Source organism: Cupriavidus sp. H39, from assembly GCF_050271075.1.
Taxonomy (GTDB): Bacteria; Pseudomonadota; Gammaproteobacteria; order Burkholderiales; family Burkholderiaceae; genus Cupriavidus; species Cupriavidus necator_B.
Window position 1 is genome coordinate 1,570,088 of record NZ_CP189848.1, and the last position, 56,508, is coordinate 1,626,595.

Here is a 56,508-nt window from a genome sequence, read left to right on the forward strand (position 1 = left end):
GCGCGAAGACTGGCGCCAAGCCCTCGCCGCGGTAATCGGAACCGGCGCCCGGCACCGGCGGCAGGCCGTGTTACCCCACCTGTGTGGGGTCAAATTCACATCGTTGGCGGCTTAAGCTAGTTTAGGCAGGACCGTTAAACACAACATGGACTTTGCCGACCTTCCCCACGACCCCGCTTCCAATGCCGAACGCATGGGCTGGGCCAACGCTTCGCCCGAAGTTATCGCGAAGGTGTTGAACTCGGCGCTGGCGGCGCAGGACCTGTCCGGGTTTGCCGCGCTGCTGTCGGACATCGCACGCGACCGCGGCCTGAAGGGCGAGCGCTCGGCGCACCAGTCGATCTATGACATGCCGTACGCCAGCCTGTTGCCGAGGCAGAAGCACCTGCTGTCCGATGCCTTCGAGCTGCTGATCCTGCTCGGACTCGAGCTGCGTCCGCGCGGCGCCGACGCCGACGCGGACATCGGCGCAGACACCGACGAGTAGGCCGCAGGCTGAACGGCGCGCGGCTAGCTTCGCTCCAGCATGCCGATCTCGCGCACCGCGACCGACAGCATGGACAGGCCCGCGGCGCCTGAAGCGCGCTGGTCGGCCAGCATGCGCGTGAAGCGTTCGAGCGCGCCGTGGCGGCTGGCGCGCCAGGCGTCGATCATCGCGTCCGGCGCGGCCTGCTCGCCCGCCTGCGACAGCACGCTGACCGTCAGCGCGCGCTTGAGCCGCCCCAGGTCTTCCAGCGTGGTGGTGCGTGCCAGCAGGTCCCAATGGGTGTCCGAGGGCAGCGCCAGCGCGCGTTCGCGCAGCCAGCTGAAGCTCAGGTGGCTGTCCAGCGCGAAGTAAACGCCCGCCACCAGGTCCAGGCTGCGCTCGCACGCCGCGGCCACTTCAGCAATGTCGAGCGCCGCAGCGGAAATCTCGCTGCCAGCCACGCGCATGGCCAGCGTCTCGGCCACCCCCGCCTCGGTCAGCGCACGCGTGTGCTCTGCCAACACGGCGGCATCCGCTTGCGGCAAGAGTTGCGGCAGGCGGGGCACCAGCCACTGTGCCGCCTGCGCAAAGCGCGCCAGGTCATCGGTAGCGCGGTTGCCGCTGCGCAGATAGCGGATGAACCACAGGCATGCGCGCTCCAGCAGCAGTGCCACTGAGCCGAACATGCGCGCCTGCTCGGCGTCGGCCACGCGGTTGTCGAGTGCGTCGATCTCCTGCCATAGCGCAGTCAGCCCGAATACGTCGCGCGCGATCAGGCAGGCGCGCACGATATCAGCGGGTCGCGCATCGGTTTCTTCCATGATCCGGTGCACGAAGGTGGCGCCGATGCGGTTGACCAGCATATTGGTCAGGTGCGTCGACAGGATCTCGCGCCGCAGCGGATGGCGTTCCATGGCCTCGCCGTAGCGCTGGCGCAGCGGCACCGGGAAGTAATCGGAAAGCAGGCCGGAAACGAGCGCGTCTTCCGGCACGTCGGAGCCCAGCAGTTCGTCGTACAGCCACATCTTGCTGTAGGCCAGCAGCACCGCGCGCTCGGGCGAGGTCAGCCCTTCGCCGGCCAGCTTGCGTTCAGCAATGTCCTCATCCGACGGCAGGAATTCCAGCGCGCGGTTCAGCCGCCCGGCGCGTTCCAGCCAGCGCACCAGGCGCGCCTCGCCGTCGAGCAGCGCGCCGCTGCTGCGGCCGGCCACCGATAGCGCCTGGGTCTGGTAGTAGTTGTCCTGCAGCACCAGCAGGCCGACTTCGTCCGTCATTTCGGCCAGCAGCTTGTTGCGCTGCTTCTCGGTCATTTCGCCGTCGGCGACCACCAGTCCCAGCAGGATCTTGATGTTGACTTCATGGTCCGAGCAGTCCACGCCGGCCGAGTTGTCGATGGCATCGGTGTTGATGCGGCCACCCTTGCGCGCGAACTCGATGCGGCCCAGCTGGGTGAAACCCAGGTTGCCGCCTTCGCCGACCACCTTGCAGCGCAGTTCGCTGCCATTGACGCGCACCGCGTCGTTGGTGCGGTCCCCGGCCTGCAGATGGGTTTCCTGGCTGGACTTGACGTAGGTGCCGATGCCGCCGTTGTAGAGCAGGTCCACCGGCGCCATCAGGATGGCGTGGATCAACTCGGCCGGCGACAGCGTGGTGGCCGTGGTGCCGAGCACCGCCTGCACCTGCGGCGACAGCGGGATGGTCTTGGCCGTGCGGGGATAGATGCCGCCGCCGCTGGAAATCAGCGTGGCGTCGTAGTCGGCCCAGCTCGAGCGCGGCAGCCCGAACAGCCGCGCGCGTTCCTGCAGGCTGCGGGCCGGGTCCGGATCGGGATCGAGGAAGATGTGGCGGTGGTCGAACGCGGCCACCAGCCGGATATGCGGCGACAGCAGCATGCCGTTGCCGAACACGTCGCCGGACATGTCGCCGATGCCGGCCACGGTGAAGTCCGTGGCCTGGATGTCGACGCCCATCTCGCGGAAATGCCGCTTGACCGATTCCCACGCGCCGCGCGCGGTAATGCCCATTTTCTTGTGGTCATAGCCGACCGAGCCGCCGGACGCAAAGGCATCGCCCAGCCAGAACCCGTACTCGGCCGAGATCGCATTGGCAAAGTCCGAGAACGTCGCCGTGCCCTTGTCGGCGGCGACCACCAGGTAGGGGTCATTGTCGTCGTGGCGCACCACCTGCGGCGGCGGCACCAGCTCGCCGGCGACGAGGTTGTCGGTCAGGTCCAGCAATCCGCGCAGGAAGGTCTGGTAGCAGGCAATGCCTTCGCGCAGGAAGGCATCGCGGTCGCCTGGCGGCGGCGGGCGCTTGACCACGAAGCCGCCCTTGGAGCCGACCGGCACGATCACCGTGTTCTTGACCATCTGCGCCTTCATCAGGCCCAGCACTTCGGTGCGGAAGTCCTCGCGCCGGTCCGACCAGCGCAGCCCGCCGCGCGCCACGCGCCCGCCGCGCAGGTGCACTCCTTCCACGCGTGGCGAGTAGACCCAGATCTCGAACATCGGGCGCGGTTCCGGCAGGCCCGGCACCAGCGCGGGGTGGAACTTGAACGACAGGTACGGACGTGGCTGGCCGTCCTCGCCGCGGTGGAAATAATTGGTGCGCACGGTGGCGTTGATCACGCCAAGGAAGAGCCGCAGGATGCGGTCTTCGTCGAGGTTGGGCACTTTGTCCAGCGCCGCGCCGATGTCGGCCAGCAGCTTGTCGCAGCGCGCCTGGCGAGCGGTGTCGGCCGCCACCTCGCTGTAGGTGTCGAAGCGTGCCACGAACAGCGCCACCAGCATCGCGGCAATGCCGGCGTTGCCGGTCAGCGCGCGCTCGATATAGGCGTCGCTGAAGGTGGATCCCACCTGTCGCAGATAGCGTGCGTAGGCGCGCAGGATGGTCACGTCGCGCGCGGCCAGCTCGGCGCGCAGCACCAGGCGGTTGAGGTCGTCGTTCTCGATCTCGCCGTGCCAGGCGCGCGCGAAGGCATCCTCGAACAGCGCCTTGACGCGCGCGATGTCGAACTCCGCCGCGCTGCCGCTGTCGGCGATTTCGAGCCCGAAGTCGTGCACCCATACCGGTGCGCCGCTGTCGGGCTCGATCAGGTAGGGGCGCTCTTCATCGACACGCACGCCCAGGTGCTCCAGCATCGGCAGGCTCAGCGACAGCGCGATCGGTTCGCCGGCGCGATACACCTTGAAGCGGAACGCGCCGGGCGCGGCTTCAATCGGCTGGTACAGGTTCATCGCCATGCCGTTGCCGCGCAGCGCGTGCTCCATCAGCTCGATATCGCGCACCGCGGTGCGCGCCGGATAGTCTTCGCGATAGCCCGCCGGGAACGAGCCGCCATAGCGCTGCAGCAGCCGGTTGCCTTGCTCTTCGCCGTGGCTTTCGTGCAGCGCTTCGGCGAGGTCGTCCTGCCAGCGGCGGCTGGCATGCACGATGCGCGCTTCCAGTTCCTGCGTGTCGACCTTCGGCATGGTGCCGGGCTCGCCGCGCACGGTCAGCTGGATGCGCGCCAGCGGCGACTCCGACAGCAGCGGCGTGAACTCGCAACTGGTGCCATGGAACGCAGCGGTCAGCAGCTTCTGGATCTTCTGGCGCAGGTCGGTGTTGTACTTGTCGCGCGGCACGAACACCAGGCACGAGACAAAGCGGTCGAAGCGGTCGCGCCGCACGAACAGCCGCGTGCGCTGGTGTTCCTGCAGCCGCAGGATGCCGGTGGTGATGTCGAACAGCTCATCCTCGGTGGCCTGGAACAGTTCATCGCGCGGATACTGCTCCAGGATGGTGACCAGCGACTTGTACAGATGGCCCTTGGCGAGGAAGCCGGCGCGCGCCAGGATGTTGGCGCACTTGCGCCGCACCAGCGGGATCTCGGCGATCGGCGCCATGTAGGCGGTCGAGGTGTAGAGGCCGACGAAGCGCCGTTCGCCGAACAGCTGCCCGTTTTCGTCAAGCAGCTTGACCCCGACGTAGTCGAGATAGCCGGGACGGTGCACGGTGGCGCGCGAATTGGCCTTGGTCAGGAAAATCGGCGAGCTGCCCTCGATGATCGCGGTAGCCGCCGCGGGCAGCATGGTCAGGTCTTCGGCGTCGGGCTCGCGCAGGCTTTCGCGCAGGATGCCGGCGCCGGAGCCCGCCACGCCGCGCAGGAAGTAGCGCCCGTCGCGCGCCACCAGCTGGTAGTCGCGTTGTCCCAGGAACGAGAAATGGTCGTCCATCATCCATTCCAGGAAGGCGCGCGCCTCGACGCTTTCCGGCGCGGCCGCGTCCGGCGCCCGCGCCATGGCGTCGATGGTGGAGCGTGTGATGTCGCACATCTTCGGCCAGTCTGCCACCGCCGCGCGCACGTCGACCAGCACCTGCGAGATGCCGTTGCGCAAGGCGTCGAGGCGCGAGGCTTCGCCGGTGCGGTCGATCTCGAAATGGATGAAGGATTCCAGGCGCGAATTGTCGCCGGCCTCGCCGGCGCCGGCCGGGGCGATACGCTCGATGCCGGCGCCCCCGCGCCAGACCCGGAATACCGGATGGATCGCCGAGTGCAGCGCCAGGCCTTGTCGATTGATCTCCATCGTCACGGAGTCGACCAGGAATGGCATGTCGTCGTTGACGATCTCCACCACGGTGTGATCAGAGTGCCAGCCGTGCTCTTCCAGGTTGGGGTTGTAGACGCGGATGCGGGCGCTGCCGGGGTTGAACTTCTGCGCCGTCTGCCAGTGCGCCATGACGGCGCCGTACAGGTCGGCCACTTCGCGTCGCAGCAGGTCTTCGGCGTCGGCCTGGTCGTAGTAGTGCAGCAGGAAGGGCTCGACCACGCTGAACATCGCCGCCGGCAGCCGCCCGCGCGCGAAGGAGACCAGTTGGTCCAGCAGGTGCGCGACCTTGTCTTCGTTCTCCTGCGGCATGTTCCCCTCCTCGCGGTGTCGATGGGCGCCGCGGCATGTGCCGGGGCATGCTCATACTTTAGGAAAAATCCGAGTCCCCGGCGCAACAATGTGGCGGGTACTGGCGCGAGCGAGGGAAGGGTGGCTGGCCGGTCCCGGCGGCATGCCGCGGGATCGGCGAGGGCTTCGTTCAGAAGCGCGTGGCCAGGCTGGGGCAGGAGGTGGGGCGGTGGGCGACTGGCGGCAGGCCGGGGCACGGGAGCGGCTGGGTGTGCCGTTCTTGCCGGGCGGTCTCGGCGACCGACCTGACCTGGCGCGAGGTGTGGCTGATCAAGGTGGATTCCATGCGGTCCAGCAAGCTGACCAGCGCGGCCCGCTCCTGGGGGTTGAACGCCGCGACCGAGACGCTGTGCAGTGCGCTCACGGCCTGCGCGGTACGTTGCATCCGCATGGTGGCGCCTTCCGCAACGCGGGGGGCCATGGTCGCGGTGTACTCGATCCAGCCGTCGCGGCGCAGCTCATCGAGCATGGCCTCGGATTGCGCGGCATCGATCGGCATCGGACCGCCCAGCGATAGGCCGCGCTTGAAGGCACCCTGGCGGATGGCCCGCAGCAGCAGCCACTGGGAATAGTTAAGGCCCGAGGCTTGCAAGGTCTGCTCCAACGCACCTTGCCAGGCGGTGACTGCGTCAATCAGGGCAAGGACAACCGGCTCGCTGGGTTCGAGGGGTCTTGGCTGCATGAATGGCGTCTCCTGTGGTGATTTGCCGCCACCGCAATGCACAGGCACCCGCAAGGGGTGCGAGGGGCCGGAGCATGGGCCGGCCCGGGCGGCACGGACGCCGCAGCCTCTCTGGCGGGCTGGGTCGACCGAACGGCGAGACTAACAGAAACTTTTGCCGGTTTTGTGACAACTGCGGGAATGTCCTAAGGCGCGGCGCGGCCCCGGTGGCGCTGGCTGCGCCTGCGCCCGCACGGCCGGCAATGAAAAAGGCGACTGGCGTCGATGACTTTAAACCATCGCTGGAATAACCGCGGCTGGCTACACTGCCTGCCGGAGACCCCGCCCACAAGCCGCCAAGGCCAGTACGGGGCGAACGGCGCAGGCACCGGCCGGCCGTCAGACCGGAGATCAAGATGGACAAGGAACGCATTCGCCTGGCCAGGCTGCATGACAAGGTAGTCTCGGCCGACGAAGCCGCCGCGCTGATCCGCGACGGCATGACGGTAGGCATGAGCGGTTTCACGCGCGCTGGCGACTGCAAGGAAGTGCCGTTCGCGCTGGCGCGGCGCGCGGCCACCGAACCGCTGCGCATCACCCTGATGACCGGGGCCTCGCTCGGCAACGACATCGACCGGGTGCTGGCGGAGGCCGACGTGATCGCGCGCCGCCTGCCGTTCCAGTCCGATGCCACGCTGCGCCGCAAGATCAATGCGGGCGAAGTGATGTTTATCGACCAGCATCTGTCCGAGACCGTGGAGCAGCTGCGCTCCGGCCAGATCGCGCCAGTGGACGTCGCGGTGGTGGAGGCGGTGGCCATTACCGAGCAGGGCGGCATCATCCCCAGCACCTCGGTGGGCAATTCGGCCAGCTTCGCCATGCTGGCGCGCCAGGTGATTGTCGAGATCAACCTGAACATGCCGCTGGAGCTGGAAGGGCTGCACGACATCTATTTCCCGGTGCAGCGTCCGTACCGCCAGCCGATTCCACTGATCGCGCCGGCGCAGCGCATCGGCCTGCCGTATATCCCGGTCGATCCCGAGAAGATCGCCGCCATTGTCTTTACCGCCAAGGATGACAGCCCATCCAACGCGTTGCCACCGGATGCCGAGACCCGCCAGATCGCCGGCCACCTCAATGAATTCCTGCTGCGCGAAGTCCGTGCCGGGCGCTTGTCGCCGTCGCTGCAGCCGCTGCAGGCCGGCATCGGCACCATTGCCAATGCGGTGCTGCACGGGATGGTCGAGTCGCCGTTCCGCGACCTGCAGATGTACTCCGAAGTGCTGCAGGACAGCACCATCGAGCTGCTGGACGCGGGACGCCTTGCCTTTGCCTCGGCTTCGTCGGTGACGCTGACGCGCGAGGTGTACCAGCGCTTCCTGTCTAACCTGGACCGCTACCGCTCGCGGCTGCTGCTGCGGCCGCAGGAAATCAGCAACCACCCGGAAATACTGCGCCGGCTGGGGCTGATCACCATCAACACGGCGCTCGAGTGCGACATCTACGGCAACGTCAACTCCACCCATGTGGGCGGGACGCACATGATGAACGGCATCGGCGGCTCGGGTGACTTTGCCCGCAATGCGCACTTGTCGGTGTTCGTGACCAAGTCGGTGGCCAAGGGCGGCGCTATCTCCAGCATCGTGCCGATGGTCGCGCACGTCGACCATACCGAGCATGACGTTGACATCATCGTCACCGAGCACGGCCTGGCCGACCTGCGGGGCCTGGCGCCGCGCGAACGCGCGCGCACGGTCATTGCCAATTGTGCCGATCCGCAATACCGCGACCTGCTGGGCGATTATTTCCGGCGCGCCTGCGGGCTCGGCGGCCAGACCCCGCACCGGGTGGAAGAGGCGCTGTCCTGGCATGCCGCCTTCCGCGACCGCGGCACCATGCAGCCGGCGCCGGCGCCGGCGCCGGCGCTGGCCGCCTGAGGTCCCCTGGAAACAAGACAGCCCGCGCGGGCGGGCTGTCTGGCTGGGCGCGGGGCGGCGTTAGTGCGCCTTGGTCCCGTGGCTGGCGGGCGCCTTGGCGCCGTCGGTGTAGGGATCGGCCTTGCCCGCCTTGGCGCCGTCGGTGTACGGATCGAACTTGCCGGACTTGGCGCCATCGGTGTTCGGATCGACCTTCTTGCCGGAGTTGGTCAGCTCCGACTTGGTCGATTGTTTTGCACCGTCCGTGTACGGGTCGAACTTGCCCGACTTGGCCGGATTCTGATTCGGGCCGCCTTTCTTGGTGTGGCTGCCGCCGTAGAGATCGCCGCCGTCGGTGTAGTTCTTCTGCGCATGCACTTGCGTTGCGCCAAGCGCGGCCAGGGCTGCAACGATCAGGGTCGGAACGGACTTCTTCAGCATCTTGCTATCCTCGCGAATGACGGTCGCGCAGCGCCTGCGCGAAACCGGTTTGGGGCCGGACGTTGGCCGGTCGACTGCCGGCGCGTGCTGCGGAGCACCCGGTAAATGTACCGAGGCGGCGCGTGTCCGCAAAGTGAAAGTTTCTTCTACACGTATTGAACGTTACCGCCCGAGCGCGCGTGCTGTGCGGGATCAAGTGTCGCCCGAATAGGAAGAATCCGAGTAGCGCGCGGTGCATTGACAGGCGCCGCCCATAAAAAAACCGGCTGCCGTGGCAGCCGGTTTCTGCGTCCGGAGGCGGTCGGCGCCGCCCCACGGACTTATTCCAGCGTGATGTTCTGGTCGCGCGCGATCTTCTTGCGCAGGTCCAGTTCGCGCTTGATCTGCGCGGCGTATTGCGCCGGGGTGTTGCCATCGGTGTAGGCCCCGCTGTCGGCAAGGCGGCGCTTGACGTTGGGATCCTGCAGCGCCTTGACCGCGGCGTCATGCACGCGCGTGATGATCGCCGCCGGCGTACCGGCCGGGGCCACCAGGCCGTACCAGGCCATGTTGTTCATGTCTTTCATGCCGGCCTCGGCAAACGTCGGCACGTCGGGGAGGCCCTCGACGCGCTTGGGCGCCGCCACCGCGAGCGCGCGCAGCTTGCCGGCCTGGATATGCGGCATCGACGACGGCAGGTTGTCGAACTGCGCGTTGACCTGGCCGGCCAGGGTGTCGTTCAGCGCCGGGCCCGAGCCCCGGTAGGGGATGTGGACCATGTCGGTCTTGGTGATGTCCTTGAACAGTTCCCCATCCAGGTGCGAGATGCTGCCCTTGCCGGCCGAGGCGTAGCTGTACTTGCCCGGGTTGGCCTTCAGCATCGCCACGAATTCCTTCAGGGTCTTGGCCGGCACCTTCGGATTCACCGTCAGCACATTTGGCACGTTGACCAGGTTGGTGATCGGCGCGAAGTCCTTGAGCGGATCGTACGGATTCTTCGGGTTGGTGGCCGGGTTGGTCGCCATGGTGCTGACCGTGGCGATGCCGAGCGTGTAGCCGTCCGGCGCGGACTTGGCCAGCGCGTCGGCGCCGATGGCACCGCCGCCGCCGCCCCGGTTTTCCACCACCACCGGCTGGCCCAGTTCACGCCCCAGGCCGTCGGAGACTGCGCGCGCCACGATATCGGTGGTGCCGCCGGCCGCGAACGGCACGATCAGGCGGATCGGCTTGGCGGGGTAGGACTGGGCCTGTGCCAGGCCGACGTGGGCCAGGCCGAGGGCCACGATGCAGGCGGCTGCGCCGGCGTTAAGGACTGCTTTCAAGGAGGGCCTCCATTCTTCTTTCACTGATTCGCCAGCCGGGCTGCAGGCGTGTGCGCGGATCGCTACCGATCCGGTGTCCCGCGCTGTCAGGGCTTCCCGGGCTGGAATGACCGGGCCGTGCCGGGATCGCGGTACGGCCGGCACCTTGCGAGAGTTCCGCGATACGGAACTATGTTCCACAACGTGCGCGGAAGCGATTCAACCGGGAAAGCGCGTGCAGGGGAATTGGTGAGAACCCGCGTATCAAGAATCGGGCTGCGCTGCCGAACGCGCGCGTGAAGCCACGCGAGGATCTTATGGCGGCAACAGAAAAGCAAAAAGCCGGAAGCAAGGCTTCCGGCTTTTCTGAATTCGCTGGTGGGGCGTGAGTGACTCGAACACTCGACCTACGGATTAAGAGTCCGCTGCTCTACCAACTGAGCTAACGCCCCAACGAAGAAAAAGATTGTAGCAAGGTATCGGATGCGGCGCAATAGCTTTGGCCGCATTTTTACGATGCCGGTAGCACTGGCCGCTACAATGCCAGGCCGCCGCCATGCGCGTTCGCGCCGGCACCGAATTCACTTGTTTGCCAGAACCCATGCACGCCAGAGTCCTACGCTATCTCGACGAGGTCGTCCGCCGCGGTTCCATCCGCAAGGCGGCCGAGTATCTGCATGTGGCGCCGACCGCGGTCAACCGGCAGATCCTGGACCTCGAGGCGGAACTGGGCGCGCCGCTGTTCGAACGCATCCACAAGCGCCTGCGGCTGACGCCGCTTGGCGAGATGGTGCTGGCCCATGTCCGCCAGACGCTGCGCGAGCATGATGCGCTGCGCGAGCGTATCGAAGACTTCAAGGGCGCGCGCCGGGGCGAGGTCACGGTGGCGGTGACGGCAGGCCTGGCAGGGTCGCTGATGCCGTCGCTGCTGCATGACTTCCGCCAGCGCTATCCGGGCATCGTGGTGCGCGTCAATGACCTGCCGGTGGCCGACATCGTAACGGCGGTGGAGCAGGGCGATGCCGATCTCGGGCTGGGCTATGACCTGCCGGAACTGCCGGCGTTCCGCGCGCTGGCCAGCAGCGACTGGCAGATCGGCGCGGTGGTGCCGCCGGGCCACGAGTTGGCGGCGCGGCCATCGGCGCTGCTGAGCGAGTGCGTTGGTTATCCGCTGATCCTGCCGGCGCCCTCGTTGTCGATCCGCGGCATCCTGGATGCGGCATTTGCGCGCAATGCGATCGAAGTCTCGCCGGTGGCGGAGTCGACCTCGACCGTGCTGATCCGGCAGCTGGTGCTGCTGGGGACCGGCATTGCGCTGCTGAACCCGCTCGATGTGATGGAGGAGCGCGCGCGCCAGGCGCTGGTGTACGTGCCGTTGCGCGACCGTCACCTGCAGGGCCAGACGCTGACGCTGGTGGCGCGCGCGAGCGGCCAGCTCAGCGCCGCGGCGGGGCTGATGGCCGAGCGCATCGGCGACGCGCTGGCGCTGCTGTTCGCGCAGGCGCGCTGAGCCGGCGCGGGTGGATGTCCACTTTTTGTGGACAGCCTGCTCGGAATTCTATGCTTGGGACGCGGCAGCGCGCCGCCGTAGACTGGCGGCGAACGGTTCCGACCGTCATCCCATCCGCTACCCAGAAGGAATTCCGCCATGACCCTGATTGCCCTCCATGCCGATGTCCTGGTGACCATGGACGCCCAGCGCCGCGAGATCCGCGACGGTGCGCTGGTCGCCGAAGGCCCCGCCGTGCAATGGGTCGGCCCCAGCGCGGAGCTGCCGCCGCAATACCGGCGCATGGTCGACGACGGCAGCGCGCGGGTGCTCGACATGCGCGGCCGCGTGGTCACGCCCGGGCTGGTCAACACGCACCACCACATGTACCAAAGCCTGACGCGCGCGGTGCCCGCGGCGCAGGATGCCGAGCTGTTTTCGTGGCTGACCAACCTGTACATGCTGTGGTCGCACCTGACGCCGGAAATGATCGCGGTGTCGACCAAGACCGCGATGGCCGAGCTGATGCTGTCGGGCTGCACCACCACCAGCGACCACCTCTACCTGTTTCCCAACGGTTCGCGCCTGGATGATTCGATCGCCGCGGCGCAGGAGATGGGCATGCGTTTCCATGCCGCGCGCGGCTCGATGAGCGTAGGGCGCAGCAAGGGCGGCCTGCCGCCGGACGTGGTGGTCGAAGAAGAAGCTGCCATCCTGCGCGACAGCCAGCGGCTGGTCGAGCGGTACCACGACAGCGCGCGCCACGCGATGCTGCGCGTGGTGCTGGCACCATGCTCGCCGTTCTCGGTGTCGCGCGACCTGATGCGCGAATCGGCGGTGATGGCGCGGCACTACGGCGTGTCGCTGCATACGCATCTGGCCGAGAACGACAACGACATTGCCTATTCGCGCGAAAAGTTCGGGATGACGCCAGCGCAGTATGCCGAGGACCTGGGCTGGGTCGGCCACGATGTGTGGCACGCGCACTGCGTCAAGCTGGACCAGGAGGGCATTGCGCTGTTCGCCCGTACCGGCACCGGCGTGGCGCATTGTCCGTGTTCGAACATGCGGCTGGCATCGGGCATTGCGCCGGTGCGTGCCATGCGCGATGCGGGCGTGCCGGTGGGCCTGGGCGTGGACGGGAGCGCGTCGAACGATGGCGCGCATATGCTGGGCGAGGCGCGCCAGGCGATGCTGCTGCAGCGGGTCGGCTACGGGCCGGCCGCGATGAGCGCGCGCGAGGCGCTGGAAATCGCCACGCTGGGCGGCGCACGCGTGCTCAACCGCGACGATATCGGTGCGCTGGCGCCGGGCATGTCGGCGGACTTCGTCGCCTTCGACATGTCGGCGGTCGGATTTGCCGGTGCCGGCCATGACCCGGTGGCGGCATTGGTGTTCTGCACGCCAGCCAATGTCGCGGCCAGCGTGATCAACGGCAGGGAAGTGGTGCGTGACGGCGAGCTGCTGACGGCCGACCTGCCCGATGTGCTGCTGCGACATCGCGCGCTGGCACGCACGCTGTTCGAACGGGCCAGCCTCGGCGCGTGACGAAGCCTCGCTGCGGCACAGGCCGGTGGGCCGTGCCGCGGCGGATGCGTGCATGCGGTGCAGCGCAAAGCGTATGCAAAAAGCAAAAGGCCGGAAGCATTGCTGCTTCCGGCCTTTTTGTATTCGGTGGTGGGGCGTGAGTGACTCGAACACTCGACCTACGGATTAAGAGTCCGCTGCTCTACCAACTGAGCTAACGCCCCAACGAAGAACGAGATTTTAGCATGATTTCCGCCGCTGTCAATTGCCTGACGCAATTGCCATGGCAACCTGCGGCAGCATGCCCCGCATGCGAAGGGGGCGGCCGACGGAACCGAACGGCAGTCGCGGCGGTCTTCCGGATGAACCCATTCGCATGGGTTGTACCCATCCGATTTTGCCGGAGCCATGTTAGGATGTTTCTCCACTTGCATATGGAGGGCTGCACCGATGGATATCAAATTCCAAGAGCAAGAGCGCTACGACATCAATAACGAAGGCTTGTTGTTCCAGGCACTTGTCAATGGCGAGAAGGTGACTTGCGTGGTGACACGCGAAGCACTGTGGGAAGGTTTCAGCGCCGACCAGGTGTTGTCACTCGAAGAAGCATTCCGCGCCGGCCGCGAAACCATCGAGCGCGCCGCCGTGGTGCTGATCGAGCAGGGCGCGCCGCAGCCAATCGTCGTCAAGCGCGCCCACGTGGCGCCGATCTGATGCGGATGGATGCCCCGGCCCGCCCCAGGCAAGCCGCGGGCGCCCATCTGTTGTCAGCGACCAGAGCGTAGGCCGTCCGGCCTTGCTTGCCCAGCCGGCGCCGCCGGCGCAGGCAGATCCCAGTTTCCTTTTTTAGTTTTTTCCAGCCGTCGTTCTTGCTGCGGAGCGCGCGTGCGCCGGCGCGGCCGCGCCGCCCGGCCGCGACGCGCATTCCTCGAAGATGCGCACCGAGCAACCGGCGCAGATCTCCGGCGATAGCTGCCCGATGATGGTGTGCAGTGCCTGCCGCTTGGTCGGGAAGATGTGGTCGGCGCCGAGCTTGTCGGCAAAGCCGGTCTGCGCCCAGGTCTGCAGCACCTGCGTGCGTGGACGGTGGAAGTACAGGTCGCCGCCCAGCGCGCGGCGCTCGCTCAGCTCGTATTCCCACATTTCGGCGCCGGCGAGGTCGATGAAGTTCATGCTCTTGGTCATCGCCAGCAGGTGGGTCTGGCCGGCATTGACCGTGCGCAGCCAGTGCAGGCGGTCGGTCACGTATTGCACGGCGCCGAAGTAGATCGCGCCTTCCATGCGCAGCAGCTTGAGCTGCGGGCATTCCGGCTGCGGGCGGCGCAGCTCGTCCAGCGGCGTGAAGCGCCGGCCGGGGTCGTCGGCATCCGGCACCAGGCTGCGCACGGCGGGCCGCGCGGTGCGGTACAGGTAGGCCACCAGCGACAGCACGGTGCCGAGCAGCACCGCCATTTCCAGGCGGATCACCAGCGTGGCGGCAAAGGTGCCGATGGCGATCGCGAACTCGGTGCGGCTGAGCGTGAAGATGCGGCGCAGCCGCGCAAGGTCGAGCAGGCCCCACGCCACCAGCAGCAGCATCGCAGCGATTGCCGCCATCGGGATCCGGGCCAGTAGCGGGGCGCTGACGGCGACCAGCGCCACCAGCCACAGCGCCGAGAACACGCTCGCCAGCGGCGTGCGCGCACCGGCCTCGAAGTTGGGGACAGAGCGGTTGAGCGAGCCGCAGGAGATATAGCCGGAGAAGAAGCCGCCCGCGATATTCGACAGCCCCTGTCCGATAAACTCGCGGTTGGCATCGATATGCTGGCCCGAGCGCAACGCCACGGCCTTGGCGATCGAGATCGACTGGCCCAGCGCGACGATGGTCAGCGCCGCGGCGATGCCCAGCAGGTCGGGCAGCTTGCGCCAGTCCACCTCCGGCACCTGGAAGTGCGGCAGCGCCGACGGAATCGGCCCGACCACGTTGACGTGATGGCCGCCAGCCCGGTTCAGCAGCAATGCCACGCCATAGCCGGCGAGCAGGCCCAGCAGCATGAACGGCAGCCGCCGCCACAGCCGCTTGCACAGCAGCGTCACCGCCAGCGTGACCGCGCCCACCATGGCCGCGTCCCAGTTGATGCTGCCGGCATGCTCGAACAGGTGGCGCACCACGCCGAATGCGCTGGTGCCGGTCGGCACCGACAGCCCGAGCAGGTCCTTCAGTGCGTACAGGCCGATCAGCGTCGCCGCACCGCAGGTAAACCCAAGCAGCACCGACGGCGAAATAAAGTTAGCCAGCGAGCCCAGCCGCAGCGTGCCCACCGCCAGCTGCATCACGCCCACCACGATGGTGACCGCAAGCGCCAGGCCGATATAGGCCGGACTGCCCGCAAACGCGAGCGGACTCAGCATTGCGAACAGCGCCAGCGAGTTGGCGTTGGTCGGCCCTGACATCACGTGCCAGCTCGACCCGAACAGCGCCGCCACGATGCACGGCACCACCGCGCTGTAGATGCCGTATTGCGGCGGCAGGCCAGCGAGCGTGGCGAACGCCACCCCCTGCGGCAACACCAGCACCGCCCCGAGCAGTCCCGCCACCAGGTCGGCGCGCAGCGTGGTCGAATCGACGCGCTGGCTCCATGGGAACAGGCGCGGTAGCAGGGAGCCGGGGGACAGTGCGGGCATCGGCAGAGAACGGGGCGGGCTAGCCGGCTGCGCCGCCGGGTCCGGACGGCGGCAAGGCAGCGGAGGCGGACGAAGTGGATGGGGGCGCAGCCGGCTGCGCGGCGAGGCTGGCCAGCATGGCGTCAAGCGCGCGATAGACCTCGGCCAGCCGCTCGGCCCCCAACTGCTGCGCAAGCTGCTGGTAGCGGGCGTCGATCAGTGGCTCCATCCCGGCGATGACGTCGTGCGCGGCGGCGGTCAGGTTGACCAGCTGGCGGCGCTGGTCGGTGGCGGAGCGGGTGCGCTCCACCAGCCCGGCGTCTTCCATGCCCGCCAGCATGCGGGTCAGGCTGGGGCTCAGGATCAGGCAGGCCTCGGCCAGCTGGTTGGGCTCCATCGGCCCGCGCTCGTTGAGCGTGCGCAGCACGCGCCATTGCTGCTCGGTCACGCCGAACTGCCGCAGGATCGGCCGGAAGCCGGCCAGCAACGCTTCGCGCGCTTGCAGCAGCAGGTGAGGGAGATTGCGATGGCGAAACATGGCCTGGCTGGAAGGGCTCATGCCCGCAGTGTAGCGGGCATGGCACCTTGGGGCGAGCGGGGCTTGCCCGGGCTTGCCTGAACCGGCGCCACGCGCCAGCAAGGCCGCGCGTGCACGCGCGAGCGTGTCAGCCGCAATGCAGCGTCGCCACCACCGGCGTGTGGTCGGACGGCTGCTCCCACGTGCGCGGCACCCGGTCGATCACGCAGGCGCTGCACTGCTCGGTCAGCGCGGGCGACAGCAGGATATGGTCGATGCGCAGCCCGGCATTGCGCCGGAACGCCAGCATGCGGTAGTCCCACCACGAGAATGCCTTCTCCGGCTGCTCGAACTTGCGAAACGCATCGGCCAGGCCTAGTTCGAGCAGCGCGGCAAAGGCGGCGCGCTCCGGCGGCGAGACCAGGTTCTGGCCTTCCCACTTGGCGGGATCGTGCACGTCCCGGTCTTCCGGCGCGATATTGAAGTCGCCCAGCAGCGCCAGCCGCGGGTGCCGTGCCAGTTCCTCGCGCAGCCACGCCTTCATGGCATCCAGCCATTGCAGCTTGTAGGCGAACTTGTCCGAGTCAGGCGACTGCCCGTTCGGGAAGTAGGCGCAGACCAACCGCAGGTCGCCATAGGTCGCGGCGATCACGCGCTGCTGCGCATCCTCGAAACCGGGGATATTGCGCACCACGTCGACGGGGCCGGGCATGCTCGCGTCGCGGGCCAGGATGGCGACGCCGTTGTAGGTCTTCTGGCCGGTGTAGACGCTGTGGAAACCGGCGTTTTCCAGTTCGGCCAGCGGGTATTTGTCGTCGGGCAGCTTCAGTTCCTGCAGGCACAGCGCGTCGATCGGCGCGCCGGCCTGCTCCTGCTCGGCCAGCCACTGCAGCACCTGCGGCAGCCGTACCTTGAGCGAATTGACGTTCCAGCTGGCGATGCGCAGCGGGCCCTGGCCCGGCAGTCCCAGCGCACTCATGCCGCCATCCCGCCGTGACGCAGCAGCGCGTCGATCTGCGGCGCGCGGCCGCGGAAGGCCACGAATGAATCCATCGCCGGGCGGCTGCCGCCGACCGACAGGATCTCGCGCTGGTAGCGCGCGCCGGTTTCGCTGTCCAGCACGGTACCCGACAGCTGGGCGGCCTCTTCGAACGCCGCGTAGACATCGGCCGACAGCACTTCGGCCCACTTGTAGCTGTAGTATCCCGCCGCATAGCCGCCGGCAAAGATATGGCTGAAGGTGTTCGGCCAGCGCGACAGCGGATGCTGCGGCACCACGTGCACGCGGTCGTTGATCTGGCGCGACAGGTCCAGCACCGAGGTGGCGCCGGCCGGGTCGAAATCGGTATGCAGGTGCATGTCGAACGACGAGAACACGATCTGGCGCAGCGTCATCATGCCGTTCTGGAAGTTCTTGGCCGCCAGCATGCGCTCGAACAGCGCCCGCGGCAGCGGCTCGCCGGTGTCGACGTGCTGCGTCATGCCGGTCAGCACTTCGTACTCCCAGCAGAAGTTCTCCATGAACTGCGACGGCAGTTCCACCGCATCCCACTCGACGCCGTTGATGCCCGACACGCCCAGCTCGCCCACCTGCGTCAGCATGTGGTGCAGGCCGTGGCCGAACTCGTGGAACAGGGTGATGACTTCATCGTGCGTGAACAGCGCGGGCTTGCCGCCCACCGGCGCCGAGAAGTTGCAGGTCAGGTAGGCCACCGGCGTCTGCACGCCGCCGTGCTCGAGCACCTTGCGGCCGCGGGCGTCGTCCATCCAGGCGCCGCCGCGCTTGCCTTCGCGCGCGTACAGGTCGATGTAGAACTGGGCCAGCAGCGTGCCATCGGCGGTGCTGACGCGGAAGAAGCGCGCGTCCGGGTGCCAGGTCTGCGCGGGCTCCGGCTCGATACGTACCGAGAACAGCTTCTGCACCACGCCGAACAGGCCTTCCAGCACCTTGGCTTCCGGGAAATACTGCTTGACCTCGTGTTCGGAGAACGCATAGCGCTGCTGGCGCAGCTTCTCCGAGGCGTAGGCCACGTCCCAGGGCGCCAGTTCCGGCAGGCCCAGTTCGGCCGCGGCGAAGGCCTTCAGCTCGGCCCAGTCCTGCTCGGCGTAGGGGCGCGCCTTGACCGCCAGTTCGTCGAGGAACTTCAGCACCTCGGCCGGCGATTCGGCCATCTTCGGCACCAGCGAGACTTCACCATAGCACTGGTAGCCGAGCATCTGCGCCTCTTCGCGGCGCAGCGCCAGCTGCTTGCGCATATTGGCGGTGTTGTCCCAGTCGGCCTGGCCCTGGCCATGCTGCGGGCCCAGCTCGGAAGCACGCGTGACGTTGGCCTCGTACAGGGTCTGGCGCAGCGCGCGGTCGTCCGCGTACTGCAGCACGGGGAAGTAGGAGGGGAAGTGCAGCGTGAACTTCCAGCCGGGCTTGCCGTCCTTTTCCGCGGCGTGGCGGGCGGCTTCGCGGGCATCGTCGGGCAGGCCGGACAGGCGCGCTTCGTCTTCGATGATCAGCGTGTACGCGTTGGTGGCGTCCAGCACGTGGTCGGAGAAGGCCTTGGACAGCTGGGCCTGCTGCTCCTGGATCTCGGCAAAGCGGGGCTTCCTGTCCTCGGGCAGTTCGGCGCCGCCCAGCCGGAAGCCGCGCAGCTCGTTCTCGATCAGCTGGTGGCGCGCCGCGCTCATGCCGGCGAACTCGGCACTGGCCGCCAGCGCCTTGTACTTGTCGTACAGCGCCAGGCTTTGCCCCAGCGAGGACCAGAACTCGGTCATGCGCGGCAGGTTCTCGGCATGCGCCTGGCGCAGTTCGGGCGTATCGGCGACAGCGCTCAGGTGGCTGACCACGCCCCAGGCGCGGCCCAGCGGCTCGGTGGCGGCTTCCAGCGCCTGCACGGCGTTGGCCCAGTCGGCGGGTGTGGCCGGATCTTCGGCGCGGGCGACGGCCTGTTGCGCGCGCTCCAGCAGCACGTCGAGCGCGGGGCTGATGTGCTCGGGCCGGATCTCGGCAAAGCGGGGCAGGTCGGAAAAGTCCAGCAGCGGATTGGTAGCGTTGGCGGCGTGGTCCATGGCGTGTTCTCGGTTGGCTGGCCTCGGTCAGGCAATATTCCCGCAGATGGGGCCGGGGCGCGGATTTTCCAGTGCCCCGGGTGGCGCATGGTGCGCCGGCGGCAAAGCGGGGGGTTAGCCCGCGGCGCGCTCGGCCGCTTCCAGCGTATTGATCAGCAGCATGGTGATGGTCATCGGTCCCACGCCGCCGGGCACCGGCGTGATGTAGCCGGCGACTTCGCGCACGCCGGCGAAGTCGACATCGCCGCACAGCTTGCCGTGGTCATCGCGGTTCATGCCGACATCGATCACTACCGCGCCGGGCTTGACCATGTCGGCCGTGATCAGGTTGCGCTTGCCGACCGCGGCCACCACCACGTCGGCGTCGCGGGTGTGAGCGCCGATATCGCGCGTCTTGCTGTTGCAGATGGTGACGGTGGCGCCAGCCTGCAGCAGCAGCATCGCCATCGGCTTGCCGACGATATTGGAGGCGCCCACCACCACCGCGCGCGCGCCGCGCAGCGGATACTGGATCGATTCCAGCATTTTCATGCAGCCATAGGGCGTGCACGGGCGGAACAGCGGCGCGCCGGTCATCAGCGCGCCGGCATTGGCGACGTGGAAGCCGTCGACGTCCTTCTCCGGTGCGATCGCTTCCAGCACCTTGTGGCTGTCGATGTGCTTGGGCAGCGGCAGCTGGACCAGGATGCCGTGGATGCGGGGATCATGATTGAGCTCGTCGATGCGGGCCAGCAGGTCGGCCTCGGACAGGTCGGCCGGATAGCGGTCCAGCGACGAATGGAAGCCGTTGTCCTCGCACGCCTTGACCTTGTTGCGCACGTAGACCTGGCTGGCCGGGTCTTCGCCCACCAGGACCACGGCCAGGCCGGGCTGGTGGCCGCGTTCGGTCAGGCGGGCGGCGCGCTGGGCGGCTTCGGAGCGGATTTGCTTGGCAAGGGCGTTGCCGTCGATCAGTTGGGCAGGCATGGAGGCAGGGCGGGGTGATGGCGAGAAGGTGGAGGCGCCGGCCTGCGCAGGCGCGCGGCAGGGGCCAAAGGCGGAATTATAAAGGCTGCGCGAGGCCTGTCGCACGGAGCTTGACCGCCGCCAGCCCTCGTGCCGCCCGGCACTGGTAGCATCGGCCGCATGCCTACCGCGCTTGCCTCGACGCTGTCCGATCCGCTGCTGGTGCTGCTGTCCGTGGCCGGACTGCTGTGGGCGCTGACGCGCCGGCCCTGGCGGCTGTTGCGCCGCGATACGCTGCAGCATGCCTGGCTGGGCGCGATGCTGCTGGTGGCGCTGCTGTGGACGGTGCGCGCGACGCTGGCCGGCGGCGTGGTGATCCAACTGCTCGGCGCCACGCTGATGGTGACGCTGTTCGGGCTGCCGCTGGCGCTGCTGTCGATGTTCGCCGCCGATGTCATCTCGCTGCTGGGGCTGGAGTACCTGGCCGGGCACGGCTGGAGCCAGTTCGACTGGGCCGCGCTATGGGTGCGCTATGTCTGGCTGGGGCTGCTGCCGGCGCTGATCTCGGCGGGCCTGCAGGCGGCGACGCGGCGCCGGCTGCCGCGCCATCCGTTCGTCTTCATCCTGGGGCACGGGTATTTCACCGCGGGGCTGGCCGCGCTCGGGGCGGGCGCGGCGCAGGCGGGCTGGCGCTACTTGACGGTGCCCGGACAGTCCCTGAGCCTTGCCGATGCGCTGCTAGGCGCCGTCATCCTGGCCTTTGGCGAGGCGTTTCTCACCGGCATGCTGGTCGCGGTATTTGTGATCTATCGTCCACAGTGGGTGGTGACTTTCCGCGACGAGGAATACTTGGGCCGCTGAGCGCCATGCGGCAGCGCACGCAAGCGCGAAACAGCGTGCAGCAGGGCACGGGTGCGGCCCGTGGCCGCACCAGGCAAGAGCGGGCAGGCGCCAGCCGCTCAGCTGTTGCGCGACAGCGCCAGGCGCAGCAGGTCGGCGACGGTATTGACGTTGAGCTTTTCCATGATGTTGGCGCGGTGCGCCTCCACGGTCTTGATGGAAATGCCCAGGTCGTCGGCGATCTGCTTGTTCAGGCGGCCGGCCACGATGCGCTCCAGCACCTGCTGCTCGCGCGTGGTCAGCTTGCCCAGCAAGTCCTTGGCGGCGCGCTGCTCGCGGGCGGTGGAGTGGTCGGTGCGGGCCTTCTGCAGCATGCGCTCGACCAACGCGCGCAACTCAGACTCGTCGAAGGGCTTCTCGATGAAGTCGATCGCGCCGCGCTTCATCGTCGACACCGCCATCGGCACGTCGCCGTGGCCGGTAATGAAGACGATGGGGATGTCGATCTGCTCGGCGATCATGCGCTCCTGCAGTTCCGGGCCGCTCATGCCGGGCATGCGCACGTCGAGGATCAGGCAGGACACCTGGCTGGCGTCGTAGGCGGCGAGGAACTGCTCGGCACTGGTGAAGCTGCGCACCTGATAGCCATTGCCCTCCAGCAGCCAGGTCAGCGAGTCGCGCATGGCTTCATCGTCGTCGACGATGAATACGGTCTCGCCGCGGTGGGGCGTGGGGTTTGGCGTTGCGGTCATGTAGTCTCCTCGGGACAACCATTCATTGCTGCGAAGTGTAACCGGCAGCGGCCCTCTGTGGCGAGACAGGCCCCCCACGTCGGAGGGGAAGCGGCGCAGCGGGCGCCAGGCACCGGATGGTGCGCGGGTGCGCGGGTGCGCGGGCCCGCGGGCGCGGGCGCTTGTTATTCGGCCAGCGTTTCGACCAGCGCCGACTGCAGCGGCAGCATGATCTTGAAGGTACAGCCGATGCCGTCGACATTGTTCTCGACCCACAGCCGGCCCTGGTGCGACTCGATGATCGAGCGGCAGATGTTCAGCCCCATGCCCATGCCGTCGGACTTGGTGCTGAAGAAGGGCTCGAACAGCCGCTCCTTGGTGGCCTCGTCGACGCCCGGGCCCTGGTCGATCACGTCGATATGGACGTTGTCGCCGATCTCGCCCGCCTCGACCCGCGCGTGCAGCCGCACCACGCCGCCGGCGCGCAGCGCGGGCAGGCCGGCCATGGCTTCGACCGCGTTCTTGAGCAGGTTCACCAGCACCTGTTCGATCAGCACCGGGTCGACATAGACCGTCAGCGGCGGCGTCGGCAGGCGCGTCAGGATGGTGACGCGGCGGCGCGTGGCCTCCAGGTCGGCCAGGCCCACCGCGTCGGCGACGATGTCGTGCAGCGCGGCCTCGCGCCGCTGCGGCTGGCTGCGCTTCACGAAGCCGCGGATGCGGCTGATGATGGTGCCGGCGCGCACCGCCTGCGCCGAGGTCTTCTCCAGCACCGGGATCAGGTCCTCGGGCGTGCTGCGTCCGGAATGCAGCCGCGCCACCGCGCCCATGCAGTAGTTGTTGATCGCCGCCAGCGGCTGGTTCAGCTCATGCGCCAGCGACGACGCCATCTCGCCCATGGTGGTCAGGCGGCTGGTGAACTGCAGGCGCTCTTCATGCTGGCGCGCCATTTCCTCGGCGGCCTTGCGCACGGTGATGTCGGTGGCGATCTGCATCTGCGCCAGGTGGCCGTCGACCCACTGGATATAGCGGCGGCGCACTTCGAACCATTTCTGCATGTCGGGCACGAACACCTCGCGCGCATCCGATGCGTACGGCATCAGTTCCGATGCCGGCAGGCCGGCATAGGCATCGACATAGTCGGTGTTGTCGCTGGAGACCTGGTCCTTGTCGAGTTCGTCGCCAGCCAGCTTCAGGTGGCCCTCGGCCTCCCAGCCGAACAGCTGGCGGTAGTAGCGGTTGGCGAACAGCAACTCAGCCTTGTCGGTGGCCAGCACCGACACCGCGGCGTCCAGGCTTTCCAGCACGGTGGTGAAGCGGTCGTGCGCGGCGGCCAGTTCCTCGCGCGCGCGCTTGGGCTCGGTGATGTCCGTCATCGAGCTCATCCAGCCGGTATGACGGCCGCGGCTGTCCACCAGCGGCGACACGTACATGCGCGCATAGAAGCTGCTGCCGTCGCGGCGCATCACGCGCATCTCGTAGCCACCCGCGGGCGACTTGCCCTGCAGCGTCAGGTCGATCTGCTTCTGCATCTCCTGCTGGTCATTGGGCGGCCAGTAGGGGAAGGGCGGCAGGCGCCCGACCAGGTCGTTCTCCTGCCAGCCGGTCATGCGGCAGAAGGCCGGGTTGACGTAGGTGATGCGGCCGTTCAGGTCGAGCGCGCGCAGGCCGATCAGCATCGAGTTTTCCATCGCGCGCCGGAACGAGGTCTCGGCCAGCAACGCGCGCTGCGCCTCGGAACGGCGGCTGGTGTGCCGCCACATGCTCCACAGGCTCCACAGCAGGAAGCACGACAGCCCCACCACCAGCCACAGCAGCATGTTGTTGGGCAGGTTGGATGCGGGCGGGTACGCATCGGCGCGCAGCGACAGCGAGTGGCCGGGCGGGTCCAGCAGCACCTCGTACGACAGCGCATTGCCCGGCACCGGCCGCAGCGACGTGCTGGCGCGGGTCTGGTTGTTCTTGTCGATTAGCGAGAAGCGGTAGCGCTCGGTCAGCTCGGGCGGCAGGAGGTGCGTCAGGATGCCGTTGATCGAATAGAGCGCGCCCAGCGTGCCGAGAAACTCGTTGTCGCGCACGATCGGCACTTCCATCAGCATGAAGCTGTCGCCGCGTTCATTGACCAGCGGGCGCGAGTAGACCACGCGCTGGGTCTCGCGCGCGGCGTCGAAGGTGTCGAGCACTTCGGGTTCGAGCGGCTGGTCCTGGTTCTCGCGCAGGCGGCTGGCGAATTCAGAGGTCGACGGCAGCGACCAGCGCCCCCGCTTGGTGGCATCGAGCCAGTTGATGAAGACGATCTCGGGGTTCTCGCGCAGGATTTCCTGCGCCGCGGTGCGGTATGCGCCTTGCTCCAGCTGCGCGGCGGCGATGTCGCGCGCGAGCGAGGCCAGCTGGTCCTGGTTGCTCAGCAGCGACAGGCGCACGCGCTGCTGGGCCCAGGCCGCGTCGCGGTACAGCGCATCGCGCTGCTGCTGGCGTTCGGTCTCGTGCAGCGACCACAGGATTACGCCCATCGCCACGGTGAAGAGCACAATGGCAACCAGCGGGATGAACATGAACCAGCTGGTCGCGACCAGGTTGCGCCAGCGCAGCCACCAGAGGCCGCGCGGCGGCGCCACCGGGGCGCCATCGTCGGGTCCCAGCGCTTCGATCGGCCCCAGGCCTGCGGCCGGGGAAGGCGCATGCGGGACAGGCGCGGACTCGCCGCCCGCGGCCTTGGCTGTACCCGACGCATCGGAGGGAAGCATGGCGGCACGCAGGCTGCGGAAAAGGCGATCGAGGCGGTTGAAAAACGGCATGGGAGGGATTGACGGCTGACCGACCAGTGTACCGAGATTATTGCGGTGCGTCGCTTGGGGAAAGCGCCAATGAAATCCAGTTGGCGCCGGCCAGCGTGGGGACGATTGCAGCGCAACGCGCGCAGGTCTGGCTGTGATTCTTTGTGCGCTGCGACATAATTCCACATTATAAAAAACGATATCGCAATTTGAAAATTTCGCTTGTGCTCGACTTTGGGCTTCCATAGAATCGGTCCGACCCAAGAATGCGGGCGGTAGCCATGCGCCTGCCGCGCGGAGAAACCGGAACAGGTTTCCCGGCGGCGGCCCCGATGCAAGGCGGCAATGGCGCCGATCTCCGCAAGTCGGTGCGAGTCATACGTAACAGAGTCGTGTCCGGGCGCTGCGCGCGGACACGGAAGCGAAGAATTCACCCAGGAGACAGTCATGTCCGCCGTACCAGAGCAGATCCTCGGCGCCTCGAGCGCCAACGACGCCGATCCCCAGGAAACCCATGAATGGCTCGACGCCCTGCAGGGCGTGCTGGCCGCCGAAGGCCCGGCGCGCGCGGCCTTCCTGATCGACAAGCAGATCGAATACGCCCGCGTGAACGGCGTGACCCAGCCGTTCCACGCCGAGACGCAATACATCAACACCATCCCGGTCGAGCAGCAGGCGCGCATCCCCGGCGACCAGGACATCGAGCACCGGATCCGCTCGTACACCCGCTGGAACGCCATGGCGATGGTGCTGCGCGCCAACAAGCACACCAATGTCGGCGGCCATATCTCGTCGTTTGCCTCGGCGGCCACGCTGTACGACGTCGGCTACAACCATTTCTGGCGCGCCCCCTCGGAACAGAGCGGCGGCGATCTGGTCTTCGTGCAGGGCCACTCGGCTCCGGGCGTGTATTCGCGCGCCTTCCTGCTGGGCCGCCTGACCCCCGAACAGCTCGACAACTTCCGCCAGGAAGTCGACGGCAAGGGCATCTCGTCGTACCCGCACCCGTGGCTGATGCCGGACTTCTGGCAATTCCCGACGGTGTCGATGGGCCTGGGCCCGATCATGGCCATCTACCAGGCCCGCTTCATGAAGTACCTGGACAGCCGCGGCCTGGCCAAGGCCGGCGACCGCAAGGTCTGGGCCTTCCTGGGCGACGGCGAGACCGACGAGCCGGAATCGCTGGGCGCGATCGGCATGGCCGGCCGCGAGAAGCTCGACAACCTGGTCTTCGTCATCAACTGCAACCTGCAGCGCCTGGACGGCCCGGTGCGCGGCAACGGCAAGATCATCCAGGAGCTCGAGTCCGAGTTCCGCGGCGCGGGCTGGAACGTGATCAAGGTGGTGTGGGGCAGCAAGTGGGACGCGCTGCTGGCACGCGACACCAAGGGCCTGCTGATGAAGCGCATGATGGACTGCGTGGACGGCGAGTACCAGACCATGAAGGCCAAGGACGGCGCCTACGTCCGCGAGCACTTCTTCAACACGCCTGAGCTGAAGGCGATGGTCGCCGACTGGTCCGACGAGGACATCTGGCGCCTGAACCGCGGCGGCCACGATCCGCACAAGATCTACGCCGCCTACAAGGCCGCCAGCGAGCACAAGGGCCAGCCCACGCTGATCCTGGCCAAGACCATCAAGGGCTATGGCATGGGCGACGCCGGCCAGGCCATGAACGTCGCGCACCAGCAGAAGAAGATGCCGGTGGACGCGATCCGCAAGTTCCGTGACCAGTTCAACCTGCCGGTCGCCGACGACAAGCTGGAAGAAGTGCCGTACATCACCTTCGAGGAAGGCTCGAAGGAACTGGAATACATGCGCCAGGCGCGCATGAACCTGGGCGGCTACCTGCCGGCCCGGCGCCAGAAGGCCGAAGCCCTGGCGGTGCCCGAGCTGAAGGCGTTCGAGGCGCTGCTCAAGGCCACGGGCGAAGGCCGCGAAGTGTCCACCACCATGGCCTTCGTGCGGATCCTGAACACCCTGCTGAAGGACAAGCAGATCGGCAAGCACGTGGTGCCCATCGTCCCGGACGAGTCGCGCACCTTCGGCATGGAAGGCCTGTTCCGCCAGGTCGGCATCTGGAACCAGGAAGGCCAGAAGTACGTGCCGGAAGACCACGACCAGCTGATGTTCTACAAGGAATCGCAGACTGGCCAGGTGCTGCAGGAAGGCATCAACGAAGCCGGCGCCATGTGCGACTGGATCGCCGCCGCCACGTCGTACTCGACCCACGGCGTGCAGATGATCCCGTTCTACATCTACTACTCGATGTTCGGCATCCAGCGGATCGGCGACCTGTGCTGGGCCGCCGCCGACATGCGCTCGCGCGGCTTCCTGCTGGGCGGCACCGCAGGCCGCACCACGCTGAACGGCGAAGGCCTGCAGCATGAAGACGGCCATTCGCACGTGTTCCACGCCGTCATCCCCAACTGCATCTCGTACGACCCGACCTTCCAGTACGAACTGGCGGTGATCATGCAGGACGGCCTGCGCCGCATGTACGCCGAGCAGGAAGACGTCTACTACTACCTGACGGTGATGAACGAGAACTACGAGCACCCGGAAATGCCGGCTGGCGTAGAGCAGGACATCGTCAAGGGCATGTACCAGTTCCGCAAGGGCGTCGAGAACAGCAACGCGCCGCGCGTGCAGCTGCTGGGTTCGGGCACGATCTTCCGCGAGGTGATCGCCGCCGCCGACCTGCTGAAGAAGGACTGGGGCGTCGAGTCCGACCTGTGGGGCTGCCCGAGCTTCACCGAACTGGCCCGCGACGGCCAGGCCGCCGAGCGCTTCAACCTGCTGCATCCGGCCGAGACCCAGCGCGAAGCCTTTGTCACGCAGAAGCTGAAGTCGGCCCGCGGCCCGGTGATTGCCTCCACCGACTACGTGCGCACCTTTGCCGAGCAGATCCGTCCGTACGTGCCGCGCCGCTACGTGGTGCTCGGCACCGACGGCTTCGGCCGCTCGGATACGCGCGAGAAGCTGCGCCACTTCTTCGAAGTGGACCGCTACTGGGTCACGCTGGCCGCGCTCAAGGCGCTGGCCGACGAGGGTGCGATCAGCCGCGACAAGGTCGCCGAGGCCATCAAGAAGTACAACCTCGACCCGAACAAGCCCAACCCGATGTCGGTCTGATCCGGCAGCCTGCACCCACCCCCCCGCAGTACGGCAGCGCCGTGCCGCGGGCGCCCCGGGCATAGCCCGGATGGCGCCTTGCGGCACGGCGGCGTGACAGAAGCGGGCGGCGAAGGTAATCTCGCCGCTTGCGGACGTCGCGCGTGCCGGCCTGCCCAGGAGACACTGAATGAGTCAAGCGATTGAAATCAAGGTGCCGGACATCGGCGACTATGACGCCGTTCCCGTCATTGAAGTGCATGTGAAACCCGGCGACAGCATCAACGCGGAAGACGCGCTGGTGACGCTGGAGTCCGACAAGGCCACCATGGACGTGCCCTCGCCGCAAGCCGGCGTGGTCAAGGACGTCAAGATCAAGGTGGGCGACAACGTGGCCGAAGGCTCGGTGCTGGTGATGCTGGAGCCGGCCGGGCAGGCCGCGGCAGCGCCGGCTCCTGCTCCGGCAGCTGCACCTGCCCCCGCACCGGCACCCGCTCCCGCAGCGGCCCCCGCGCCCGCGCCGGCTCCCGCCGCGGCGCCGGCCGGCGGTGGCGCTGCCATCGAAGTCAAGGTGCCCGATATCGGCGACTACGACGCCGTGCCCGTCATCGAAGTCCACGTCAAGCCCGGCGACACCATCAACGCCGAAGACGCGGTGGTGACGCTGGAATCGGACAAGGCCACCATGGACGTGCCCTCGCCGCAGGGCGGCGTGGTCAAGGAAGTCAAGGTCAAGGTCGGCGATAACGTCTCCGAAGGCACGCTGCTGCTGATCCTGGAAGGCGGGGCCGCTGCAGCTGCCGCCGCCCCGGCCGCTGCCGCCGCGGCACCGGCACCGGCTGCCAGCGCGCCGGCCCCGGCGCCGGCTCCTGCAGCCGCGCCGGCCCCGGCTCCTGTCGCTGCCGCGCCGGCCGCTGCCGGCGTAACCGGCAAGGCCGCACATGCCAGCCCCTCGGTGCGCAAGTTCGCGCGCGAACTGGGCGTGGATGTCTCGCGCGTGCCGGGTACCGGCCCCAAGGGCCGCATCACCCAGGAAGACGTGCAGAACTACGTCAAGGGCGTGATGACCGGCCAGGCCGCCGCGCCGGCACAGGCTGGCGCCGCTGCTGGCGCCGGCGGTGGCGAGCTGGGCCTGCTGCCGTGGCCGAAGGTTGATTTCACCCGCTTCGGCGAGGTCGAAAGCAAGGCCCTGTCGCGCATCAAGAAGATCTCGGGCGCGAACCTGCACCGCAACTGGGTCATGATCCCGCACGTCACCAACCATGACGAAGCGGACATCACCGAACTCGAGGCCTTCCGCGTCCAGCTGAACAAGGAAAACGAGAAGGCCGGCATCAAGGTGACCATGCTGGCGTTCATGATTAAGGCCACGGTGGCGGCGCTGAAGAAGTTCCCGAACTTCAATGCGTCGCTCGACGGTGACAACCTGGTGCTGAAGAAGTACTTCAACATCGGCTTCGCCGCGGACACCCCGAACGGCCTGGTCGTGCCGGTGATCAAGGACGCCGACAAGAAGGGCGTGCTCGAGATCAGCCAGGAAATGGGCGAGCTGGCCAAGCTGGCGCGCGACGGCAAGCTCAAGCCCGACCAGATGCAGGGCGGCTGCTTCTCGATCTCGTCGCTGGGCGGCATCGGCGGCACGTACTTCACGCCGATCATCAATGCGCCGGAAGTGGCCATCATGGGCGTGTGCAAGTCGTACATGAAGCCGGTGTGGGACGGCAAGCAGTTCGCGCCGCGCCTGACGCTGCCGCTGTCGCTGTCGTGGGACCACCGCGTCATCGACGGGGCCGAGGCCGCGCGTTTCAACACGTACTTTGCGCAACTGCTGGCGGATTTCCGCCGCATCCTGCTCTAAGCGGGGTGGCGCCGCGCGGGCGGGGCGACTGCCCGGGCCGCACGGCGCGCCACGCGCAACCGGGAGCAAGCCATGACTACCTGTGTTGTCGTCAGGAAGGGCGCCGAGGTGGCGATCGCGGCGGACGCGCTCGTGACCTTCGGCGATACGCGCCTGTCGCGCGCCTACGAGCGCAACCAGAAGGTGTTTCCAGTCGGCGACGGCTTTATCGCGCTGGCCGGGACCACGGCGCACTTCCCGGTCATGCGCACGCTGCTGGCGGGGCTGGGCGACGAATGCCGGCTGGGCTCGCGCGACGACGTCTTCCGCACCTTCCTGAAGGTGCACGAGAAGCTGAAGTCGGACTACTTCGTCAATACCAAGGAAGACGATGACGATCCCTACGAGTCGTCGCAGATCGTATGCCTGATCGCCAATCCGGCGGGCATCTTCGGCGTCTATTCGTATCGCGAGGTGTTTTCGTTCGACCGCTTCTGGGGCATCGGCTCGGGCCGCAACTACGCGCTGGGCGCGATGCACGCGGTCTATGACCGGCCGGACCTCGGTGCGGGCGAGATCGCGCGCATCGGCGTCGATGCCGGGGTCGAGTTCGACAAGAGTTCGGCAGGTCCGATCGAGGTGCACACCGTACGGCTGCACGAGGACGACGCCGCGGCGGACGATGCCGCGGCCGGCAATCCCGCGACCGGCGACGCAGCAACCAACAACGACGGCGCGCCCTGAAGCCGAGAGGCGGGCGCGCATAGAGGAGCAAATATGAGTGTGATCGAAGTCAAGGTGCCGGATATCGGCGATTTCGACGCGGTGGAAGTGATCGAGGTGCTGGTCAAGGCCGGCGACACGGTCGAGGTGGAGCAGTCCTTGATCGTGCTGGAATCCGACAAGGCCAGCATGGACGTGCCGTCGTCGGCCGCCGGCAAGGTGGTCGACGTCAAGGTCAAGGTGGGCGACAAAGTGGGCCAGGGCGCGGTGATCTGCACCATCGAGGCCCAGGCTGGAGCAGCCGCTGCGCCTGCGCCTGCGCAATCCCCCGCGCCGGCACCGGCGCCGGCCCCTGCGCCCGCAGCGGCCGCGCCCGTGCCTGCCGCCGCCAGCCATGCCGGCGGTGCCGATATCCAGTGCGAGATGCTGGTGCTGGGCGCCGGTCCGGGCGGCTACTCGGCCGCGTTCCGCGCCGCCGACCTGGGCATGAACACCGTGCTGGTGGAGCGCTACGGCACGCTCGGAGGGGTCTGCCTGAACGTGGGCTGCATCCCGTCCAAGGCGCTGCTGCACAACGCCGCGGTGATCGATGAAGCCAAGGCGCTGGCCGCCCACGGCATCCTGTTCGGTGAAGCCAAGATCGACCTGGACGGCCTGCGCCACTACAAGAACCAGGTGGTGGGCAAGCTGACCGGCGGCCTGGCCGGCATGGCCAAGGCGCGCAAGGTGCAGGTGGTGCGTGGCGTGGGCAATTTCCTCGACCCGCATCACCTGGAAGTGGAGCTGACCGAAGGCGAAGGCAAGCAGACCACCGGCAAGAAGACCGTGATCCGCTTCGACAAGGCCATCATCGCCGCCGGCAGCCAGGCGGTGAAGCTGCCGTTCATCCCGGAAGACCCGCGCATCGTCGACTCGACCGGCGCGCTGGAGCTGCCCGAGGTGCCCAACAAGATGCTGGTGATCGGCGGCGGCATCATTGGCCTGGAAATGGCCACGGTGTACAGCACGCTGGGCGCCGACATCGATGTCGTCGAAATGCTGCCGGGCCTGATGAATGGCGCCGACCGCGACCTGGTCAAGGTCTGGGAAAAGAAGAACAAGGACCGCTTCGGCAAGGTCATGCTGAACACCAAGACGGTCGCGGTGGAAGCCAAGCCTGACGGCATCTACGTCAAGTTCGAAGGTGAAGCCGCGCCGGCCGAGCCGCTGCGCTATGACCTGGTGCTGGTGTCGGTGGGCCGCTCGCCCAACGGCAAGCGCATCAGCGCCGAGAAGGCCGGCGTCGCTGTGACCGAGCGCGGCTTTATCGACGTCGACAAGCAGATGCGCACCAACGTGCCGCATATCTTTGCGATCGGCGATATCGTTGGCCAGCCGATGCTGGCGCACAAGGCCGTGCACGAAGCGCACGTGGCCGCCGAGGCCGCGCATGGCGAGAAGGCTTACTTCGATGCCAAGCAGATTCCTTCAGTGGCCTTCACCGATCCGGAAGTGGCCTGGGCCGGCGTGACCGAAGACGAGTGCAAGGATAAGGGGATCCAGTACAGCAAGAGCGTGTTCCCCTGGGCGGCTTCGGGCCGCGCCATCGCCAACGGCCGCGACGAGGGCTTCACCAAGCTGATCTTCGACGAGGCAACGCATCGCGTGATCGGCGGCGGCATCGTCGGCACGCATGCCGGTGACCTGATCAGCGAAGTGTGCCTGGCGATCGAAATGGGCGCCGACGCGGTGGATATCGGCAAGACCATCCATCCGCACCCGACGCTGGGCGAGTCGATCGGCATGGCGGCGGAGATCTATGAAGGAACCTGTACGGACGTGCCGCCTCCGCGCAAGCGTTAAGGCGCTGTCCGCTGACTTGGCAAAGCCCGCCTGGAAGGCGGGTTTTGTTTTGGTGGTTACGCAATTAACCGCCATGAATGCTCAACACCAATGCCTGGCGGCTTGCAGCGTAAAGTGGACGGTCAGGGTCGAGAGAACCAAAAAAACCCGACCTGTAGAGGTCGGGTTTAACGATACCTTTGGACAAGGAGACCGCGGTACCGAGGAGACATCGGTAGACAAGGCAGCGCCGGCACTCGGTCAGGGCACTCCCTTCATCGTTGGCAAAGCGCACCGGCTGCGCAGGGCGCCGATGGGCTTTGCCAACGGACCGGCCGGAGCCGGTCCATCTTCAACGCAGGCTATCAGACCGCAGCGGCCTTCTTCGCCGTGGCCGTGCGGGCGGCCGTGGCGCTGGCTTGCTGGGCAGCCTTGGTGGCAGCCGAGGCCGCGGCCTGGAAGTTGGTTTCAGCGATTTCGACCGCTTGCTTGGTCGCCTTCTGCACCGACTCGTAGGCGTTGTTGGCAGCCGAGATCGCCGACTTCACGATGGCCACGGTCGATTCCGAACCGGCCGGGGCGTTCTTGGCGAAGTTTTCGACCAGAGCCTGGACGTTCTTCGAGCCTTCGGCCAGCTGGGCCTCGGCCACCTTGGCGAATTCGCTCTGGGTTTCCGAAGCGATCTCGTACAGGTGACGGGTGTAGGCCAGGGTCTTTTCGGCGACCGGCTGCACGGCTGCGGCCTGGAGGGCCAGCAGTTCTTGCGCGTCCTTGGCCGACAGCGCCTTCTTGGCGTTTTCCACGTTTTCGGCAAACGTGGTCTTGACGACCTGCAGGTTCAGTTCGACGAGCTTTTCGACGCCTTCAAACGCCTTGGTGGTCAGGCCGAACAGCGTTTCGAGGTTAGCCTTTTGTGCTGCTGCGACTTGTTCCGGGGTGAGGATCATTGCTGGTCTCCAGTGGTGAACTTCAAGGTCAAGCAAAATTAAGCCGCCTAGATGTCAGGGCCGTGACGGTGTTGAGCCCGCTTCGGCCAGCCCAGGCGTGTGGGTGGGTCGGGGCGCCCAGTTGTGTTTGTGCGCCGCAACAATTGGTATTTTAGGGGCGGCCGATCCAATGTCAAGAACATTTTGTGCATTGCACAAAAAGGGGCCAACTGAACGGCCGCGGGGTGACGTTCGCGCCATTCCCGGCCACCGCCGGCATTGCCGCGGCAGGGGTGCTACCATGCCACGCTGCCGGCGCCGCCAGGACCGGCCGGGGCCGGAACCCCAAACAAGTTGTAAACAGAACCGCCCAGGCCTCATTCCCATGCTCGCTTTCTACGCCGACCACTTTGTGCTGCCGTTGCCGCCCGGACATCGGTTTCCCATGCGCAAGTACAGCATGCTGCGCGACGCGGTGTTGGCACAGGTTCCGGGCTTGCGCCTGGCCGAGGCGCCGCGAGCCGGCGACGACGCGCTGCTGCTGGCCCACACGGTGGAATACGTAGGGGCGGCCTCGGCCGGAACCCTCGACGCGGCGCGCCAGCGCGAGATCGGCTTTCCGTGGTCCGAAGCGATGGTAGAGCGCTCGCGCCGTTCGGCGGGCGCCACCATCGAGGCCTGCCGCAGCGCGCTGCGCGAGGGCATTGCGGTGAACCTGGCGGGCGGCACGCATCATGCGTACGCCGACAAGGGCGGCGGCTTCTGCGTTTTCAACGATGCCGCGATCGCCGCGCGCGTGCTGCAGCGCGACGGCGCAGTTCGCCGCGTGGCGGTAATCGACCTCGACGTGCATCAGGGCAACGGCACCGCATCGATTCTGCTCGGCGATCCGTCCGTATTCACGCTGTCGCTGCACGGCGAAAAGAACTACCCGTTCCGCAAGGAGGCGAGCGACCTCGACGTCGGCCTGCCGGACGGTTGCGACGACGACGCCTACGCGCAGGCGCTGCAGGCCGCGCTGGACACGCTGTTCAGCCGCTTCGAGCCGGATCTGCTTATTTACCTGGCGGGCGCGGATCCGCACGAGGGCGACCGGCTCGGGCGGCTCAAGCTGACCATGGCGGGCCTGGCCCGGCGCGACCGCCTGGTATTCGACGCGGCGCAAGCACGCCGGCTGCCGGTAGCGGTGGCCATGGCCGGCGGCTACGGCAACCAGATCGAAGACACCGTTGCCGTCCATGCGCAGACCGTGCGCCTTGCCGCGCAATATCATGCTCGCTACGCGCAACTTCATGCGCAACTTCGCGCGCAGCTTGCGGTGGCGTCATGAGCGATGTGATCGAGCCCGGCCGCACTGGCGCGGCCGGCGCCAGTGCCACGCTGCGGGTCGCGTCGATGCCGTGGCTGTTCGTGCTGATCTGGAGCACCGGCTTTATCGTCGCCAAATACGGCATGCCGTATGCAGAGCCGATGACCTTCCTGTTCCTGCGTTTTGCCGGCGTGCTGGGTTTGATGGTGCCGTTCGTGCTGCTGGCGCGCGTGCCGCTGCCGCGCGTGGCGGGCTCGACCGCGACCGACTGGCGCGCGGTCGGGCATATCGCCGTGGCCGGCCTGCTGCTGCAGGCGGGTTATCTCGGCGGCGTATGGGCGGCGATCAAGCTCGGCATGCCGGCAGGCGTATCGGCGCTGATCGTCGGCATGCAGCCGATCCTGACCGCGCTGATCGCCACCCGCATGGGCGAGCACATCGGCACGCGCCAGTGGCTGGGCCTGCTGCTGGGCATCGCCGGCGTGGCACTGGTGGTGGCGAACAAGCTGGGCGCAAGCGGGTTGACGCCCGCCAGCCTCGCGCTGGCCGGCGGCGCGTTGTTCAGCATCACCGTGGGCACGGTCTACCAGCGGCGTTTCTGCCCGGTGTTCGACCTGCGCATGGGTTCCGTGATCCAGTTCGCCGCGGCGGCGCTCGCCTGCGTGCCGTTCATGTTTCTGTTCGAGACCCGGGCGGTGCAGTGGACCGCCGCAATGCTCGGCGCGCTGGCATGGTCGGTGGTGGCGCTGTCGATCGGCGCGATCTCGCTGCTGTTCCTGCTGATCCGGCAGGGTGCCGCCACCAAAGTGTCCAGCCTGATGTACCTGACCCCGCCCACCACGGCGGTGATGGCCTGGCTGCTGTTCGGCGAGCGCTTCCCGCCGCTGGCGGCCGCCGGCATGATGCTGGCCGCGCTCGGTGTTGCCCTTGTCATCCGCCGCTAGACGCCGAGCGTTCGTATCGCGTAGGCCGCTGGTTCAGAATATTCGAATTTCGTACTGTCTCGCGTCCTGTCTTCTTCTCGCCCCATGAAACCGCAAGCCGAATCGCGCAGTGCCTATCCGTACTTCCAGCCGATCACCACGCGTTGGATGGACAACGATGTCTATGGCCACGTCAACAACGTTGTCTACTACAGTTATTTTGACACCGTGGTGAATAGCTACCTGATCCGGCAGGGCGTGCTCGATGTCACGTCGGGCGACACCATCGGGCTGGTGATCGAGACGCAGTGCAACTACTTCTCGTCGCTCAGTTTTCCCGAGACCGTGGTAGCGGGTTTGCGCGTGGCCAGGCTGGGTACCTCCAGCGTGCGCTATGAGGTCGGACTGTTCAGCGGCGACAACGAGGTCGCGGCGGCGCAGGGGCATTTCATCCACGTCTATGTCGATCGCGTCACGCGCCGGCCGGTACCGCTGCCGGGCGCGCTGCGCGAAGCGCTGCTGCCGCTGGCGGCGGCCGGCGCGGTGACGGACGCGCGGGAATAGGACGGGGCGACAGGAGATGAACAACATGTCCCACGAGAAGCAACTCGGTTCGCAGGAGGCCGTGGACTGCGTCGATCGCGCAATCCTGACGCGGCGTTCGGTGCGGGCCTTTCTCGATACGCCTGTGCCGCGCCGGACGGTAGAAGAGCTCCTGGCCGTGGCCAGCCGTGCGCCGTCCGGCACCAATACGCAGCCGTGGCGGGTCTACGTGCTGTCCGGCGAAGCCAAGGCGAAGCTGTGCGCCGACGTGCTCGCCGCCTATGAAGATCCCGAGCGCGACAGCAAGTACAGGGAGGAGTACCCGTACTATCCGCGCGAATGGGCCGACCCGTATCTGTCGCGGCGGCGCAAGGTGGGCTGGGATCTGTACGGGCTGCTCGAGATCAGCCGCGAGGACAAGGCGCGCATGCACGAACAGCATGCCCGCAACTTCCGTTTCTTCGATGCGCCGGTGGGCCTCATCTTCACCATCGACCGCATCATGGAGCAGGGCAGCTGGCTCGACTACGGCATGTTCCTGCAAAGCATCATGGTCGCCGCCCGGGCGCGCGGGCTCGATACCTGCCCGCAGGCGGCGTTCACCCAGTTCCACAAGATCATCGCCAGCCACCTGCGGCTGCCACCGGAAGAAATGGTGGTGTGCGGCATGTCGCTGGGTTTTGCCGATCCGGAGGCCATCGCAAACCGCCTCACCACGGAACGTGAACCGGTAAGCGGGTTCGCGCGTTTTCTCTCATAGTGAAATTTGTTTCAACATGTAACGATGAATGCCGATATCACAAGCGACTGTGCGTATTGGCTTGGTCGCTGCAAAGGGGTAGCAAGGGTGAGCCGGACTGCGCTTGGGTCAAGCGCGCCGAAGTTCGATGGCGGACGTGACGCATCCCGTACATTTTTTGCAATGTGGAAATGTATGGGAATCGAACTTTAAGGAGCGTCTGTAAGTCTTTAATCTTGCTAACAATTTCTTTCTTTCCTACACTAGCGCCATTCCTATGCGCTGAACGAATCATGTTCCGGTCTGATTCCATTTTCTCCAGATTCTTCGGCTCCACACCCCTGTCCGCCGTCGCCGCCGCGGTGCTGGTGTCGGTGTCGATGGTCGCGGTGCCCGTGGCCGAAGCGGCCACCAAAGCCGCCTCCACACAAAAAACAACCAAGAAGCCGGCCAAAGCCGAGAAAAAGAGCGCTGCCAAGCCGGTTGCCAAAAGCGCCCGCAACGCCAAGGTCGCCGACAGCGACGAGCGATCCGCGCGCAAGGTGGTGGTTTTGAAGAGGGCCAAGCGCCACGTCGTGGTGGCGCAACGCGCGGCACCGGTGCGGGCGGCGTTTACGCCGTCGAAGCCTTCGCTGGGCGAAGCCATGGGCCTGCGCGACACCGACGACGCCCTGGCTTTGCGTTCCAGCGTGGCCCTGGTGATGGACCAGAACTCCAACGAGGTGCTGTTCCAGAAGAATGCCAGCGCCGTGCTGCCGATTGCATCGATCACCAAGCTGATGACCGCGCTGGTGGTGATGGATTCGCGCCTGCCAATGGATGAGGTGCTGACCATCTCCGAGGAAGACCGCGACACCGAAAAGCACAGCAGCTCGCGCCTGCGCTTCGGCACGCAGCTGACGCGCCAGGAACTGCTGCTGCTGGCGCTGATGTCGTCCGAGAACCGCGCGGCGTCGGCGCTGGGCCGCAACTACCCGGGCGGCCTGCCTGCCTTTGTCCAGGCCATGAACCGCAAGGCGCGCGAGCTCGGCATGAACGACAGCCATTTCGTCGATTCCAGTGGCCTGTCGAGCAGCAATGTGTCGAGCGCGACCGACCTGGTGCGCATGGTCAACGCCGCCTACCGCAACCCGACCATCCGCGAGTACTCGACCCAGACCGAGCATGAAGTCAATGTGCTGGGCCGCACCCAGCACTACGTCAGCACCAACCGCCTGGTGCGCGGCGGCAACTGGGAAATCGGCCTGCAGAAGACCGGCTTTATCTCCGAGGCCGGCCAGTGCCTGGTGATGCAGGCCCGGGTGCAAGGACGCAACGTGGTGATGGTGTTCCTGGATTCGGCCGGCAAGCTGTCGCGCTTTGCCGATGCCAACCGGGTCAAGGAATGGCTCGAGCATTCGCCGTCGCCCGCGGCGCCGCAGCGCGGCTTCCCGTCCTCGCCGAACCTGACGCAGGGTCCGGGCAGTGCCCACGCGGTACTGGCCGCGCAGCAATCGCGCGGCATCTGACGGGCAACGCCTGACCGGAAAAAACGCGCCGTCCTGCGGCGCGTTTTGCTTTGGTGGTGGCCGCCGCGGTCAGAGCAGCTTGCCAGGATTCATGATCCTGGCGGGATCGAACACCGCCTTGATCTCGTGCATCAGCCGCAGTTCCAGCGGATCTTTCACCGCCAGGAATGCATGGCGCTTGAGCTGGCCGATGCCGTGCTCGGCGCTGATGCTGCCGCCATAGCGCATCACCTCGTCCAGCACCGCATCGGTCACCGCATCGCCCTGCGTGGCGGCCCAGTCCTTGGGCGCGCCGGCCGGACGCGACAGGTTGTAGTGCAGGTTGCCGTCGCCAAAGTGACCGAACACAAAGGGGCGGATCGCGGCATCGAGCCCACGCAGCCGTGCCGCCATCGAATCCATGAAGGCCGGGATCTGTTCGATCGGCAGCGACACGTCGTGCTTGAGGTGCGGCCCGTCCGCACGCTGCGCCTCCGAGATTTCCTCACGCAGCTTCCACAGCGCCTGCAGTTGCGCCAGCGAGGCCGATACGGCCGCATCGAGGCATAGTTCGCGCTCCAGCGCCTCGCCGATGACGCGTTCGAGCAGCGCGTTCAGGGCCGCTTCGTCGGTGGTGTCGGCCAACTCCACCAGCACGTAGGCGGGGTAGCGTTGCGCGAACGGTTCCTGCACGCCCTCCGCATGCGTGAGCACCAGGTCCAGGCAATCGCCGGTAAAGAATTCGAAGGCCTGCAGGCGTGCGCCGCATTGCTCGAATAGCAGTTCATAGAGCGCCAGCGACTGCGCGGGCGAGGCCACTGCCGCCAGCACCACGCTGCGCGTATCGGTGCGCGGGAACAGGCGCAGCGCCGCCGCGGTGATCACGCCGAGCGTGCCTTCGGAGCCGATCAGCAGCTGCTTCAGGTCGTAGCCGGTATTGTCCTTGCGCAGCGTGCGCAGTCCGTGGAAGACCTCGCCGTTGGGCAGCACGGCCTCGACCCCCAGCACCAGTTCGCGCGTCATGCCGTAGCGCACGACATTGACGCCGCCGGCATTGGTGGCCAGGTTGCCGCCGATCTGGCACGAGTCCTCGGCGGCCAGCGACAGCGGCAGCAAGCGGTTGGCGTCCTGCGCGGCGCGGCGCAGGTTGCCCAGGATGCAGCCCGCCTCGGCCACCATGGTATTGGCGATGGTGTCGAGCGAGCGCACCGCGTTCATGCGGTCCAGGCTCAGCACCACGTTTTGCGCGCGCGCGTCAGGCGTGGCACCGCCGCACAGGCCGGTATTGCCGCCGCGCGGCACCACCGGCACCGCGGCCTGCTGGCACAGCGCCAGCGCGCGCGCCACCTCGTCGACGGTACGGGGCCGCAGTACCGCCTGGGCCTGGCCGTGGTAGATGCCGCGCCAGTCGGACAGCCATGGCGCGATGTCGTCGGGGTGGGTCAGCGCGGTGTCGGGGCCGAGGGCTTCGGTGAGCCGCTGGGCAAAGGATCCGTTGGGCATGATGGTGGTGTCGTCTCAGGAAAAGGAGGCCGGGCTGACAGTGCTCGCCGCCGTTGCTGCGTCGGCGCGCGCGCGTAGCGAAAGCCCGAGGCGGCGCGCGGCGTTTTGCAGGTGCGCCACCGCCGCCGCACGCGCCGCGCCGGCATCGCCGCGGCGGATGGCGGCGACGATCGCCTCGTGCTCCGCATGCACCGTCTCGGCCAGCCCGGGCTGGCGCAGCGTATTGGCACGCGCGGTGGCCACGGCCTGGTGCAGCTGCAAGTTCAGGTATTGCAGCAGCTGGCGGTAATACGGATTGTGCGTGGCGGCGGCGATGCCGATATGGAAGGCCGCGTCGAGATCGGCGGCTGGCTGCGGGTCGTAGAGACGGGTCTGCAGGCGCTGCAGCAGAGCCGTCAGCGCGGCCACGTCGTCATCGGTGCGGCGCACCGCGGCCAGCGCCGCGGCGGCGCCTTCCAGGTCGATGCGCAGGTCGTACAGGTCGGCCAGTTCGCCGGCGCCGAGCTCAGGCTCGCGCGGCAACTGGAAGCCGGATGCGCCGGTGCGCGAGCGCACCGTGCAGCCCACCCCCTGGCGCGATTCGACAAAGCCCTGCGAGCGCAGGTGCTCGGTAACTTCGCGGATCACGGCGGCACTGACGCCGTATTGCTCGGCCAATTGCCGGCCGGTCGGCAGGCGGCTGCCAACGGGGTAGGCGCCGCCTTCAATCTCGGCACGCAGCTGTCGCGTGACCTGCTCGGTAAGGGTGACGGTGCGGGTTCGCATGGGCACCGATTATAAGGTTTGCTGGTTATCTGAAAACAAGGGGTAAACCCTCGCTCCAGGAAACTGCCGGGCCCAAAAGCAACAATGCGCGGACTGCCTTGCCGGCAGCCCGCGCATTGGCGGTAAGCACCCGGGGACTTCAGGCGGCGGCTTCGGTCGCGTAGCCCATGCCGCGCGAGATCTGCAGGGCCGTGTCCTTCAGGTTCTGCAGCCAGCTGTCCTGCAGCCGGTCTGCCGGCGCCGACAGCGACAAGCCCGCCACCAGCCGGCGCGAGTCATCATAGATACCGGCGGCGATGCAGCGCACCCCCAGTTCCAGTTCTTCGTTGTCGCGGGCATAGCCATTGGTGCGGACCCAGTTGAGTTCGCGTTCCAGCTTGGCCAGGTCGGTGATCGAGGTGCGGGTGTGGCCGGCCAGTCCGGTGCGGGTGGCGTAGTTGCGCACGCGCGCTGACTCGTCGGCCGCCAGGAACAGCTTGCCCACCGAGGTCAGGTGCAGCGGGGCGCGGCCGCCGATGGCGCGCACCACCTGCATGCCCGAGCGCTCGCTGTATGCCCGCTCGATATAGACGATCTCGTCGCCCTGGCGCACCGACAGGTTGACGGTCTGGCCGGTGACGCGGTGCAGCGCGCGCATCGGCGCCAGGGCCGCGTCGCGCACCGACAGGCGCGCCTTGACCAGGTTGCCCAGCTCCAGCAGCCGCATGCCGAGCCGGTAGCTGCCGGGATCGGAGCGGTCGACAAAGCGGCAGGCGACCATGTCGTTGAGGATGCGGTGCGCGGTGGAAGGATGCAGCCCGGTGGCCAGCGACAGCTCTTTCAGGCTGACCGGGTCGGCATGCTGGGCAAGGGCGTCCAGCAGGGTCATCATGCGCTCGATGACCTGGATGGACGTCTTGCCGGGTGACTTGTCTGCGTCGGACATGGTTGGGAAAAGTAGAAATGTTGCCTTGCGGCATTTTTAAGCGTCTGCCTGATTCTATCTCGCATCGTGAAAATTTCAATAGGTGAAATGACATTACGGTAAGGAACCGGCGGTGATGTCACTGCCCCGAGTGCCGTGCATGGCACGCCAATAACCGCGCCGACGAACGCTTTGTGCGCCACCCGCGGGCGCCAAGCGCGCATAATTGCGGGGTTTTTAGGGTCTGGGAGAAGTCAACAATGCGAGTCGGTCTGTTCCACACCTGCCTGGTGGACCTGATGCGTCCGGAGATCGGTTTTTCGGTGCTCAAGCTGCTCGAAGCCGCGGGCTGCGAGGTCATGGTGCCCGAGGCGCAGACCTGCTGCGGCCAGCCCGCCTACAACTCGGGCGAACGCGCGGTGTCGCGCGACCTGGCCGAAAAATTCCTGCGCGAGTTCGAGATGTTCGACTACATCGTGGTGCCGTCGGGTAGTTGCGGCGGCATGATCCGGCACCACTACGCCGACCTGCTGCGCGACGATCCGGAACTGAACGGCCGCTACGAACGCCTGCGCGAACGGGTGTTCGAACTGACGGAGTTCCTGGCCAACGTGGCCCGGATCGAGACGCTCCCGTCGACGTTCTCGGGCCATGTCACCTACCACGATTCCTGTTCCGGCCTGCGCGAGCTCGGTGTCAAGCAGCAGCCGCGCGCTCTGCTGTCGCGCCTGCCGGGCGTGCAGCTGACAGAGATGAAGGATTGCGAGGCGTGCTGCGGTTTCGGCGGCACCTTCTCGGTCAAGTACGGCGATATTTCCACGGCCATCGTCGACGAGAAATGCGCCAACATCCACGCCAGCGGCGCCGATGCCGTGGTACTGGGCGACCTGGGCTGCATGCTCAATATCGAAGGCCGCCTGCGCCGCACCGGCGACAGCCGCACGCGCGTGCTGCATATCGCGCAGGTTCTTGCAGGCGACGCCTGAACTCGAAGACACACCCAGGAAATCGCCACGATGCAAGTCCACAGCATGGAATTCAAGGCGCGCGCCGGCCAGAAGCTGGCCGACCAGCGCCTGCAGCAGAACCTGAAAAAGCTCTCGACCAAGTTCGTCACGGCGCGCGCCGACGCGATCCGCGATATCGATTTCGACGCCACGCGCGAGGCCCTGAAAGAGCGCCGCAACCGCGCGCTGGAAAACCTCGACGTCTGGCTGGCCACGTTTGAAGAGAACGCGACCCGGCGCGGCGCCACCGTGCTGTTTGCCGAAACCACCGCCGACGCCGCGCGGCTGGTGGCCGAGATCGCGCAGAAGCACGGCGTCAAGAAGGTCATCAAGAGCAAGTCGATGGTGACCGAGGAAATGCGCCTGAACCAGGTGCTGGGCGAGATGGGCGTGCAGAGCATCGAGACCGACCTGGGCGAGTACATCCTGCAGATCAACGACTCGGAGCCGCCGTCGCACATCATTGCGCCGGTGGTGCACAAGGACAAGGACGAGATCGCCGACCTGTTCGCCAGGGTCCACCACAAGCCGCGGCTGACCGAGATCCCCGAGATGACGCGCGAGGCCCGCGAAGTGCTGCGCCCCGAATTCCTCAGCGCCGACATGGGCGTCACCGGCGGCAACTTCATCATTGCCGAGACCGGTTCGGTGGCGGTGGTGACCAACGAGGGCAATGAAGGCATGTGCACGGTGATGCCGCGCGTGCACGTCGCCGTGACCGGCATCGAGAAGGTGCTGCCGACGCTGGAAGACCTGGCTACGGTGATGCGCCTGCTGCCGCGCTCGGCCACCGGCCAGGCGATCTCGAACTACTTTTCGCTGCTGACGGGGCCGCGTGCCGAAGGCGAGCGCGACGGTCCCGAGCACATGTATTTCGTGCTGGTCGACGGTGGCCGCAGCGGCCTGATCGGCGGCGACTTCCAGGAGATGCTGCGCTGCATCCGCTGCGGCGCCTGCATGAACCACTGCCCGGTCTACCAGAAGATCGGCGGCCATGCGTACGGCTGGGTCTATCCAGGCCCGATGGGCAGCGTGCTGACGCCCAGCTACGTCGGCCTGGCCAATGCGGTGGACCTGCCGCAGGCAGCGACCATGTGCGGCGAGTGCGACCGCGTGTGCCCCGCATCAATCCCGTTGTCGGACCTGCTGCGCAAGCTGCGCGAGAAGCAGATGGAGCGTGGGCTGCGCCCGTGGCAGGAGCGCTTCGCGCTGCAGGCGTGGGGCTACGTCGCCAAACGCCCGGAACTGTATGCCTTTGCCACGCGCATCGGCGCCTGGCTGCTGGGCCGCATGGGCGGCAGCAACAAGCTGATTGCCAGCCTGCCGATGGCGGGCAAGGGCTGGACCGAAACACGCGACATGCCGGCGCCGTCGGGCCGGACCTTCCGCGAACTTTACAAGGAAAGGAGGGCGCGTTCATGAGCGCAGCCAATCACCAGGTCCTGGCGCGCATGCGCGCCGCATTGGACCAGCACCTGGCGGGCGCCAGGCCCGTGCAGGACCTCGTGCGCGAATGGCGCGATGCCGGCAGCGCACTGACGCTGCCGCCGGTCTATGGCCAGGCGATGGAAGAACTGCTGCGCCGGCTCGAGATGTCGGCGGTGTTCGCGCAGGACAGTTGCTCGTTCTCGAGTACCGCGGTGACCGATCAGTTGAGCCGCTGGCTCGACAAGGCCGCCACGGCCTGACAGTGCGGCGCGGCCCGCGCGCCGCTACCGCCTCATCATCGCCGTCAGGGTATCGGCGAACTCGAGCGACAGCCGCGACAGCGGCTCGGTCTGCACATGGAAGATCTGCACCGAGGCATTGACCTTGGTGCGTATCGGCACGGCCACGATGTTGGGCCAGTTCGCGCCGAATACCGTCATCGCATCGACCAGCGCGATTCCGGCGCCCGCCTGCGCCAGCGCGCGCGCCACATGCGCCTGCTCGACCTGCACCCGCATATCGGGCTGGTCGCCATCGTTGCCGAACATCTCGTGCACCAGCAGCGCGAATGGCACGTCGGGCCCATAGCCGATCAAATCCTCGCCGATCAGATCGGCGGGGCGCACCCACTTGCGCGCGGCGAGCCGATGCTCCACCGGCACCAGCGCGACGATCTCGTTCTTTACCAGCAGCCGCGCCTCCAGGTTCGGGTGCGTCAGCGGCATGTTGGATACCGCCAGGTCGACCTGGCCCGACAGCAGCGCACGCAACATGTTGCCAGGGATCTGCGTGCGCACCACCACGCGCACCGCGGGATGGGCCGCCCGAAAACTGGCAATCGCGCGCGGCAGCACGGTCTGCCCCAGATTGGGGCTGCAAGTGATGCGCAGGCTGCCGGTACGGTTGGCCGCCAGGTCTTCGGCGATCTCGTTGACGCGCTCGATGCCCTCGTACACCACATTCACTTCCGCCAGCAGGCGCCGCGCTTCCGGCGTGGGGTAAAGCCGTCCCTTGGCGCGCCGGAACAGCTCGAGGCCAAGGCGTTGCTCGGTGTGCGACATCAACCTGCTGATTGCCGGCTGCGACACATAGAGCAGCTTTGACGCACCGCTGATCGAGCCGGTCAGCATCACCGCGCGGAACACTTCGATCTGGCGCAGGTTCAGTTTCATGGCATTAACCTGATGTTAAGGCTGGCGGACATATAAGCATATGACAGTCAATGATGCCAAACCTACACTGGTCTCCATCGGCACACAACGACCTGGAGATAAGGAGACCCCATGAGCGACATCCACCTCACCTACCTGAACGGCAAGGACATTGCGCGGCTCGAAATGACCGACGCCGAAATTCTCGACGCGGTCGAGCAAGCGCTGGTCGCGCAGGGGAATGGCCAGACCGTGATCGAACCGCGCGTGCACCTGATGCCCGATCCCGCCTTCAACGGCCACTTCAACGTGCTGCGCGGCTACGTCGCGCCGCTGGGACTGGCGGGCGTGAAGATCGTGGGGGACTTCGTCGACAACTACAAGCTGGGACTGCCATCGGAAATGGCGATGCTGAACCTGTTCGATCCACGCACCGGCGTTCCGGTGGCGGTGATCGATGCCACCTTCATCACCGATGCGCGCACCGGTGCCCTGACCGCGCTCGGAGCCAAGCACCTGGCACGCCGCAACAGCAAGGTGCTGGGCCATATCGGCGCGCGCGGCACTTCATACTGGAACGTGCGCCTGCTGGACAGCCTCTATGACTTCGACGAAATCCGCGTGCATTCGCGGCGCCCGGAAAGCCGCAATGCGTTCGCGGCGCGGCTCGAGCGCGACCTGGGCAAGAAGATAGTCGTCACCGAAGACTGGGAATCGTGTGTGCGCGGCGCCGACATCGTGGTCGAGGCTTCGCGCCTGGAGCGCCCGACGCCTATGCTGAAGACCGAATGGATCAAGCCGGGTGCCTTTGTCGTGCCGTACGGCACCATGAGCGCGGTCGAGCTGTCGCTGACCGACATCATGACGCGGATGGTGGTGGATGACTGGGGCCAGTGCAAGGGCGGCGTGTTCGGTTCGCTGCGCGCGCACGTGGAAGCGGGCAAGCTGTCGGAACGGACGCTGTACGGCGAGCTGGGCGAGATTGTCGCGGGACGCAAGCCGGGCCGCCAGCGCGACGACGAAACCAACCTGTTCTGGCATCGCGGCCTGTCGCTGAGCGATATCGCGCTGGGCCACGCCATCCTGAAGAAGGCCGAAGCGCGCGGGCTGGGCCAAAGGCTGGTGTACGCATGATTGCCAATGCCCGCATGTACGCGGTGACCGCGCCAGCCGAGCAGGCATGGCGGGCATTGCTGGCGCACGTGTCCGGGCGTGCGGGCGTGGTGCTGCCGTACGTCGAGCATGCGGCCCCGGCGCCGGTGCGCGAACTATGGGAGCGGCCCGATCTTGGCTGCGTGTTCATGTGCGGCTACCCGTACGCCAGCGCCACCGTGACGCCGCAGTTGCTGGCCGCACCGGTGCCGGCGCTGCCGCGCTACGGCGGGCGGCCGATCTACTTTTCCGAGTTCATCGTGCGCGCCGAAGCCACCGTGCAGACGCTGGCACAGACCTTCGGCAACCGGCTGGCATGCATGCTGCCGGAGTCCAACTCCGGCTACAACGCGCCGCGCCACTATCTGATGCGGCTTGCGCCGGCCGGTACGCAGGCGCTGTACCGGCCCACCGCCGCGCCCACGCCGACGCCGCGCGCGGTGATTGGCGCCGTGCTCGCAGGCGAGGCGGAAGTCGGTGTGGTCGACAGCTATGTGATGGACCTGCTGCGCCGCTATGACCCTGTGCTGGTCGCGCAACTGAAGACGCTGGCGCTGACACCGCCCGCACCGATTCCAGTGCTGGTCGCATCGGCGGGTGCCGATCGGCAGCAGTGCATGCGCGTGCGTGCGGCATTGCAGGGCATGCATCAGGATGCGGCTGGCACCGCGCTGCTGGCCGCGTTGGAGCTGGCGCGCTTCGTCGCGGTGCAGCCGGCCGACTATGCCTGCCTGCCCGCGATGGCGCATGAAGCGGATCGCGCGAGCTTTGCGCTGACCGGTCCCGCCGCCGCTGAGCGGGGCACGGGATAGGCAACGCGTCTGACCGCACATCGGCGCTCACAAGACTGCCGGCGCGGTGGAGGAGCCATAGCCTGACAACTGCCAAATTGGGGAAACCGTCATGAAATCCGCTGCAACTGCCGCTGTAAAGCCTGTCGTGAATCCTGATATCCGGCGCCTTGCCGTGCATTGCCTGTTCGCCTGTGCGGCAGCTTGCGCGACATGGCTCCATGCGCCCTCGGCACATGCCCAGCCGCCAGCCTATCCCGCCAAGCCGGTACACCTGATCGTGCCGTTTGCCGCCGGCGGCCCGGCCGACGTGCTGGCGCGTGCGGTCGGGGAGGGCATCGCCAGGGCCACCGGCCAGAGCGTGCTGGTCGAGAACAAGGCCGGCGCCGCCGGCACCATCGGTGTCGACATGGTGGCCAAGGCAGCGTCGGACGGCTACACCATTGCGCTGGTGCCGGTCGGCAATATCGCGGTAAATCCGACGCTGATGCCGAACCTGCCCTACAAGCAGTCTGACCTGGCGCCGGTGGCGATGCTTGCCACCGCTGAAAACGTGCTGGTGGTCAATGCGGCCACGCCGGCGCGGTCGCTGGCGGAACTGCTCAAGCTGGCCGCGCAGAAGCCCGGCGAGCTGAGCTTCGCCTCACCCGGCGCCGGCAGCCAGGCGCACCTGGCTGGCGAACTGCTGCAGCTCGATGCCAACGTCAGGCTGAACCACGTGCCGTACAAGGGCGTGAGCCCGGCCATGACCGATGTGGTCGGCGGGCAAGTGACGATGATGTTCGCGCAACTGTCGGCGGCGCTGCCCTATATCCGGGCAGGCAAGCTGCGTGCCCTCGGCGTGGCCAGCGCCAAACGCTCGACGGTGCTGCCCGAGGTGCCGACGATTGCAGAGCAGGGCTTCCCGAAGTTCGAGGCGGTTTCGTGGTATGCGTTGATGGCGCCGGCAGGGACGCCGCCGGAGATCGTGCGCAAGCTCAGCCAGCATGCCGCCGCGGTGCTGGCCGATGCCGCGCTGAAGGAGAAGCTGGCGACGCTGGGAATGGATGCGGCGGGTGGCTCGCCGCAGCAGCTGTCCGCGGCCATCCAGAAGGAGAGTGTGCGGTGGGCGGGAGTGATCAAGCAGCGGCGCATCACGATCGACTAGTCGCTTGCAAACACAGGGCGCGCTCAAGCGCCAATGAGCAAAAAAAACGGGGAGCCGAAGCTCCCCATTTTTTTACGCCACGGATCTCAGCCCAGCAACAACGCATCATCATCCAGCTGCTCATGCCGCGTCTGCTCGAACATCTTGAGCAAGTCCGGCACGTCCAGGCCCTTGCGCTGGTCGCCCGAGACATCCAGCACCACCTGCCCCTGGTGCAGCATCACCGTGCGCTGGCCGTAGTCGAGCGCCTGACGCATGCTGTGCGTCACCATCATCGTGGTCAGCTTGCTTTCCTCGACGATGCGCGCGGTCAGTTCCAGCACGAACGCGGCGGTCTTCGGATCCAGCGCGGCGGTGTGCTCGTCCAGCAGCAGGATGCGCGACGGCTGCAGCGAGGCCATCAGCAGGCTCACGGCCTGGCGCTGGCCGCCGGAGAGCAGGCCGATGCGGTCGGTCAGGCGGTTTTCCAGGCCCAGGTTGAGCAGGCGCAGCTTCTCGCGGAACAGCTCACGCGATGCGCGGTTCAGCGCCGGACGGAAGCCGCGGCGGCTGCCGCGGGCCATCGCCAGGGCCATGTTTTCCTCGATCGTCAGCGCTTCGCAGGTGCCGGCCATGGGGTCCTGGAACACGCGTGCCACCAGGTGGGCGCGGTCCCAGGCCGGCTGGCGCGTGACGTCGGTGTCATCGATGGTGATGCGTCCCGCGTCGACCATCTGGTCGCCGCTGATCGCATTCAGGAAGGTCGACTTGCCGGCGCCGTTGGAGCCGATCACGGCGACGAACTGGCCGCTCGGGATGTCCAGGCTGAGGCCGCGCAGCGCGCGGGTCTCGATCGGGGTGCCCGGGTTGAAGGTGAGCTTCAGGTCTTGTGCGCGCAGCATCTCAGGCACCTCCGTTCTTGCGGGCGAACAGCTTCTTGCGCGTCGCCGGCAGCACCAGCGCGATCGTCACCAGCGCGGCGGTGACCAGATTCAGGTCCTGCGCCTTGAGGCCGATGAAGTCGCTGTTCAGCGCCAGTGCGATAAAGAAGCGGTACAGGATGGCGCCCAGCACCACGGCCAGCGTGGTCCAAATCAGCCGGCGTGCCGGCAGGATGGTTTCGCCGATGATCACCGCGGCCAGCCCGATCACGATGGTGCCGATGCCCATCGAGATATCGGCGCCGCCCTGGGTCTGCGCGAACAGCGCGCCGGCCAGTGCCACCAGTGCATTGGACAGCGCCATGCCGGCCAGCGTGGCGCGGCCGGTGGGGATGCCTTGCGAGCGGGCCATGCGCGGGTTGGCGCCGGTGGCGCGCATCGCCAGGCCCAGCTGTGAGCTGAAGAACCAGTCCAGTCCCACCTTGGCGACCACCACCACCACGAACAGCACCAGCGGGCGCAGCACGTAGTCGGGCAGCCATTCCGGCTGCAGCACGGTGAACAGCGTGGGCTCGGTGATCAGCGGCACGTTGGGCCGGCCCATGATGCGCAGGTTGATCGAGTACAGCGCAATCATCATCAGGATACTGGCGAGCAGATCCATGATCTTCAGGCGCACATTGAGCCAGCCGGTGATGAAGCCCGCCAGCGCGCCGGCTGCGATCGCCACGGCAGTGGCCACGAACGGGTCCTGGCCGGCGGCGATCAGCGTCGCGGCGACGGCGCCGCCCAGCGGAAAGCTGCCATCAACGGTCAGGTCGGGAAAGTTGAGGATGCGGAAGGAGATCAGCACCCCGAGCGCCACCAGGCTGAAGATCAGGCCGATCTCCAGGGCGCCCAGAAGAGAAAAGAGGGACATGGGGGAATCCTGTTGCAGGGGCTGGCGGCTGCCTTGGCGCCGCCTTCGGGGCGGGTGGGCCGGCACGCCCGTGTGGGGCTGCCGGCCGCCTCGCCCTGTTCTGTCCCGTCGGGCCGGATAGGCCCGATCGGACACCCGCCGTCTCGCGACGGCAGGGGGCAGTGCTGGTCTGGGCTTACTTGATGACGGTCTTGGCTTCCTTAACCAGCTCCGGCGACAGCGTGACGCCTTGCTTGGCGGCCGCGCCGGTGTTGACGAACAGTTCCAGGTTGTCGCTGGTCTGCGAGGCGATCGCGCCCGGCTTCTCGCCCTTCAGGATGCGCACCACCACCTTGCCGGTCTGGTGGCCCAGATCGCCGTAGTTGACGCCCAGTGCCGCGACGGCGCCGCGCTTGACGCTGTCGGTGTCGGCCGCGACCAGCGGGATCTTCGATTCGTTGGCGACCTTGACCAGGGCCTCGTACGCCGACACCACGTTGTTGTCGGTGTTGGTATAGATCACGTCGACCTTGCCGACCAGGCTCTTGGCGGCCGGGCCGATGTCCACGGTGCGCGGCGCGGCGGCTTCCTTGAGCGTCAGGCCTTCCTTGGCCAGCAGCGCGGTCAGTTCCTTGACCACCACCACCGAGTTGGCCTCGCCCGGGTTGTAGACCATGCCCACGGTCTTGGCCTTGGGCACCACGCGCTTGATCAGCGCGACCTGCTTGTCCAGCGGCAGCTTGTCCGACACGCCGGTCACGTTGGTGCCCGACGCCGACCAGCTCTTGACCAGCTGCGCGGCAACCGGATCGGTCACGCCGGAGTACACCACCGGCACGGTCTTGGTGGCGGCGACCACGGCCTGCGCCGACGGCGTGGCGATGGCGACGATGGCGTTGGGGTTGTCGCCGACGAACTTGCGGGCGATCTGCGCCGCGGTGCCGGTGTTGCCCTGCGCGCTCTGGTATTCCCACTTCAGGCTCTTGTCGGCGTCAAAGCCGGCCGCCTTCAGTTCGGCGCGCACGCCGTCACGGATGGCGTCCAGCGCGGGATGGTCGACGATCGACAGCACCTTGACGGTCTGGGCCTGCACGGCGCCGCCGTACAGCAATGCCAGCGCCACGGCGCCGCCCAGGATGGACTTGGTTGCTGCGAGACCCTTGATGGACTTCATTATTTGTGCTCCCCCGAAACTCGGTTCTGGATTGGATACGGCCGCGGATGGTTCGGTCCGCCGTCCTGGCGCGCGCGCCGGCTGGCGCACAGTGCCGGTCCGGGCGGGCGCGGCGGCTTCCTGCGGCGGGAGGGAGCGGGCGCGGACGCGTCGGATGCGACAGCGATAAGCCTGCGAGGATACCACTTCCCGCGCACGAAATGGACAGTCATCATGCGGAAGTGGGGCATCCGATGCTGTCAGACGGCCGCTATCCGCCATCGGGGCGCATTTTATTGCGCGGGATGCGGGATTTGCTTGTGGAATACCCCGATTGCGGTGGCCGCATCTTCATGCAATTGCGCGTTCCCGGGGCGTCGAGGTTTTCCTCAAGCCGGCCGGCTTGCGGGCGGGGCGTCGCCTGGCGGGAGCCAGGCCCTGTGGCGACCCGGCGGGCTCAGCCGCGCAGCGCCGCGGCGCACTCGCGCACCAGCGCCGGGCCGCGATAGATCAGGCCGCTGTAGACCTGCACCAGCTTGGCCCCGGCGTCGGTCTTGGCACGCGCGTCGGCACCGCCGAAGATGCCGCCCACGCCGATGATCGGCACCGCGTCGCCGACCACGCCATGCAGCGCGCGCACCACGCGGGTCGAGGCTTCAAACACCGGGCGCCCAGACAGGCCGCCGGCTTCCTCGGCATGCGGCAGGCCCTTGACCGCCTCGCGCGAGATGGTGGTGTTGGTGGCGATCACGCCGTCGATCTTGTGGCGCACCAGCGCGTCGCCGATATTGCCGATCTGGTCGGCGTCGAGGTCCGGCGCGATCTTCAGCGCCAGCGGCACGTAGCGCTTGTGCTGGTCGGCCAGGCGCTGCTGCGCGTCCTTCAGCGACGACAGCAGGCTGTCGAGCTCGCTCGCGCCTTGCAGCTGGCGCAGATTCTTGGTGTTGGGCGACGAGATATTCACCGTCACGTAGCTGGCGTGCGGATAGACCCGCTCCAGGCAGTACCGGTAGTCATCGTTGGCGCGCTCGATCGGGGTATCGGCGTTCTTGCCGATGTTCAGCCCGAGCACGCCGCCCTCGGCCTTCCAGCGCGACGCCTGCACATTGGCGACAAAGGCATCGACGCCGCCGTTGTTGAAGCCCATGCGGTTGATCAGCGCGTCCGCCTGCGGCAGCCGGAACATGCGCGGGCGCGGGTTGCCCGGCTGCGCGCGCGGCGTGACCGTGCCCACCTCGATAAAGCCGAAGCCCAGCGCGGCCAGGCCGTCGATATAGGCGCCGTCCTTGTCCAGCCCCGCGGCCAGGCCGACCGGGTTGGGAAAGCGCACCCCCATGACCGTGCGCGGATCCTCGGCGATGCGGTTGCCGATGCAGCCGCCCAGTCCCATGCGGTGGGCGCGCAGCAGGTTGTTCAGCGTGAAATGGTGGGCGTCCTCGGCATCCATCGAGAACAGGGCGGGGCGAAACAGGGGGTAGAGCGCGTTGAGCACGTGGGAAGGCGGCCGGCGGGGCGGCGCGGAAGTCGGGACCAGGGCGGCATTGTAGCGGCTGGCCGGCTTGCCAGGGCGGAGGCGCCCGCCCGTGGCCTGGCAGGCTACGCTGGCGTGGCCGGCGGCGCCGGCGTGGCGTCGTCCGCCGCTTCCGCGGCCAGGTCTTCGAATGCGTGCCAGTGGTTGCCGGTCAGTACCTGCAGCGGCCGGAAGCGCGCCTTGTACGCCATCTTGCGGCTGTCGGCGATCCAGTAGCCCAGGTAGAGGTGCGGCAGGCCCAGCGCATGGGTCTGGCGGATTTGCCACAGGATGTTGTAGGTGCCGTAGCTGGCGTTGTGCTCGAGCGGGTCGTAGAAGGTGTAGACCGACGACAGCCCGTCGTCGAGCACGTCGATCATGCTGACCATGCGCAAGCGCCCGGCCTCGGCCGAGCCGGGCGGATCGCGGAATTCCACCAGGCGCGAGTTGACGCGGCTCTGCAGCAGGAACTGCTCATACTGGTCGCGGCTGTCCTGGTCCATGCCGCCGCCGGCGTGGCGCATCGACTGGTACAGCAGGTACAGGGAATAGTGCTCTTCGACATAGGTCAGCGGCGCCACCAGCGCCTGCAGGTGCTGGTGGCGGTTCCACGCGCGGCGCTGCGAGCGGTCCGGCACGAACTGGTCGACCAGCACGCGGCACGGCGTGCAGGCGTGGCAATCGTCGCAATAGGGGCGGTAGGTGAAGATGCCGCTGCGGCGGAAGCCCGCGCGCACCAGCCGCGAATAGACATCGGCGTTGATCAGGTGCGCCGGCGTGGCCACCTGGGAGCGCGCCATGCGGCCGTCGAGATAGCTGCAAGCGTAGGGCGCCGTGGCATAGAACTGCAGCGCGGACAGCGGTAGTTCCTTCAGCTTGCTCATGACTCAGGGGGCTCCGGCGGGACGGCGCGGTGGCACGGGAGGGGGCTTTGCAAAGCGTCAGCGTGGGCACCCCGTGCCGGGATTCAGCCTGCCGGCGCGGCTGGGGTCCCGGCCCAGCGCTCCAGCACCGATTTGTCGAACCGCCACGGACTGATCGCCGGCTGTGCCGTTGCCGCGCGCACATGGGCCACGAATTCGGCGCGGGGGATGGGGCGCGCACCCAGCGAGGCCAGGTGGTCGGTTTCCTGCTGGCAGTCTATCATCGCCACGCCGTGGTTGCCGAGGAACGCGCACAGCGCCGCCAGCGCGATCTTGGACGCGTCGGTGCGGTGCGCAAACATCGATTCGCCAAAGAACATCCGCCCCAGCGCCACGCCATACAGGCCGCCGACGCGCTCGCCGCGGTACCAGCTTTCGACCGAGTGGGCCAGGCCGTTGCGGTGCAGCGTGCCGTACGCGGCAATGATGGCATCGGTGATCCAGGTGCCGTCCTGGCCCTCGCGCGGCGTGGTGGCACAGGCGCGCATCACGGCCCGGAAATCGTAGTCGACGCGGATTTCCCAGTCGGCATCGCGCAGCACGCGCCGCAGCGTCTTGCGCAGGTTGGCCGAGACGCGCAGCGCCGGCGGCGGAAGCACCATGCGCGGATCGGTGCTCCACCACAGCACCGGCTGGCCGCTCGAATACCACGGGAAGATGCCCTGGCGATACGCCAGCAGCAGCCGCTGCGGCGACAGCTCGCGGCTGGCGGCAAGCAGCCCGGGGGCCTCGGAATCAGGCCCGAGCGCGTGCTCGACCGGGGGAAACGGATCTTGCGGGTCCAGCCAGGCAATCATGCGGGCTGCGCCGGAGGGCGGTGCGCGGCAGGCCCGCCGCTCAGGGGGTGACCGTGGCCCGGCTGGTCAGCGGGCGCATGGGCTTGTCGATGTCCAGGCTGTGCAGCCGGAAGCTGCCATCCTGCAGCCGGCCGGCGGCGCGGTCGGCAAAGAAGCAGCGCAGGGTATGGATCACGGTGGGGAAGGCCAGTTCATCCCAGGGCACATCGGCTTCTTCCACCAGCTTGACTTCCAGGCTTTCCTCGCCGGGCGCAATGTCGAGGTCGTCCAGCGTGGCGAGGTAGAACAAGTGCACCTGGTGCACATGCGGCACGTTCAGGATCGAGAACAGTTCGCCGACCTGCACGCGCGCGCCGGCTTCTTCCAGCGTTTCGCGCGAAGCCGCCTGGGCGGTGGTCTCGCCGATTTCCATGAAGCCTGCGGGCAGGGTCCAGAAGCCGTAGCGGGGCTCGATCGCGCGCTTGCACAGCAGGATCTTGTCTTCCCAGACCGGGATCGCGCCGACAACGTTGCGGGGATTGACGTAGTGGATGGTGCCGCAGTTGTCGCAAATACTGCGCGGGCGGTTGTCGCCGTCAGGCACGCGCAACACGACCGCATGACCACAGTTCGAGCAGAATTTCATGAGGGGCGTCCGGGAGAATGGCGAAAGTGTATCACCCTCGCGCAGCGCACCGGCCGGCCGTTGGAGTGGTGGTGCACCATGGGCTGAATGCCGCAGCGGGCGGTGCCGCGACGCAGGGGCGGCAAAAAGCAAGGCGGCATAAAACAAAAAACCCGCCGATGGCGGGTTTGTCTGCTTTGACGGCGTCACACACAGTCATCTGTGCGGTTGGTTGCGGGGGCAGGACTTGAACCTGCGACCTTCGGGTTATGAGCCCGACGAGCTGCCAACTGCTCCACCCCGCGTCCGTCGAAGAAAAGATTATATGGCATCCACTTGCGCAATGCAACACCTGTTTAACAAAACCTGACAGTGATGCGTATTGCCGCGTGCCATAACGATTAGATCGTCGCGGTGGGGTGGAGGTTCAGATGGTTTCGGGGGTATCGCTTGTGCGCTGCCACAGCGCCGCCTCGAATTCGAAGCTGTCGCGCTGCTGCAGGTCGTCGCGTTGCCAGATGACGCGGTCGCGGCGCACGGTCAGCATCCAAGTGGTGGTGGCAAGCGGGGTCGGGTGCGAGAACGCGCGCGGCGTCAGCACCGCCCCGCAGGGCCCGTGCTGCGGATCGCGCACCGAGGTGTAGCGGATCATGCCGAGGCCAGCTTCGCGCGCGATGCGGCCGAAGGCCTGGCAGGGCTCGTGGTGATCGGGGTCGGTCCAGGCGGCGCGGTCCCGGTCGAACGGCGGCTGGTCCAGCGCCACGCCAGAGGTCTCGACACGCACTTCGAACAGCGTCTGGGCGCGTGCGTCGATGCGGGGCAGGGCCGGGCTGTCGTTAAGGAAGCGCCAGCGCCAGTAGCCGAGCTCGGCACAGGCGGTGCGGATCTCGTTGGCACCATAGAACACGCCCGGGTCCTGGCTGGCGCGGAAGCGCGAGCCCCAGGGCGAGGGCGGGTAGCGGAACGGGGTGAACAGCAGGTAGTGCAGATGGCGTGCCTCGACGGGCACGGCGGGCTTGCCTGCGTCCAGCACGGCTTCCAGTACCGCCTGCTCCTCAAGGCTGTCGACCAGCGGCATGGTCGAGACCACATGCTGGGCTTCCACCGCCCGCCACAGCGTGAGCGCGAACTGCCGGCGCTCAGATGCGACCGCGGGTGGCGTCCAGATAGTGAACGACACGGACCAGGCCTTCGGTTGTGCGGATCAGCTCAAGCGGCTTGCCGCCGAGCGCGAGGTTGTCGTGGGTCAGCCATAGCCTGGCCTGGTCGCCGTGGCCCAGGATGGCGTCGAGCGAGCGGAACAGGCGCACGAACAAGACGCCGAACTCCCACTCCTTGCGATGTGCGTCGAGCACATAGCCGCCCGACGCCATGCGCGAGACCGAGGCCGTGCTGATGCCCAGCACGCTTGCCACCATGGCCTGGCTGATGCCCAGGAAGCCGGCGGCGCGCATGACCGCCTTGGTCAGCGTGGTGCCGGGGTCGGGGCCGCCGGCGGGATCGGTTTCCGGAATCCGCCTCGATTGCATCGCCTATGCTCCTGTTTCTTCAGAAAGATTATAGGCGATGAATTTCAGAAGGGAAGGAGCTGCCCAAAGATTTAGCCGATGACGCGGCACGCGCCAGTTTCGCGGGACGCGGCTAATAGGTTTCGATATGCAGCCGTCCTTCGGCCTTCATGGTGGTTTCCAGCGCCTTCCAGTTAAGACCGGCGCTGGCGCAGACCGTTTCAAATGCGGCCAGCACGCCTTCCTCCATCCCTTTCAGCCCGCAGATATAGACATGGCCGTTGGCGTCGCCCAGCAGCGCGGCGACGCTGCCCGCGGCTGCGCGGATCGCGTCCTGGACATAGCGGCGCGGCGTGCCCGGGTCCCGCGAGAAGGCAAAGTGGATATCCAGGAAATCCCGCGGCAGCTTCAGCAGCGGACCGAAATAAGGCAGCTCAGCCGCATTGCGCGCGCCGAAGAACAGCAGCCGGCGCCCGCTGAAGTGCGCCAGGTTGCGGCGCATGCGCTCGGTCATGGCGCGCATCGGCGCCGAACCCGTGCCGGTGCAGATCATCATCACGCTGGCCTCGGCGTGGTTCGGCATCAGGAAGGTCGACCCGAACGGGCCGACCACCTGCACCGTGTCGCCCTTGGCCAGGTCGCACAGGTAGTTAGAAGCGACGCCCCGCACCGGCTTGCCGCCGTGATCCTGTTCGACCCGCTTGACCGTCAGCGCGAGGTTGTTATAGCCCGGGCGCTCGCCGTCGCGCGGGCTG

At 67.2% G+C, this 56,508-nt stretch carries 47 protein-coding genes and 3 tRNA genes (1 of these 50 running past the window's edge); 21 read left to right on the forward strand and 29 right to left on the reverse strand.

Annotation, left to right across the window (positions count from 1 at the left end):
- Window positions 1–145 precede the first annotated feature (145 nt).
- Complete coding sequence (locus ACOCMH_RS22770; protein WP_427313122.1) at window positions 146–487, forward strand: hypothetical protein; 342 nt, start codon at window positions 146–148, stop codon at window positions 485–487.
- A gap of 23 nt (window positions 488–510) precedes the next feature.
- Here the strand turns inward: ACOCMH_RS22770 and ACOCMH_RS22775 are convergent, their stop codons facing one another.
- Both ACOCMH_RS22775 and ACOCMH_RS22780 read right to left on the reverse strand, forming a co-directional pair.
- Window positions 511–5,364: an NAD-glutamate dehydrogenase gene (locus ACOCMH_RS22775; protein WP_427313123.1), complete on the reverse strand. Its 4,854-nt coding sequence runs from the start codon at window positions 5,362–5,364 to the stop codon at window positions 511–513.
- 169 nt (window positions 5,365–5,533) lie between these two features.
- Window positions 5,534–6,085: a MarR family transcriptional regulator gene (locus tag ACOCMH_RS22780; protein ID WP_427313124.1), complete on the reverse strand. Its 552-nt coding sequence runs from the start codon at window positions 6,083–6,085 to the stop codon at window positions 5,534–5,536.
- A 395-nt stretch (window positions 6,086–6,480) separates the two neighbouring features.
- Between ACOCMH_RS22780 and ACOCMH_RS22785 the strand changes: the two genes are divergently transcribed.
- The gene (locus ACOCMH_RS22785) at window positions 6,481–8,001 is read left to right on the forward strand and encodes an acetyl-CoA hydrolase/transferase family protein (RefSeq protein WP_427313125.1); all 1,521 of its coding nucleotides are present in this window, start codon (window positions 6,481–6,483) and stop codon (window positions 7,999–8,001) included.
- A 60-nt stretch (window positions 8,002–8,061) separates the two neighbouring features.
- Here ACOCMH_RS22785 and ACOCMH_RS22790 read toward each other — a convergent pair whose 3' ends face one another.
- From ACOCMH_RS22790 to ACOCMH_RS22800, 3 genes are all read right to left on the reverse strand, one after another.
- Window positions 8,062–8,421 (reverse strand): hypothetical protein, encoded by a 360-nt coding sequence (locus tag ACOCMH_RS22790; RefSeq protein WP_427313126.1) that lies wholly within the window; start codon window positions 8,419–8,421, stop codon window positions 8,062–8,064.
- 320 nt (window positions 8,422–8,741) lie between these two features.
- Window positions 8,742–9,722, reverse strand: coding sequence for a Bug family tripartite tricarboxylate transporter substrate binding protein (locus ACOCMH_RS22795; RefSeq protein WP_427313127.1), 981 nt, complete (start codon window positions 9,720–9,722; stop codon window positions 8,742–8,744).
- Between the two features lie 355 nt (window positions 9,723–10,077).
- A tRNA-Lys gene (locus tag ACOCMH_RS22800) sits at window positions 10,078–10,153 on the reverse strand.
- Window positions 10,154–10,302: 149 nt separating this feature from the next.
- Between ACOCMH_RS22800 and ACOCMH_RS22805 the strand changes: the two genes are divergently transcribed.
- Window positions 10,303–11,211, forward strand: a complete 909-nt coding sequence (locus ACOCMH_RS22805; RefSeq protein WP_427313128.1) for a LysR substrate-binding domain-containing protein — start codon at window positions 10,303–10,305, stop codon at window positions 11,209–11,211.
- Window positions 11,212–11,349: 138 nt separating this feature from the next.
- Window positions 11,350–12,738, forward strand: a complete 1,389-nt coding sequence (locus ACOCMH_RS22810) for an 8-oxoguanine deaminase (RefSeq protein ID WP_427313129.1) — start codon at window positions 11,350–11,352, stop codon at window positions 12,736–12,738.
- A 127-nt stretch (window positions 12,739–12,865) separates the two neighbouring features.
- Here ACOCMH_RS22810 and ACOCMH_RS22815 read toward each other — a convergent pair.
- Window positions 12,866–12,941, reverse strand: a tRNA-Lys gene (locus ACOCMH_RS22815).
- A gap of 226 nt (window positions 12,942–13,167) precedes the next feature.
- On the opposite strand from ACOCMH_RS22815, the gene ACOCMH_RS22820 reads away from it, so the two are divergent.
- Window positions 13,168–13,431, forward strand: a complete 264-nt coding sequence (locus ACOCMH_RS22820) for a DUF1488 domain-containing protein (RefSeq protein ID WP_018006788.1) — start codon at window positions 13,168–13,170, stop codon at window positions 13,429–13,431.
- 132 nt (window positions 13,432–13,563) lie between these two features.
- Here ACOCMH_RS22820 and ACOCMH_RS22825 read toward each other — a convergent pair whose 3' ends face one another.
- The 5 genes from ACOCMH_RS22825 to folD all read right to left on the reverse strand — a co-directional run bounded on the left by ACOCMH_RS22825 (window position 13,564) and on the right by folD (window position 19,903).
- Window positions 13,564–15,381, reverse strand: a complete 1,818-nt coding sequence (locus ACOCMH_RS22825) for a SulP family inorganic anion transporter (protein WP_427313130.1) — start codon at window positions 15,379–15,381, stop codon at window positions 13,564–13,566.
- 19 nt (window positions 15,382–15,400) lie between these two features.
- The gene (gene hpaR / locus ACOCMH_RS22830) at window positions 15,401–15,919 is read right to left on the reverse strand and encodes a homoprotocatechuate degradation operon regulator HpaR (protein ID WP_427313131.1); all 519 of its coding nucleotides are present in this window, start codon (window positions 15,917–15,919) and stop codon (window positions 15,401–15,403) included.
- Window positions 15,920–16,025: 106 nt separating this feature from the next.
- On the reverse strand, window positions 16,026–16,856 hold the full coding sequence (gene xth, locus ACOCMH_RS22835; protein ID WP_427313132.1) for an exodeoxyribonuclease III: 831 nt from the start codon (window positions 16,854–16,856) through the stop codon (window positions 16,026–16,028).
- Window positions 16,853–18,937: a M3 family metallopeptidase gene (locus ACOCMH_RS22840; protein WP_427313133.1), complete on the reverse strand. Its 2,085-nt coding sequence runs from the start codon at window positions 18,935–18,937 to the stop codon at window positions 16,853–16,855. Before ACOCMH_RS22840 ends, xth begins: the two co-directional genes overlap by 4 nt.
- A gap of 114 nt (window positions 18,938–19,051) precedes the next feature.
- Window positions 19,052–19,903, reverse strand: coding sequence for a bifunctional methylenetetrahydrofolate dehydrogenase/methenyltetrahydrofolate cyclohydrolase FolD (gene folD / locus ACOCMH_RS22845; RefSeq protein ID WP_427313134.1), 852 nt, complete (start codon window positions 19,901–19,903; stop codon window positions 19,052–19,054).
- A 159-nt stretch (window positions 19,904–20,062) separates the two neighbouring features.
- Here folD and ACOCMH_RS22850 point away from each other — a divergent pair, with 159 nt between their 5' ends.
- Window positions 20,063–20,743: a hypothetical protein gene (locus ACOCMH_RS22850; RefSeq protein ID WP_427313135.1), complete on the forward strand. Its 681-nt coding sequence runs from the start codon at window positions 20,063–20,065 to the stop codon at window positions 20,741–20,743.
- Window positions 20,744–20,841: 98 nt separating this feature from the next.
- Here ACOCMH_RS22850 and ACOCMH_RS22855 read toward each other — a convergent pair whose 3' ends face one another.
- Window positions 20,842–21,474: a response regulator transcription factor gene (locus ACOCMH_RS22855; RefSeq protein WP_115662376.1), complete on the reverse strand. Its 633-nt coding sequence runs from the start codon at window positions 21,472–21,474 to the stop codon at window positions 20,842–20,844.
- Between the two features lie 164 nt (window positions 21,475–21,638).
- Entirely contained in the window at window positions 21,639–24,251 is a 2,613-nt protein-coding gene (locus tag ACOCMH_RS22860; RefSeq protein ID WP_427313136.1) for a PAS domain S-box protein, read from the reverse strand.
- 426 nt (window positions 24,252–24,677) lie between these two features.
- On the opposite strand from ACOCMH_RS22860, the gene aceE reads away from it, so the two are divergent.
- The 4 genes from aceE to lpdA all read left to right on the forward strand — a co-directional run bounded on the left by aceE (window position 24,678) and on the right by lpdA (window position 31,746).
- Complete coding sequence (gene aceE / locus ACOCMH_RS22865) at window positions 24,678–27,365, forward strand: pyruvate dehydrogenase (acetyl-transferring), homodimeric type (protein WP_427313137.1); 2,688 nt, start codon at window positions 24,678–24,680, stop codon at window positions 27,363–27,365.
- Between the two features lie 169 nt (window positions 27,366–27,534).
- Entirely contained in the window at window positions 27,535–29,202 is a 1,668-nt protein-coding gene (aceF, locus tag ACOCMH_RS22870) for a dihydrolipoyllysine-residue acetyltransferase (RefSeq protein WP_427313138.1), read from the forward strand.
- A gap of 72 nt (window positions 29,203–29,274) precedes the next feature.
- The gene (locus ACOCMH_RS22875; RefSeq protein ID WP_427313139.1) at window positions 29,275–29,925 is read left to right on the forward strand and encodes an MFS transporter; all 651 of its coding nucleotides are present in this window, start codon (window positions 29,275–29,277) and stop codon (window positions 29,923–29,925) included.
- Between the two features lie 33 nt (window positions 29,926–29,958).
- Window positions 29,959–31,746, forward strand: coding sequence for a dihydrolipoyl dehydrogenase (gene lpdA, locus ACOCMH_RS22880; protein ID WP_427313140.1), 1,788 nt, complete (start codon window positions 29,959–29,961; stop codon window positions 31,744–31,746).
- Window positions 31,747–32,090: 344 nt separating this feature from the next.
- Here lpdA and phaP1 read toward each other — a convergent pair whose 3' ends face one another.
- The gene (gene phaP1, locus ACOCMH_RS22885) at window positions 32,091–32,672 is read right to left on the reverse strand and encodes a TIGR01841 family phasin PhaP1 (RefSeq protein ID WP_427313141.1); all 582 of its coding nucleotides are present in this window, start codon (window positions 32,670–32,672) and stop codon (window positions 32,091–32,093) included.
- A 364-nt stretch (window positions 32,673–33,036) separates the two neighbouring features.
- On the opposite strand from phaP1, the gene ACOCMH_RS22890 reads away from it, so the two are divergent.
- The 5 genes from ACOCMH_RS22890 (at window position 33,037) to pbpG (ending at window position 37,673) form a co-directional block, all read left to right on the forward strand.
- A complete protein-coding gene (locus ACOCMH_RS22890; protein WP_427313142.1) occupies window positions 33,037–33,981 on the forward strand; it encodes a histone deacetylase family protein in 945 nt (314 codons plus the stop codon).
- Window positions 33,978–34,904 (forward strand): DMT family transporter, encoded by a 927-nt coding sequence (locus ACOCMH_RS22895; protein ID WP_427313143.1) that lies wholly within the window; start codon window positions 33,978–33,980, stop codon window positions 34,902–34,904. The genes ACOCMH_RS22890 and ACOCMH_RS22895 overlap by 4 nt, the downstream gene beginning before the upstream one ends.
- An 84-nt stretch (window positions 34,905–34,988) precedes the next feature.
- On the forward strand, window positions 34,989–35,447 hold the full coding sequence (locus ACOCMH_RS22900; protein WP_427313144.1) for an acyl-CoA thioesterase: 459 nt from the start codon (window positions 34,989–34,991) through the stop codon (window positions 35,445–35,447).
- 16 nt (window positions 35,448–35,463) lie between these two features.
- The gene (locus ACOCMH_RS22905; protein ID WP_427313145.1) at window positions 35,464–36,186 is read left to right on the forward strand and encodes a nitroreductase; all 723 of its coding nucleotides are present in this window, start codon (window positions 35,464–35,466) and stop codon (window positions 36,184–36,186) included.
- 272 nt (window positions 36,187–36,458) lie between these two features.
- Window positions 36,459–37,673: a D-alanyl-D-alanine endopeptidase gene (gene pbpG, locus ACOCMH_RS22910; protein WP_427313146.1), complete on the forward strand. Its 1,215-nt coding sequence runs from the start codon at window positions 36,459–36,461 to the stop codon at window positions 37,671–37,673.
- A gap of 69 nt (window positions 37,674–37,742) precedes the next feature.
- On the opposite strand, the gene ACOCMH_RS22915 is transcribed toward pbpG, so the two are convergent.
- From ACOCMH_RS22915 to ACOCMH_RS22925, 3 genes are all read right to left on the reverse strand, one after another.
- Window positions 37,743–39,155, reverse strand: a complete 1,413-nt coding sequence (locus ACOCMH_RS22915; RefSeq protein WP_427313147.1) for an FAD-binding oxidoreductase — start codon at window positions 39,153–39,155, stop codon at window positions 37,743–37,745.
- 15 nt (window positions 39,156–39,170) lie between these two features.
- Entirely contained in the window at window positions 39,171–39,920 is a 750-nt protein-coding gene (locus ACOCMH_RS22920) for a FadR/GntR family transcriptional regulator (RefSeq protein WP_427313148.1), read from the reverse strand.
- A gap of 139 nt (window positions 39,921–40,059) precedes the next feature.
- Window positions 40,060–40,845 carry an IclR family transcriptional regulator gene (locus ACOCMH_RS22925; RefSeq protein WP_427313149.1) on the reverse strand — a complete coding sequence of 262 codons (786 nt, stop codon included), beginning with the start codon at window positions 40,843–40,845 and terminating at the stop codon, window positions 40,060–40,062.
- A gap of 239 nt (window positions 40,846–41,084) precedes the next feature.
- Here ACOCMH_RS22925 and ACOCMH_RS22930 point away from each other — a divergent pair, with 239 nt between their 5' ends.
- Genes ACOCMH_RS22930 through ACOCMH_RS22940 form a run of 3 tightly spaced genes read left to right on the forward strand, consistent with a single transcriptional unit; the run spans window position 41,085 to window position 43,519 of the window.
- Complete coding sequence (locus ACOCMH_RS22930) at window positions 41,085–41,810, forward strand: (Fe-S)-binding protein (protein ID WP_427313150.1); 726 nt, start codon at window positions 41,085–41,087, stop codon at window positions 41,808–41,810.
- Window positions 41,811–41,840: 30 nt separating this feature from the next.
- On the forward strand, window positions 41,841–43,253 hold the full coding sequence (locus ACOCMH_RS22935; protein ID WP_427313151.1) for a LutB/LldF family L-lactate oxidation iron-sulfur protein: 1,413 nt from the start codon (window positions 41,841–41,843) through the stop codon (window positions 43,251–43,253).
- A complete protein-coding gene (locus ACOCMH_RS22940) occupies window positions 43,250–43,519 on the forward strand; it encodes a hypothetical protein (RefSeq protein WP_427313152.1) in 270 nt (89 codons plus the stop codon). The genes ACOCMH_RS22935 and ACOCMH_RS22940 overlap by 4 nt, the downstream gene beginning before the upstream one ends.
- 24 nt (window positions 43,520–43,543) lie before the next feature.
- On the opposite strand, the gene ACOCMH_RS22945 is transcribed toward ACOCMH_RS22940, so the two are convergent.
- The gene (locus ACOCMH_RS22945) at window positions 43,544–44,431 is read right to left on the reverse strand and encodes a LysR substrate-binding domain-containing protein (RefSeq protein WP_427313153.1); all 888 of its coding nucleotides are present in this window, start codon (window positions 44,429–44,431) and stop codon (window positions 43,544–43,546) included.
- A 111-nt stretch (window positions 44,432–44,542) separates the two neighbouring features.
- Between ACOCMH_RS22945 and ACOCMH_RS22950 the strand changes: the two genes are divergently transcribed.
- The 3 genes from ACOCMH_RS22950 (at window position 44,543) to ACOCMH_RS22960 (ending at window position 47,500) form a co-directional block, all read left to right on the forward strand.
- Window positions 44,543–45,544: an ornithine cyclodeaminase family protein gene (locus tag ACOCMH_RS22950; RefSeq protein ID WP_427313154.1), complete on the forward strand. Its 1,002-nt coding sequence runs from the start codon at window positions 44,543–44,545 to the stop codon at window positions 45,542–45,544.
- Window positions 45,541–46,374 carry a phosphate/phosphite/phosphonate ABC transporter substrate-binding protein gene (locus tag ACOCMH_RS22955; protein ID WP_427313155.1) on the forward strand — a complete coding sequence of 278 codons (834 nt, stop codon included), beginning with the start codon at window positions 45,541–45,543 and terminating at the stop codon, window positions 46,372–46,374. Before ACOCMH_RS22950 ends, ACOCMH_RS22955 begins: the two co-directional genes overlap by 4 nt.
- 127 nt (window positions 46,375–46,501) lie before the next feature.
- Window positions 46,502–47,500 carry a tripartite tricarboxylate transporter substrate binding protein gene (locus ACOCMH_RS22960; protein ID WP_427313156.1) on the forward strand — a complete coding sequence of 333 codons (999 nt, stop codon included), beginning with the start codon at window positions 46,502–46,504 and terminating at the stop codon, window positions 47,498–47,500.
- Window positions 47,501–47,586: 86 nt separating this feature from the next.
- On the opposite strand, the gene ACOCMH_RS22965 is transcribed toward ACOCMH_RS22960, so the two are convergent.
- From ACOCMH_RS22965 to boxA, 11 genes are all read right to left on the reverse strand, one after another.
- Complete coding sequence (locus ACOCMH_RS22965) at window positions 47,587–48,381, reverse strand: ABC transporter ATP-binding protein (protein ID WP_427313157.1); 795 nt, start codon at window positions 48,379–48,381, stop codon at window positions 47,587–47,589.
- 1 nt (window position 48,382) lies between these two features.
- Window positions 48,383–49,279, reverse strand: coding sequence for an ABC transporter permease (locus ACOCMH_RS22970; protein ID WP_427313158.1), 897 nt, complete (start codon window positions 49,277–49,279; stop codon window positions 48,383–48,385).
- A 175-nt stretch (window positions 49,280–49,454) separates the two neighbouring features.
- The gene (locus ACOCMH_RS22975) at window positions 49,455–50,432 is read right to left on the reverse strand and encodes an ABC transporter substrate-binding protein (protein WP_427313159.1); all 978 of its coding nucleotides are present in this window, start codon (window positions 50,430–50,432) and stop codon (window positions 49,455–49,457) included.
- Window positions 50,433–50,868: 436 nt separating this feature from the next.
- The gene (locus ACOCMH_RS22980) at window positions 50,869–51,903 is read right to left on the reverse strand and encodes a quinone-dependent dihydroorotate dehydrogenase (RefSeq protein WP_427313160.1); all 1,035 of its coding nucleotides are present in this window, start codon (window positions 51,901–51,903) and stop codon (window positions 50,869–50,871) included.
- A 104-nt stretch (window positions 51,904–52,007) separates the two neighbouring features.
- Window positions 52,008–52,805 carry an arginyltransferase gene (locus tag ACOCMH_RS22985; RefSeq protein ID WP_427313161.1) on the reverse strand — a complete coding sequence of 266 codons (798 nt, stop codon included), beginning with the start codon at window positions 52,803–52,805 and terminating at the stop codon, window positions 52,008–52,010.
- Between the two features lie 83 nt (window positions 52,806–52,888).
- Window positions 52,889–53,641: a leucyl/phenylalanyl-tRNA--protein transferase gene (gene aat / locus ACOCMH_RS22990; protein WP_171514711.1), complete on the reverse strand. Its 753-nt coding sequence runs from the start codon at window positions 53,639–53,641 to the stop codon at window positions 52,889–52,891.
- Window positions 53,642–53,681: 40 nt separating this feature from the next.
- Window positions 53,682–54,266, reverse strand: coding sequence for an NUDIX hydrolase (locus ACOCMH_RS22995; RefSeq protein ID WP_427313163.1), 585 nt, complete (start codon window positions 54,264–54,266; stop codon window positions 53,682–53,684).
- 208 nt (window positions 54,267–54,474) lie between these two features.
- A tRNA-Met gene (locus ACOCMH_RS23000) sits at window positions 54,475–54,550 on the reverse strand.
- A gap of 122 nt (window positions 54,551–54,672) precedes the next feature.
- Window positions 54,673–55,425 (reverse strand): RES family NAD+ phosphorylase, encoded by a 753-nt coding sequence (locus ACOCMH_RS23005; RefSeq protein WP_427313165.1) that lies wholly within the window; start codon window positions 55,423–55,425, stop codon window positions 54,673–54,675.
- Entirely contained in the window at window positions 55,385–55,774 is a 390-nt protein-coding gene (locus ACOCMH_RS23010) for an MbcA/ParS/Xre antitoxin family protein (protein WP_018004354.1), read from the reverse strand. The genes ACOCMH_RS23005 and ACOCMH_RS23010 overlap by 41 nt, the downstream gene beginning before the upstream one ends.
- A gap of 112 nt (window positions 55,775–55,886) precedes the next feature.
- Window positions 55,887–56,508, reverse strand: the final stretch of a protein-coding gene (boxA, locus tag ACOCMH_RS23015) for a benzoyl-CoA 2,3-epoxidase subunit BoxA (RefSeq protein ID WP_427313166.1). It continues 626 nt past the right edge of the window; only the last 622 of its 1,248 coding nucleotides appear in the window; the start codon falls outside the window, past its right edge — the gene reads right to left on this strand; the stop codon is at window positions 55,887–55,889.

Bases quoted from the DNA above. Each gene is read 5' to 3' on its own strand.
- ACOCMH_RS22810 (WP_427313129.1), top strand. From the start codon at position 11,350: ATGACCCTGATTGCCCTCCATGCCGATGTCCTGGTGACCATGGACGCC.
- ACOCMH_RS22900 (WP_427313144.1), top strand. From the start codon at position 34,989: ATGAAACCGCAAGCCGAATCGCGCAGTGCCTATCCGTACTTCCAGCCG.
- ACOCMH_RS22805 (WP_427313128.1), top strand. From the start codon at position 10,303: ATGCACGCCAGAGTCCTACGCTATCTCGACGAGGTCGTCCGCCGCGGT.
- ACOCMH_RS22780 (WP_427313124.1), bottom strand. From the start codon at position 6,085: ATGCAGCCAAGACCCCTCGAACCCAGCGAGCCGGTTGTCCTTGCCCTG.
- ACOCMH_RS22785 (WP_427313125.1), top strand. From the start codon at position 6,481: ATGGACAAGGAACGCATTCGCCTGGCCAGGCTGCATGACAAGGTAGTC.
- ACOCMH_RS22970 (WP_427313158.1), bottom strand. From the start codon at position 49,279: ATGTCCCTCTTTTCTCTTCTGGGCGCCCTGGAGATCGGCCTGATCTTC.
- ACOCMH_RS22930 (WP_427313150.1), top strand. From the start codon at position 41,085: ATGCGAGTCGGTCTGTTCCACACCTGCCTGGTGGACCTGATGCGTCCG.
- ACOCMH_RS22905 (WP_427313145.1), top strand. From the start codon at position 35,464: ATGAACAACATGTCCCACGAGAAGCAACTCGGTTCGCAGGAGGCCGTG.
- hpaR (WP_427313131.1), bottom strand. From the start codon at position 15,919: ATGAGCCCTTCCAGCCAGGCCATGTTTCGCCATCGCAATCTCCCTCAC.
- aceE (WP_427313137.1), top strand. From the start codon at position 24,678: ATGTCCGCCGTACCAGAGCAGATCCTCGGCGCCTCGAGCGCCAACGAC.
- ACOCMH_RS22895 (WP_427313143.1), top strand. From the start codon at position 33,978: ATGAGCGATGTGATCGAGCCCGGCCGCACTGGCGCGGCCGGCGCCAGT.
- ACOCMH_RS22935 (WP_427313151.1), top strand. From the start codon at position 41,841: ATGCAAGTCCACAGCATGGAATTCAAGGCGCGCGCCGGCCAGAAGCTG.
- ACOCMH_RS22855 (WP_115662376.1), bottom strand. From the start codon at position 21,474: ATGACCGCAACGCCAAACCCCACGCCCCACCGCGGCGAGACCGTATTC.
- ACOCMH_RS22850 (WP_427313135.1), top strand. From the start codon at position 20,063: ATGCCTACCGCGCTTGCCTCGACGCTGTCCGATCCGCTGCTGGTGCTG.
- ACOCMH_RS22925 (WP_427313149.1), bottom strand. From the start codon at position 40,845: ATGTCCGACGCAGACAAGTCACCCGGCAAGACGTCCATCCAGGTCATC.
- lpdA (WP_427313140.1), top strand. From the start codon at position 29,959: ATGAGTGTGATCGAAGTCAAGGTGCCGGATATCGGCGATTTCGACGCG.
- ACOCMH_RS22920 (WP_427313148.1), bottom strand. From the start codon at position 39,920: ATGCGAACCCGCACCGTCACCCTTACCGAGCAGGTCACGCGACAGCTG.
- ACOCMH_RS22915 (WP_427313147.1), bottom strand. From the start codon at position 39,155: ATGCCCAACGGATCCTTTGCCCAGCGGCTCACCGAAGCCCTCGGCCCC.
- ACOCMH_RS22875 (WP_427313139.1), top strand. From the start codon at position 29,275: ATGACTACCTGTGTTGTCGTCAGGAAGGGCGCCGAGGTGGCGATCGCG.
- phaP1 (WP_427313141.1), bottom strand. From the start codon at position 32,672: ATGATCCTCACCCCGGAACAAGTCGCAGCAGCACAAAAGGCTAACCTC.
- ACOCMH_RS22965 (WP_427313157.1), bottom strand. From the start codon at position 48,381: ATGCTGCGCGCACAAGACCTGAAGCTCACCTTCAACCCGGGCACCCCG.
- ACOCMH_RS22985 (WP_427313161.1), bottom strand. From the start codon at position 52,805: ATGAGCAAGCTGAAGGAACTACCGCTGTCCGCGCTGCAGTTCTATGCC.
- ACOCMH_RS22790 (WP_427313126.1), bottom strand. From the start codon at position 8,421: ATGCTGAAGAAGTCCGTTCCGACCCTGATCGTTGCAGCCCTGGCCGCG.
- aat (WP_171514711.1), bottom strand. From the start codon at position 53,641: ATGATTGCCTGGCTGGACCCGCAAGATCCGTTTCCCCCGGTCGAGCAC.
- aceF (WP_427313138.1), top strand. From the start codon at position 27,535: ATGAGTCAAGCGATTGAAATCAAGGTGCCGGACATCGGCGACTATGAC.
- pbpG (WP_427313146.1), top strand. From the start codon at position 36,459: ATGTTCCGGTCTGATTCCATTTTCTCCAGATTCTTCGGCTCCACACCC.
- ACOCMH_RS22775 (WP_427313123.1), bottom strand. From the start codon at position 5,364: ATGCCGCAGGAGAACGAAGACAAGGTCGCGCACCTGCTGGACCAACTG.
- xth (WP_427313132.1), bottom strand. From the start codon at position 16,856: ATGAGTGCGCTGGGACTGCCGGGCCAGGGCCCGCTGCGCATCGCCAGC.
- ACOCMH_RS22975 (WP_427313159.1), bottom strand. From the start codon at position 50,432: ATGAAGTCCATCAAGGGTCTCGCAGCAACCAAGTCCATCCTGGGCGGC.
- ACOCMH_RS23010 (WP_018004354.1), bottom strand. From the start codon at position 55,774: ATGCAATCGAGGCGGATTCCGGAAACCGATCCCGCCGGCGGCCCCGAC.
- ACOCMH_RS22860 (WP_427313136.1), bottom strand. From the start codon at position 24,251: ATGCCGTTTTTCAACCGCCTCGATCGCCTTTTCCGCAGCCTGCGTGCC.
- ACOCMH_RS22945 (WP_427313153.1), bottom strand. From the start codon at position 44,431: ATGAAACTGAACCTGCGCCAGATCGAAGTGTTCCGCGCGGTGATGCTG.
- folD (WP_427313134.1), bottom strand. From the start codon at position 19,903: ATGCCTGCCCAACTGATCGACGGCAACGCCCTTGCCAAGCAAATCCGC.
- ACOCMH_RS22995 (WP_427313163.1), bottom strand. From the start codon at position 54,266: ATGAAATTCTGCTCGAACTGTGGTCATGCGGTCGTGTTGCGCGTGCCT.
- ACOCMH_RS22770 (WP_427313122.1), top strand. From the start codon at position 146: ATGGACTTTGCCGACCTTCCCCACGACCCCGCTTCCAATGCCGAACGC.
- ACOCMH_RS22940 (WP_427313152.1), top strand. From the start codon at position 43,250: ATGAGCGCAGCCAATCACCAGGTCCTGGCGCGCATGCGCGCCGCATTG.
- ACOCMH_RS22840 (WP_427313133.1), bottom strand. From the start codon at position 18,937: ATGGACCACGCCGCCAACGCTACCAATCCGCTGCTGGACTTTTCCGAC.
- ACOCMH_RS22825 (WP_427313130.1), bottom strand. From the start codon at position 15,381: ATGCCCGCACTGTCCCCCGGCTCCCTGCTACCGCGCCTGTTCCCATGG.
- ACOCMH_RS22955 (WP_427313155.1), top strand. From the start codon at position 45,541: ATGATTGCCAATGCCCGCATGTACGCGGTGACCGCGCCAGCCGAGCAG.
- ACOCMH_RS22890 (WP_427313142.1), top strand. From the start codon at position 33,037: ATGCTCGCTTTCTACGCCGACCACTTTGTGCTGCCGTTGCCGCCCGGA.
- ACOCMH_RS22950 (WP_427313154.1), top strand. From the start codon at position 44,543: ATGAGCGACATCCACCTCACCTACCTGAACGGCAAGGACATTGCGCGG.
- ACOCMH_RS22820 (WP_018006788.1), top strand. From the start codon at position 13,168: ATGGATATCAAATTCCAAGAGCAAGAGCGCTACGACATCAATAACGAA.